This window comes from Achromobacter sp. SD115 (assembly GCF_017355315.1).
Lineage (GTDB): Bacteria > Pseudomonadota > Gammaproteobacteria > Burkholderiales > Burkholderiaceae_B > Achromobacter > Achromobacter xylosoxidans_B.
Genome location: NZ_JADIJM010000011.1, coordinates 56,351 through 111,805, shown reverse-complemented (window position 1 = coordinate 111,805; position 55,455 = coordinate 56,351). Strand labels below are relative to the sequence as shown.

At 65.9% G+C, this 55,455-nt stretch carries 55 protein-coding genes (2 of these 55 only partly in view); 22 read left to right on the top strand and 33 right to left on the bottom strand.

Features of this window, described 5'->3' with window-relative positions; all coding sequences use genetic code 11:
* Positions 1–162, bottom strand: partial view of a GntR family transcriptional regulator gene (locus tag IPU70_RS17160; RefSeq protein ID WP_207468918.1) — the beginning only. The gene continues 594 nt to the left of window position 1, outside the view; only the first 162 of its 756 coding nucleotides appear in the window; the start codon lies at positions 160–162; its stop codon lies beyond the left edge, outside the window.
* Positions 163–330: 168 nt separating this feature from the next.
* On the opposite strand from IPU70_RS17160, the gene IPU70_RS17155 reads away from it, so the two are divergent.
* From IPU70_RS17155 to IPU70_RS17135, 5 genes are all read left to right on the top strand, one after another.
* Complete coding sequence (locus IPU70_RS17155) at positions 331–612, top strand: UxaA family hydrolase (RefSeq protein WP_013391229.1); 282 nt, start codon at positions 331–333, stop codon at positions 610–612.
* Between the two features lie 27 nt (positions 613–639).
* Complete coding sequence (locus tag IPU70_RS17150) at positions 640–1,815, top strand: UxaA family hydrolase (RefSeq protein WP_013391228.1); 1,176 nt, start codon at positions 640–642, stop codon at positions 1,813–1,815.
* Positions 1,816–1,986: 171 nt separating this feature from the next.
* Positions 1,987–2,997: a tripartite tricarboxylate transporter substrate binding protein gene (locus IPU70_RS17145; protein WP_207468916.1), complete on the top strand. Its 1,011-nt coding sequence runs from the start codon at positions 1,987–1,989 to the stop codon at positions 2,995–2,997.
* Between the two features lie 20 nt (positions 2,998–3,017).
* Complete coding sequence (locus IPU70_RS17140) at positions 3,018–3,953, top strand: hydroxyacid dehydrogenase (RefSeq protein ID WP_207468915.1); 936 nt, start codon at positions 3,018–3,020, stop codon at positions 3,951–3,953.
* 38 nt (positions 3,954–3,991) lie between these two features.
* Positions 3,992–4,999 (top strand): Ldh family oxidoreductase, encoded by a 1,008-nt coding sequence (locus IPU70_RS17135; protein ID WP_207468913.1) that lies wholly within the window; start codon positions 3,992–3,994, stop codon positions 4,997–4,999.
* 91 nt (positions 5,000–5,090) lie between these two features.
* Here the strand turns inward: IPU70_RS17135 and IPU70_RS17130 are convergent, their stop codons facing one another.
* On the bottom strand, positions 5,091–5,987 hold the full coding sequence (locus tag IPU70_RS17130; protein WP_207468911.1) for an AEC family transporter: 897 nt from the start codon (positions 5,985–5,987) through the stop codon (positions 5,091–5,093).
* Between the two features lie 181 nt (positions 5,988–6,168).
* Here IPU70_RS17130 and IPU70_RS32990 point away from each other — a divergent pair, with 181 nt between their 5' ends.
* Positions 6,169–6,420, top strand: a complete 252-nt coding sequence (locus tag IPU70_RS32990; RefSeq protein ID WP_207469032.1) for a helix-turn-helix domain-containing protein — start codon at positions 6,169–6,171, stop codon at positions 6,418–6,420.
* On the opposite strand, the gene IPU70_RS17120 is transcribed toward IPU70_RS32990, so the two are convergent.
* Positions 6,410–6,949: a hypothetical protein gene (locus tag IPU70_RS17120; protein WP_207468909.1), complete on the bottom strand. Its 540-nt coding sequence runs from the start codon at positions 6,947–6,949 to the stop codon at positions 6,410–6,412. The two genes, IPU70_RS32990 and IPU70_RS17120, sit on opposite strands and share 11 nt — an antisense overlap.
* 56 nt (positions 6,950–7,005) lie before the next feature.
* On the opposite strand from IPU70_RS17120, the gene IPU70_RS17115 reads away from it, so the two are divergent.
* The 3 genes from IPU70_RS17115 to IPU70_RS17105 all read left to right on the top strand — a co-directional run bounded on the left by IPU70_RS17115 (position 7,006) and on the right by IPU70_RS17105 (position 10,105).
* Positions 7,006–7,899, top strand: a complete 894-nt coding sequence (locus IPU70_RS17115) for an alpha/beta hydrolase (protein WP_207468907.1) — start codon at positions 7,006–7,008, stop codon at positions 7,897–7,899.
* 32 nt (positions 7,900–7,931) lie between these two features.
* Positions 7,932–9,503: a glutamate--cysteine ligase gene (gene gshA, locus IPU70_RS17110; RefSeq protein ID WP_207468906.1), complete on the top strand. Its 1,572-nt coding sequence runs from the start codon at positions 7,932–7,934 to the stop codon at positions 9,501–9,503.
* A gap of 80 nt (positions 9,504–9,583) precedes the next feature.
* On the top strand, positions 9,584–10,105 hold the full coding sequence (locus IPU70_RS17105; protein WP_013391219.1) for a lipocalin family protein: 522 nt from the start codon (positions 9,584–9,586) through the stop codon (positions 10,103–10,105).
* A 17-nt stretch (positions 10,106–10,122) separates the two neighbouring features.
* Here the strand turns inward: IPU70_RS17105 and IPU70_RS17100 are convergent, their stop codons facing one another.
* The 12 genes from IPU70_RS17100 to IPU70_RS17045 all read right to left on the bottom strand — a co-directional run bounded on the left by IPU70_RS17100 (position 10,123) and on the right by IPU70_RS17045 (position 21,678).
* Positions 10,123–11,067, bottom strand: a complete 945-nt coding sequence (locus IPU70_RS17100; protein WP_207468904.1) for a succinylglutamate desuccinylase/aspartoacylase family protein — start codon at positions 11,065–11,067, stop codon at positions 10,123–10,125.
* A 49-nt stretch (positions 11,068–11,116) separates the two neighbouring features.
* The gene (locus tag IPU70_RS17095) at positions 11,117–12,106 is read right to left on the bottom strand and encodes a tripartite tricarboxylate transporter substrate binding protein (protein ID WP_207468902.1); all 990 of its coding nucleotides are present in this window, start codon (positions 12,104–12,106) and stop codon (positions 11,117–11,119) included.
* Between the two features lie 150 nt (positions 12,107–12,256).
* Positions 12,257–13,171, bottom strand: coding sequence for a LysR family transcriptional regulator (locus tag IPU70_RS17090; protein ID WP_207468900.1), 915 nt, complete (start codon positions 13,169–13,171; stop codon positions 12,257–12,259).
* 31 nt (positions 13,172–13,202) lie between these two features.
* Positions 13,203–14,087: an alpha/beta hydrolase gene (locus IPU70_RS17085; RefSeq protein ID WP_207468899.1), complete on the bottom strand. Its 885-nt coding sequence runs from the start codon at positions 14,085–14,087 to the stop codon at positions 13,203–13,205.
* Entirely contained in the window at positions 14,080–14,853 is a 774-nt protein-coding gene (locus IPU70_RS17080) for a GntR family transcriptional regulator (RefSeq protein ID WP_207468898.1), read from the bottom strand. The genes IPU70_RS17085 and IPU70_RS17080 overlap by 8 nt, the downstream gene beginning before the upstream one ends.
* A 133-nt stretch (positions 14,854–14,986) precedes the next feature.
* Entirely contained in the window at positions 14,987–15,679 is a 693-nt protein-coding gene (locus IPU70_RS17075) for an ABC transporter ATP-binding protein (RefSeq protein ID WP_207468897.1), read from the bottom strand.
* A complete protein-coding gene (locus tag IPU70_RS17070; RefSeq protein WP_207468896.1) occupies positions 15,666–16,436 on the bottom strand; it encodes an ABC transporter ATP-binding protein in 771 nt (256 codons plus the stop codon). Before IPU70_RS17070 ends, IPU70_RS17075 begins: the two co-directional genes overlap by 14 nt.
* Positions 16,426–17,412, bottom strand: a complete 987-nt coding sequence (locus IPU70_RS17065) for a branched-chain amino acid ABC transporter permease (protein ID WP_207468895.1) — start codon at positions 17,410–17,412, stop codon at positions 16,426–16,428. The genes IPU70_RS17070 and IPU70_RS17065 overlap by 11 nt, the downstream gene beginning before the upstream one ends.
* Positions 17,409–18,323 carry a branched-chain amino acid ABC transporter permease gene (locus tag IPU70_RS17060; protein WP_207468894.1) on the bottom strand — a complete coding sequence of 305 codons (915 nt, stop codon included), beginning with the start codon at positions 18,321–18,323 and terminating at the stop codon, positions 17,409–17,411. The genes IPU70_RS17065 and IPU70_RS17060 overlap by 4 nt, the downstream gene beginning before the upstream one ends.
* On the bottom strand, positions 18,320–19,504 hold the full coding sequence (locus tag IPU70_RS17055) for an ABC transporter substrate-binding protein (protein WP_207468893.1): 1,185 nt from the start codon (positions 19,502–19,504) through the stop codon (positions 18,320–18,322). Before IPU70_RS17055 ends, IPU70_RS17060 begins: the two co-directional genes overlap by 4 nt.
* Before the next feature lie 49 nt (positions 19,505–19,553).
* On the bottom strand, positions 19,554–20,465 hold the full coding sequence (locus tag IPU70_RS17050) for a fumarylacetoacetate hydrolase family protein (RefSeq protein ID WP_013391208.1): 912 nt from the start codon (positions 20,463–20,465) through the stop codon (positions 19,554–19,556).
* A gap of 88 nt (positions 20,466–20,553) precedes the next feature.
* Complete coding sequence (locus tag IPU70_RS17045; protein WP_207468891.1) at positions 20,554–21,678, bottom strand: cupin domain-containing protein; 1,125 nt, start codon at positions 21,676–21,678, stop codon at positions 20,554–20,556.
* Positions 21,679–21,875: 197 nt separating this feature from the next.
* On the opposite strand from IPU70_RS17045, the gene IPU70_RS17040 reads away from it, so the two are divergent.
* Positions 21,876–22,121, top strand: coding sequence for a hypothetical protein (locus IPU70_RS17040; protein ID WP_013391206.1), 246 nt, complete (start codon positions 21,876–21,878; stop codon positions 22,119–22,121).
* Between the two features lie 198 nt (positions 22,122–22,319).
* Positions 22,320–23,312, top strand: coding sequence for a tripartite tricarboxylate transporter substrate binding protein (locus tag IPU70_RS17035; RefSeq protein WP_242702547.1), 993 nt, complete (start codon positions 22,320–22,322; stop codon positions 23,310–23,312).
* 33 nt (positions 23,313–23,345) lie between these two features.
* On the opposite strand, the gene IPU70_RS17030 is transcribed toward IPU70_RS17035, so the two are convergent.
* The 4 genes from IPU70_RS17030 to IPU70_RS17015 form a co-directional block, all read right to left on the bottom strand.
* On the bottom strand, positions 23,346–24,266 hold the full coding sequence (locus IPU70_RS17030) for a LysR family transcriptional regulator (protein WP_207468889.1): 921 nt from the start codon (positions 24,264–24,266) through the stop codon (positions 23,346–23,348).
* A gap of 676 nt (positions 24,267–24,942) precedes the next feature.
* Positions 24,943–25,692, bottom strand: coding sequence for an SDR family NAD(P)-dependent oxidoreductase (locus IPU70_RS17025; protein ID WP_207468886.1), 750 nt, complete (start codon positions 25,690–25,692; stop codon positions 24,943–24,945).
* Positions 25,693–25,769: 77 nt separating this feature from the next.
* Positions 25,770–26,669 carry an MBL fold metallo-hydrolase gene (locus IPU70_RS17020; RefSeq protein WP_207468885.1) on the bottom strand — a complete coding sequence of 300 codons (900 nt, stop codon included), beginning with the start codon at positions 26,667–26,669 and terminating at the stop codon, positions 25,770–25,772.
* A gap of 27 nt (positions 26,670–26,696) precedes the next feature.
* Complete coding sequence (locus IPU70_RS17015; RefSeq protein WP_207468883.1) at positions 26,697–27,530, bottom strand: alpha/beta fold hydrolase; 834 nt, start codon at positions 27,528–27,530, stop codon at positions 26,697–26,699.
* 365 nt (positions 27,531–27,895) lie between these two features.
* On the opposite strand from IPU70_RS17015, the gene IPU70_RS17010 reads away from it, so the two are divergent.
* The 4 genes from IPU70_RS17010 (at position 27,896) to IPU70_RS16995 (ending at position 31,619) form a co-directional block, all read left to right on the top strand.
* Positions 27,896–28,897, top strand: coding sequence for a bestrophin family protein (locus IPU70_RS17010; RefSeq protein ID WP_207468881.1), 1,002 nt, complete (start codon positions 27,896–27,898; stop codon positions 28,895–28,897).
* Positions 28,898–29,040: 143 nt separating this feature from the next.
* A complete protein-coding gene (locus tag IPU70_RS17005) occupies positions 29,041–29,919 on the top strand; it encodes an RNA polymerase sigma-70 factor (protein ID WP_207468878.1) in 879 nt (292 codons plus the stop codon).
* Between the two features lie 118 nt (positions 29,920–30,037).
* On the top strand, positions 30,038–30,472 hold the full coding sequence (locus tag IPU70_RS17000; RefSeq protein WP_207468877.1) for a cupin domain-containing protein: 435 nt from the start codon (positions 30,038–30,040) through the stop codon (positions 30,470–30,472).
* 142 nt (positions 30,473–30,614) lie between these two features.
* Positions 30,615–31,619, top strand: coding sequence for a LysR family transcriptional regulator (locus IPU70_RS16995; protein WP_207468875.1), 1,005 nt, complete (start codon positions 30,615–30,617; stop codon positions 31,617–31,619).
* A gap of 3 nt (positions 31,620–31,622) precedes the next feature.
* Here IPU70_RS16995 and IPU70_RS16990 read toward each other — a convergent pair whose 3' ends face one another.
* The 6 genes from IPU70_RS16990 to IPU70_RS16965 form a co-directional block, all read right to left on the bottom strand.
* The gene (locus IPU70_RS16990) at positions 31,623–32,117 is read right to left on the bottom strand and encodes an Ohr family peroxiredoxin (RefSeq protein ID WP_013391196.1); all 495 of its coding nucleotides are present in this window, start codon (positions 32,115–32,117) and stop codon (positions 31,623–31,625) included.
* Between the two features lie 20 nt (positions 32,118–32,137).
* Positions 32,138–32,893 carry an SDR family oxidoreductase gene (locus tag IPU70_RS16985; protein WP_207468873.1) on the bottom strand — a complete coding sequence of 252 codons (756 nt, stop codon included), beginning with the start codon at positions 32,891–32,893 and terminating at the stop codon, positions 32,138–32,140.
* Between the two features lie 9 nt (positions 32,894–32,902).
* Entirely contained in the window at positions 32,903–33,382 is a 480-nt protein-coding gene (locus IPU70_RS16980) for a carboxymuconolactone decarboxylase family protein (protein ID WP_207468872.1), read from the bottom strand.
* Between the two features lie 176 nt (positions 33,383–33,558).
* On the bottom strand, positions 33,559–36,084 hold the full coding sequence (gene ligD, locus IPU70_RS16975) for a DNA ligase D (RefSeq protein ID WP_207468870.1): 2,526 nt from the start codon (positions 36,082–36,084) through the stop codon (positions 33,559–33,561).
* 2 nt (positions 36,085–36,086) lie between these two features.
* On the bottom strand, positions 36,087–37,010 hold the full coding sequence (locus tag IPU70_RS16970) for a Ku protein (protein ID WP_207468869.1): 924 nt from the start codon (positions 37,008–37,010) through the stop codon (positions 36,087–36,089).
* Between the two features lie 331 nt (positions 37,011–37,341).
* Complete coding sequence (locus tag IPU70_RS16965) at positions 37,342–37,521, bottom strand: hypothetical protein (RefSeq protein WP_207468867.1); 180 nt, start codon at positions 37,519–37,521, stop codon at positions 37,342–37,344.
* A 423-nt stretch (positions 37,522–37,944) separates the two neighbouring features.
* On the opposite strand from IPU70_RS16965, the gene IPU70_RS16960 reads away from it, so the two are divergent.
* From IPU70_RS16960 to IPU70_RS16950, 3 genes are all read left to right on the top strand, one after another.
* Positions 37,945–38,121: a hypothetical protein gene (locus tag IPU70_RS16960; RefSeq protein WP_207468866.1), complete on the top strand. Its 177-nt coding sequence runs from the start codon at positions 37,945–37,947 to the stop codon at positions 38,119–38,121.
* A 106-nt stretch (positions 38,122–38,227) separates the two neighbouring features.
* On the top strand, positions 38,228–39,511 hold the full coding sequence (locus IPU70_RS16955) for an HlyD family secretion protein (protein ID WP_207468864.1): 1,284 nt from the start codon (positions 38,228–38,230) through the stop codon (positions 39,509–39,511).
* Positions 39,508–41,685 (top strand): peptidase domain-containing ABC transporter, encoded by a 2,178-nt coding sequence (locus IPU70_RS16950; RefSeq protein WP_371818973.1) that lies wholly within the window; start codon positions 39,508–39,510, stop codon positions 41,683–41,685. Before IPU70_RS16955 ends, IPU70_RS16950 begins: the two co-directional genes overlap by 4 nt.
* Here IPU70_RS16950 and IPU70_RS16945 read toward each other — a convergent pair.
* Together IPU70_RS16945 and IPU70_RS16940 are read right to left on the bottom strand one after the other, a co-directional pair.
* Positions 41,624–42,262: a response regulator transcription factor gene (locus tag IPU70_RS16945; protein ID WP_207468860.1), complete on the bottom strand. Its 639-nt coding sequence runs from the start codon at positions 42,260–42,262 to the stop codon at positions 41,624–41,626. The genes IPU70_RS16950 and IPU70_RS16945 overlap by 62 nt on opposite strands.
* On the bottom strand, positions 42,259–44,088 hold the full coding sequence (locus tag IPU70_RS16940) for a hybrid sensor histidine kinase/response regulator (RefSeq protein ID WP_207468859.1): 1,830 nt from the start codon (positions 44,086–44,088) through the stop codon (positions 42,259–42,261). Before IPU70_RS16940 ends, IPU70_RS16945 begins: the two co-directional genes overlap by 4 nt.
* A gap of 276 nt (positions 44,089–44,364) precedes the next feature.
* On the opposite strand from IPU70_RS16940, the gene IPU70_RS16935 reads away from it, so the two are divergent.
* The gene (locus IPU70_RS16935) at positions 44,365–44,868 is read left to right on the top strand and encodes a ClbS/DfsB family four-helix bundle protein (protein WP_207468858.1); all 504 of its coding nucleotides are present in this window, start codon (positions 44,365–44,367) and stop codon (positions 44,866–44,868) included.
* 111 nt (positions 44,869–44,979) lie between these two features.
* Here the strand turns inward: IPU70_RS16935 and IPU70_RS16930 are convergent, their stop codons facing one another.
* The 3 genes from IPU70_RS16930 to IPU70_RS16920 are packed head-to-tail and all read right to left on the bottom strand — an operon-like array spanning position 44,980 to position 50,965.
* Complete coding sequence (locus IPU70_RS16930) at positions 44,980–46,452, bottom strand: efflux transporter outer membrane subunit (protein ID WP_207468857.1); 1,473 nt, start codon at positions 46,450–46,452, stop codon at positions 44,980–44,982.
* Between the two features lie 20 nt (positions 46,453–46,472).
* The gene (locus tag IPU70_RS16925; protein ID WP_207468856.1) at positions 46,473–49,649 is read right to left on the bottom strand and encodes an efflux RND transporter permease subunit; all 3,177 of its coding nucleotides are present in this window, start codon (positions 49,647–49,649) and stop codon (positions 46,473–46,475) included.
* Positions 49,646–50,965 (bottom strand): efflux RND transporter periplasmic adaptor subunit, encoded by a 1,320-nt coding sequence (locus IPU70_RS16920; RefSeq protein ID WP_305827159.1) that lies wholly within the window; start codon positions 50,963–50,965, stop codon positions 49,646–49,648. Before IPU70_RS16920 ends, IPU70_RS16925 begins: the two co-directional genes overlap by 4 nt.
* A gap of 232 nt (positions 50,966–51,197) precedes the next feature.
* On the opposite strand from IPU70_RS16920, the gene IPU70_RS16915 reads away from it, so the two are divergent.
* From IPU70_RS16915 to fdx, 3 genes are all read left to right on the top strand, one after another.
* Positions 51,198–52,202, top strand: a complete 1,005-nt coding sequence (locus IPU70_RS16915) for a 2Fe-2S iron-sulfur cluster-binding protein (RefSeq protein WP_207468855.1) — start codon at positions 51,198–51,200, stop codon at positions 52,200–52,202.
* 106 nt (positions 52,203–52,308) lie between these two features.
* Positions 52,309–52,788: a Cu(I)-responsive transcriptional regulator gene (gene cueR, locus IPU70_RS16910; protein ID WP_207468853.1), complete on the top strand. Its 480-nt coding sequence runs from the start codon at positions 52,309–52,311 to the stop codon at positions 52,786–52,788.
* A 16-nt stretch (positions 52,789–52,804) separates the two neighbouring features.
* Positions 52,805–53,143, top strand: a complete 339-nt coding sequence (gene fdx, locus IPU70_RS16905) for an ISC system 2Fe-2S type ferredoxin (RefSeq protein ID WP_207468851.1) — start codon at positions 52,805–52,807, stop codon at positions 53,141–53,143.
* 45 nt (positions 53,144–53,188) lie between these two features.
* Here fdx and IPU70_RS16900 read toward each other — a convergent pair whose 3' ends face one another.
* The 3 genes in view from IPU70_RS16900 to IPU70_RS16890 are tightly spaced (at most 13 nt apart) and all read right to left on the bottom strand, a layout consistent with a single transcriptional unit that may run on beyond the window.
* On the bottom strand, positions 53,189–54,037 hold the full coding sequence (locus tag IPU70_RS16900; protein WP_207468849.1) for a class I fructose-bisphosphate aldolase: 849 nt from the start codon (positions 54,035–54,037) through the stop codon (positions 53,189–53,191).
* A 13-nt stretch (positions 54,038–54,050) separates the two neighbouring features.
* A complete protein-coding gene (locus tag IPU70_RS16895) occupies positions 54,051–55,031 on the bottom strand; it encodes an aldo/keto reductase (protein WP_207468848.1) in 981 nt (326 codons plus the stop codon).
* Positions 55,028–55,455, bottom strand: the 3' portion of a protein-coding gene (locus IPU70_RS16890) for an ABC transporter permease (protein WP_207468847.1). The gene runs 604 nt beyond the window's last position; 428 of the gene's 1,032 nt are visible here — the last part of the coding sequence; its start codon lies beyond the right edge, outside the window; the stop codon is at positions 55,028–55,030. The genes IPU70_RS16895 and IPU70_RS16890 overlap by 4 nt, the downstream gene beginning before the upstream one ends.

The following is a 55,455-nucleotide window of genomic DNA, read 5'->3' as shown; positions in this document are numbered from 1 at the left end:
GGTGCCGATGGATACGCCGAAGCGTTCCGCCAGCAGCTTCTCGGGCGGGATCGCCTCGCCCTGCTTCCATTCGCCCTGCGCCAGCGCGGCCAGCACGGCCTGCTTGACCTGCGCGTACAAGGGACTGCCCAAAGGCACAGTCGAGGACAGGCTGGTATTCATGGGTGCATCGCATCAATCAGGAGCCCACAGTGTAGCGGCGGGGACGGAACCTTCTCAAGTCATACAATTCATATATATGATTTAGTTGACATGAGCGGAGCCGGGTCCTAAGATTTCCTGGCCGTAGTGATCCGCGCCCTGCGCTCCCAGCCCAAAAGAGGAAGACAAATGATTCACGCCGTATTGCACGATGCCAAGGACACGGTGGCGGTCGCCGTGGTGGAAGGAGTCACCGCCGGAACGGAACTGAACGCCTGGATCATGGATGAAGACAAGATCATCCACGTGCGCGCCTCACAGGACATCCCCATCGGCCACAAGGTGGCAATGAAGGACATGGCCGTGGGCGACACCGTATTCAAGTACGGCGTCGACATCGGCCGCGTGGTGGAGCCCATCCAGGCCGGCCAGCACGCCCATGTGCACAACATCAAGACCAAGCGCTGGTAAGCCCTCCACCCCGCACAGGAATCCACCATGTCCATCATCAACGCCTCGACCACCTTCCAGGGCTACCGCCGCGACAACGGCCGCGTCGGCGTCCGCAACCACGTCATCGTCCTGCCTGTGGACGACATCTCCAACGCCGCGGCCGAAGCCGTGGCCAACAACATCAAGGGCACGCTGGCCCTGCCTCACCCCTATGGCCGGCTGCAGTTCGGCGAGGACCTGGAACTGCACTTCCGCACCCTGATCGGCACCGGCTGCAATCCCAACGTCGCGGCGGTGGTGGTGATCGGCATCGAGGAAGGCTGGACCAAGCGCGTGGTGGACGGCATCGCCGCCACCGGCAAGCCGGTCATGGGCTTCAGCATCGAACTGCACGGCGACCACGACACCATCATGCGTGCCTCGCGCTGCGCCAAGGAATTCGTGCACTACGCCACGGCCCTGACGCGCAGCGAGTGCCCCATCGCCGACCTGTGGGTGTCGACCAAATGCGGCGAATCCGACACTACCTCCGGCTGTGGCGCCAACCCCACCGTGGGCAACGCCTTCGACAAGCTCTACGGACTGGGCTCCACGCTGGTCTTCGGCGAAACCTCGGAGCTGACCGGCGGCGAACACATCGTGGCTGAGCGCTGCGCCAACGACGCGGTGCGCGAACGCTTCATGTTCATGTTCAACCGCTACCAGGCCATGATCGACCGCTGGAAGACCAGCGACCTGTCGGAATCCCAGCCTACCAAGGGCAATATCGCGGGCGGGCTGACCACCATCGAGGAAAAGGCCCTGGGCAATATCCAGAAGATCGGCAAGCAATGCCGCGTGGACGGCGTGATCGACAAGGCCGAAATCCCCGACGGCCCCGGCCTGTGGTTCATGGACTCGTCCTCCGCCGCCGCCGAAATGGTGACCCTGTGCGCGGCCTCGGGCTACGCGGTGCATTTCTTCCCCACCGGCCAGGGCAACGTCATCGGCAACCCCATCCTGCCGGTCATCAAGATCTGCGCCAATCCGCGCACGGTGCGCACCATGTCCGAGCACATAGACGTGGACACCAGCGGCTTGCTGCAGCGTGAAATCGACCTGAACCAGGCCGGCGACAAGTTGCTGGAATGCATGCTGGCCACCGCCAACGGCCGCTGGACCGCGGCCGAAGCGCTGGGCCACCGCGAATTTGTCCTGACCCGCATCTTCGAAAGCGCTTAATCGCGCCTGTCATCCCCGGCAACGGCGTGTCCGCATGCAAGAGTGCGGACACGCCGTCCTGCCGCCCCCGCAGCATCGTCTCAAAACAACACCAGCAGACCCGGGCGGCATCCGCCACGGCAGCACAGGCGGTTGCATTCCTACCCGGGCGCCACCCAAGGAGGAAGACAGATGAACAGCGAACACGATCACCATCCCGACGCCGCGCAACGCCGGCGCCTGCTCGCCGCCCTGGGCGCCGCCGGCCTCTGTGCCCTGGCGCCGTGGCAGCGCGCCCTGGCGCAGAAGGCCTGGCCGGAACGGCCGATCAACTATGTGGTGCCTTTCCCGCCCGGCGGCCTGACCGACGTGGCCGCGCGCCAGGTCGGCAAGGCCCTGAGCGACGCCGAACGCTGGAACGTGGTGGTGGAAAACAAGCCGGGCGGCAGCGCCAACATCGGAGCGGCGCACGTCTCGCACGCGGCTCCCGACGGCTACACCTGGCTGGCGATCACGCTATCGCACGCGGCCAACGCCACGCTCTTTGCCGGCAAGGCGGGCTACGACCTGACGCGCGACCTGACGCCGCTGGCGGGACTGGCGTCCTCGCCCATCATGGTGGTGGTCAACGCCAAGAGCGACATCAAGAGCATGGCCGACCTGGCGAAGGCGGCCCGCTCGAAGTCGCTGTCGGCCGGGTCCAGCGGCAACGGCACCCCGCCGCACCTGACGCTGGCGCTCTACCAGAAGCTCACCGGCGTGCCGATGATGCACATCCCCTACAAGGGTGGCGCACCCTCCCTCACCGACCTGATAGGCGGCCACCTGGACGTGGTGTTCTCCAACTATCCGGAATCGCTTGCGCACGTCAAGAACGGCTCCTTGCGGGCGCTGGCCATCACCACCCGCGAACGCAGCGCCGATCTGCCTGACGTGCCCACCGTGAAGGAGGCCGGCCTGCCCGACCTGATCGTCGAGAACTTCACCGGCGTGCTGGCGCCGGCGGGCACCCCGCCGGAACTGGTGCAACGCATCGGCGACGCCATCGTGCGGCAGGTCTCGCAACCCGCCATGAAGCAGGCGCTGCTGCAGCTGGGCTTCGTGCCGCAGCCGCGCGGCCCCGCGGAGTTCGGCGCCTACCTGAAATCCGAGGTGGACCGCTGGGCCAAGATCATCCGCGACGCCAACATCCAGATCGCCTGACCACCGTGGAGCCCCTGCCCATGCATATCCTCATCTCCGAGTTCATGGACGCGCCCGCGGTCGACGCGCTGCGCCAGCGGTTCAACGTGCGGTACGCGCCTGAACTGGTGGAACAGCGCGACGCCCTGCTGGCGGCCGTGGCCGAGGCCGACGGCCTCATCGTGCGCAACCGCAGCAAGGTGGACGCCGCCCTGCTGCAGGCGGCTCCGCGGCTGCGGGCCGTGGGCCGCCTGGGCGTGGGTTTGGACAACATCGACCTGGAGGCCTGCGCCGCGCGCGGCATTGCGGTCATACCCGCCACCGGCGCCAATGCGCGCGCCGTGGCCGAGTACGTCGTCGGCACGGTGCTGATGCTGTTGCGCGGCGCCTATGCGTCGACAGCCGAGGTCGCGGCGGGCGCATGGCCCCGCAACGCGCTCTCGCAGGGCCTGGAAGCGCACAGACGCACACTGGGCATCGTCGGCTTCGGCGGCATAGGCCGGCTGACGGCCCGCCTGGCGCAAGGACTGGACATGCGCGTGGCCGGCTGCGACGCCGCGCTGCCGCCGGACCATCCCGCCTGGCGGGACACCGGCGTCACCGCCATGCCGCTGGACGAACTGCTGGCCCAGGCCGATGCCGTCACCCTGCACCTGCCCCTCACGCCCGGCACGCGGCGGCTGCTGGACGCCGGCCGCATCGCGCGCATGCGGCCGGGCGCGGCGCTGATCAACACCTCGCGCGGCGGCATCGTGGACGAAGCCGCGCTGGCCGACGCATTGCGGACGGGCCATCTGCGCGGCGCCGCGCTGGACGTGTTCGAACAGGAACCGCTGCCTGCGGGCAGTCCGCTGGCGGACGCGCCCAACCTGATCCTGACGCCGCACATCGCCGGACTGACGCAGGAAGCCAACACCCGGGTTTCCGACATGGTGGCCGCCGGTGTGACAATGGCGCTTACGGGCGGCGACCGATGAAGCCACACGGCCCGGCGCCCGCCCTGGAAGAGAAGGATATGGCTCACATCTATCTGGACGAATTGCAACTCCTGGCTGCAGCGGGCCTGGCCGCCGCCGGCGCCAATGCCGCCATGGCGGACAGCACGGCGCGCGCACTGGTCTTCGCCGAAAGCCAGGGGCTCAGCTCCCATGGCCTGTCGCGCGTGCCTTTCTACGCCGGACACCTGCGCGCTGGCCGCGCCATCGGTTCGGCGGTGCCGCGCATCGTGCATGAACGCGGCGGCGCGGCGCTGATCGACGCCGGTTCCGGACTGGCCTTTCCCGCCTGCGCAATGGCGATCGAACAAGCGGGTCTGCGCGCCCGCGAACACGGCGTGGCCTTCGTCGGCGTCGGCAACAGCCACCACTTCGGCGAAGCCGGCTACCACCTCGAAGCCCTGGCCGACCTGGGCATGGTGGGGCTGGCGCTGAGCAACTCACCCGCTGCCATGCCCGCCTGGGGCGGCAAGCGGCCGCTGTTCGGCACCAATCCCATCGCCGCCGTCTTTCCCCGGCGCGGCGGCGCGCGGCTGGTGATCGATCTGTCGCTATCGCAGGTCGCGCGCGGCAAGCTCATGATCGCGGCCCGCGACAACCAGCCCATCCCGCTGGGCTGGGCGCTGGACGCCGACGGCCAGCCCACCACAGATCCCAAAGCCGGCCTGGCGGGCAGCATGCTCCCCGCCGGCGGCGTCAAGGGCGCGATGCTGGCGCTGATCGTCGAATTGCTGGCTTGCGCGCTGACCGGCTCGCACTTCGGCTTCGAGACCGAGTCCTTCTTCGTCGACGCAGGCGGCCCGGCGCGGCTGGGCCAGGCTTTCATGGCGATCGACCCCGGCGCGCTGGCCGGCAACAACACCTATCTGGACCGCGTCGAAGTCCTGGTCGACGCCATGCTGGAAGACGACGGCGTGCGCCTGCCGGGCGACCGCCGCCGCAAGCTGCGCGACGAAGCGCTCAAGCATGGCGTGGATATTCCCGACGCGCTGATGGCGCAGTTGCGGGCCATGTCGGGCACGGCGTAGATCGTTTTCCACGGCACGCGGGGGCACTCGAGCACGACCCTGTGCGGCCGGTTCAATTGTCGCGACAGCGTCGCGACAATTGAACCCGATCTCACACTCCCCGGCTGAACCACAGGATCACCGGCGCCAGCAGCAGGAACGCCACGGTCGACACCAATACCGCGCCCGCCGCCGTATCCCCTTGCGTCGTATAGCGCTTGACGTACATGTAGCTGACCACGGCGCAAGGCATGGCCATCTGCAGGCTGAGGGCGCCGGCCAGCACCGGTTCCAGGTCCAGCGCCCATACCACTGCCAGCCCCGCGCCCAGGCCCACGGCCAGGCGGATGGCGGCGACCTTGGCGCCGTCGCGCAGGCCGTTGGACGGAATCAGCGCCAAGGCGTGACCCAGGCTCAGCAGCATCAGCGGCACCGTCACCGCGCCCAGCATGCGGGTGGTCTCGATCAGCCACTCCGGCACCGGCACATGCAGGACGCGCAGGGCCACGGCGACCAGGGACGCCAGCAAAATCGGACTCTTCCAGCTGCCCTTGGTGTTCACCCCCGGCAGCAGGCGCACGGCGATGGTATGCATGACGAAGGAGCTGACCGCGAAGAACGCGACCGCCACCGACAGGCCTGCGTCGCCAAAAGCCATCTGCGAAATCGGCAGCCCCAGGTTGCCGGCGTTGGGCAGAAAGGCCGTGGGCAGCAGCGTGCGCACGGGCAGTTTCCACACTTTCAGCAACAGTGCGCAGACCAGCGCGCACAGCAGCAGCGCCAGCAGAGTCGCCACCGCCACGTCGGCCAGCGCGCGGTCGTCCAGATGGGTGGTGACGAAGGTGTGGAACACCAGGGCCGGCGTGGTCACCGAGGTCACCAGCATGGTGATGAAGGAGCCGCCGAACGGCAGGTCCCGCTTGCCCCAATACACGCCTATGCCCGCGCAGAAGAGCAGCGGCAGCATCAGCACGATCGATGAAAAATAGAACTGCACGACGGCGGACATGCGCTTATTCCGTTAGAGATAAGAGGATTGATGCGTGAAGGCATCATCGCTTGCCGGGCGGCCCGTCCGGACGGCAGCATGAGGCAACTCGTCAATCGCCGGGCCCACGCCCCCATTCGCCATGTCAGCCACCGCCCACCCCGCCACACCGCCGGCCATGAACCCGGCCACGCCCCCAGCCATGGGTTCAGCCTTGAATCCTGCATCCAGTCCGGCCCAGGCGATCAAGCCCCTGTCGGAGCGCCAGGCCAGCTGCCTGCACTGGGCCGCCCTGGGCAAGACCAGTTGGGAAACCGCCCGCATCCTGGGCGTCAGCGAAAGCACCGTGAATTTCCACCTGTGCAACGCTTGCGACAAACTCGGCGTGCGCGGCCGGCGCGCCGCGGTAGTCGCGGCGCTGAGGCTGGGTCTGATCCAGCCCGTCACGGCTTGATGACGACGGAACGCAGGAACTCTTGCGCCCGCTCGGCCGGCAGGCTCTCCACGGTGCCGGCCGCCACGGCTTCGATCAGCATGGTATCGGTCACCCAGACCCTGGCCCGCAGCCAGCCCGGCTTGCCCATGGCCTTGCCCTGGACCTCAATGTCCTGCCCGTAGGCAGGCCATACGTTGGGCGGCGGCGACTGCATGTTGGCATAGAGCGAATGCATCAGCGCCATGCCCAGCGCCTGCTTGGCGGCCGGGTCCTTCGCGATATCGGGCGGCAGCGGCGCCGATCCCACGGCAAAGACCGCCTCGCCCACGGTGGCGCTGGCCAGGGTAAAACGCAAGGTATGGGTGTCCAGCTTCAGGTCGCGGGTATCCGTCGTGACCCGGTCCGGGAACGCCGCGCGGGCGTGCCCGTCGGCCACGTCGACTTCGCGCCAGTTGTAACTGGGCGAGCAGGCCGTGATCAGCAGAGCCAGCGCGGCAATCGCGCCGGCTTTCTTGAACATGAAACGAAACAGCGATGAAATCGTCATTACGGACCTGGACTGTCTATTCATTTCGAGGAAGCCAGAAATTGTCGCCGATTTCAATGACCCCCGCGCCCGACGGCACGCCCTTGGCCAATTATGTCTGGCCAGCCGCCCCCAATGTATCCCCGCCGATCATCGGCCCGGGCACTCCCAGTATCTACCTGCTGCACGGGCTTAGCGAACACGCCGGACGCTATGACCGCCTGGCGCGCTGGCTGAGCGCCCGCGGCTGGACCGTGGGCGCGCACGACCACCGCGGCCATGGCCGTTCCGGCGGCCGACCCGCGACCCTGAGCCACGAGGACGACCTGGTCGTCGATGCGGTGGACCGGCTGCGGGCCTGGACCGCCGCGCATGGGCGCCCGCCCATCCTGCTGGGCCACAGCCTGGGCGCCCTGGTCGCGGTGCGGATCGCCCTGCGCCGCATGGTCGAGATCGACGGCCTGGTGCTCAGTTCGCCCCCCTTCGTGGTGCATGTGCCGCCCTGGGTGCGGCGCACGCTGACCTGGATGTCCCTGCATGCGCCCGACTTGCGCGTGCCTCACGGCCTGGCGCCCGCCCGCATCTCCCATGACCCCGCCGTGGTGAAGGCTTACCGCAGCGATCCCCTGGTACGGCGCCAAATGACCGGGCGGCTGGCCCGCTTCGTGGACGAAGGCGGCCGCGAATCCCTGCGCGAAGCCCCGCTCCTGGCCTGTCGCACCCTGCTGATGGTGGCGGGCGACGACTCCATCGTCGCCGCCGAAGGCAGCCGCCAATTCGCCCAGCGCGCGCCCGCCGAACTGCTGACCCTGCGCTGGTACGACACCGCCTGGCACGAGATTTTCAATGAAACCGCCCCCATCGCCGACCCGGTCTACGCCGACCTGGACGAGTGGCTGGCGCGCACCGCCCAGGCATTGTCCCTGTCCCCAGTATTGACTCCCTCGGCACAGGAGGCCGGCACCCCGTAAAATCCGGCGACAGACCCAAACGAGAAGAACCCGTGACTGATACTGCCGCCAACCGCCTCTCCCGCCTGGAGGCCAACCGATCGCTGCTGACCCAGACCCTGCGGGGCATCGAAAAGGAAGGCCTGCGCGTGGACGAACAGGGTGTCCTGTCCCGCAAGCCGCACCCCGCCGGCCTGGGCTCGGCGCTGACCAACGAACACGTCACCACCGACTATTCCGAATCCCTGCTCGAACTCATCACGGGCACCCACAAGGACGTGGACGCGCTGCTGGCCGAACTGACCAACACCCATCGCCACGTCTACAGCGTGCTGGACCATGAACTGATCTGGAACCAGTCCATGCCCGCCACGCTGCCGTCTGAAGCCGACATTCCCATCGCCTGGTACGGCAAGTCCAACACCGGCATGCTCAAGCACGTGTATCGCCGCGGCCTGGCCGTGCGCTACGGCAAGACCATGCAATGCATCGCCGGCGTGCACTACAACTTCTCGCTGGCCGAAGACCTGTGGTCCGTGCTGGACACGCAGCCCGGCAGCATCCAGGACCGCCGTTCGCGCGGCTACATCAGCCTGATCCGCAATTTCACGCGCTATTCCTGGCTGCTGATGTACCTGTTCGGCGCCGCCCCGGCGCTGTCCAGCGACTTCCTGCGCGGACGCGAGCACCCCCTGCAAAAGCTGGGCGACAGCACGCTGTACCTGCCCTATGCCACCAGCCTGCGCATGAGCGACCTGGGCTACCAGAACAAGGCGCAGTCGCAGCTCAAGCTCTGCTACAACGACCTGGACACGTTCCTGGGCCGCCTGTACGACGCGGTAACCCAGCCCTGGCCCGATTACCAGAAGATCGGCACCAAGCGCGACGGCGAATGGATCCAGCTCAACACCAACGTGCTGCAGATCGAAAACGAGTACTACTCCAGCATCCGCCCCAAGCGCGCCACCGGCCGCTGCGAACGCCCGATCACGGCGCTGGCCGAACGCGGCGTGCAATACGTTGAAGTCCGCTGCCTGGACATCGACCCGAACTCGCCGGTCGGCATCGACGCCGACACCGGCCGCTTCGTCGACGCCTTCCTGCTGTTCTGCACCGCGTCCGACAGCCCCTTCTTCCCTGCCAACGGCTATTGTCAGCGCAGCGCCGACAACTTCTCGACCGTCGTCAAGGAAGGCCGCAAGCCCGGCCTCGTGCTGGACCGCGAAGGCCAGTCCATCGGCCTGGCGCAGTGGGGCCACGAACTGCTGGACCAGATCGCCCCCTACGCCGCGCTGTTCGACTCCGCCCTGGGCGGCAGCGCCTATGCCCAAGCCCTGGCAGCCCAGCGCGCCAAGCTCGACCAGCCCGACTCCACGCCTTCGGCGCGCCTGCTGGCTTCGCTGGCCGAGAGCCGCCTGTCGTTCCATGACTATTCGCTGGACCTCAGCCGCAAGCACGCCGATGCGCTGCGCGCGCAGGCCCTGCCGGCCGATATGGCGGCCGCCTATGTGCAGGCCGCCGCGCAGTCCACGGCGGAGCAGCAGCGCCTGGAGCAATCGGACACCGAGGATTTCGATACCTACGTGGCCCGCTACCACGCCGCGCTGAAGGCGCCGCGCAAATAAGGCGTATCGTTAGGGTTTTGGTCCGCGCCGCCCGCTTGCTGACGGCGCGGACTGCTCTGACACATCAGGAGGTTTTCCCCATGCGCCGCACCGCAACATTCCTGCTGGCCTTGGCCGCCAGCGTGGCGGGGATAGTCCATGCCGCGCCGCCGCCCATGCAGACCGTGGAATCGGTGGACCTGAAGCGCTACGCCGGCATGTGGTACGAGATCGCGAATTTCCCCATGTTCTTCCAGCGCGACTGCGTGGGAGACACCACCGCCGAATACACCGCGCATGCCGACGGCACGGTCGGGGTGAACAACCGCTGCCGCACCAAGGACGGCGACATCGACACCGCGTCCGGCACCGCCACGGTGGTGGAAGGCAGCAACAACGCCAAGCTCGAAGTCTCGTTCTTCAAGCCCTTCAAGGGCGATTACTGGGTGATAGGCCTGGATCCCGAATACCGCTGGTCGGTGGTCGGCACGCCGGACCGGAAATACCTGTGGATCCTGTCGCGCTCGCCGCAGTTGCCCAAGGAAGAGCTGGACAAGGCCCTGGACGCCGCCAAGGCGCAGGGCTACCAGCTGGACGAACTGCGGTACACGCCGCAGAAGTAGGACAAGCCCCGCAACCCTTACCCTGCGTAATCCCGCGCCAGGCGCATCACCGTCACGCCCGGCTTCAGCTGCCGCAACGACGGCATGACCAGCGTGCACCGATCGTAAGGCGTCACGATGGGCTGGCCATCGGCCCAGCCCAGGATGGAACCGGCCTGCTCGAACGTCTCCAGCCCCGTCCAGGGCTCGGAGAAGCGCAGGTCCATGGACGGCGCGACCACCGCGTCCGTCACTTCCAGCACGCGCTGGTTCTCCGCGTCCGGCATCAGCCAGCCCGCCGGCACATCCCCGGCATCCGCCACGCCCGACTCGACCAGCATGCGCGCCACCATGTCCCGCGCCACGTCGCGCGCAGCCAGCTCGCCATGGAAACCGCATTCGATCAGCAAGGCGCAGGCGTCTTCGTGGGCGGGATCGCCGAACTGGCCAAAATCGCGCATGCGCACGCCGTCCTTGTGGCCCGCGTCCACGATCACGTGCTGCGGCGCCTTCAGGCGGCGCGCCAGCGCGATGTTGCGCGGCAGGACGCCCGTCAGTAGCAGGGGCGCGCCCGGCTCATGCATGGAATGCAGGTCCAGCAGCCAGTCCGCGCGCTCCACCCAGGGACGCAGCTCGGCGCCGCGCTTGCGGTCCGGCGTCGTGGGATTATCCAGGCGCTCGGCGCTCCAGACGCGGTTCATGTCCTCGGCAACGAAGCGCGAGGCATCGTGGTTGGCGTGGTCGAAACGGTCGAACGCCTCCAGGTTGCAGAACGCCAGCGTCAGGCTGCCGCGGCGCGGGCGCAGGCCCGCCGCCAGCAGGTCCTTCAAGGCCCAGGCGCCGCATAGCTCATTGCCATGTACCAGCGCGGACACCATCAGCGCGCGCCCCGGAAGGCCTGAATCGAAATGCCACACGCCAGGGGTGCCGGTATTGCCGGCGCGCTCGGCGCTCAGGTCGGGTACGGGAAGCTTGAATTCCATGAATATTGTCCGCTGCGGTGCTTGGGTGTTGCGATGACTCGGCTTCGGCTTACTGTGCTTCGATCTTGGCGGCCTTGACCAGCGCGCCGTACTTCCTGGTTTCCTCGGCCTGATAGGCCGCCGGATCCAGGCCCGGCTGCGACAGCACGCCGCCGGCTTCCTGCATCTTGGCGCGGAACTGCTCCGACTTCAACGTATCGGCCAACGCGGTGCGCAGCTTGGCAGCCACGGGCTCGGGCAAGCCGGCCGGACCGTAGAGCGCGAACCAGACGCTGATGTCCACGGCTTCGAACCCCGGCGTCTCCGCCAGGGCCGGCAGATCCGGCGCCACCGGCGAACGCTTCTTCTCCGTCACGCCCAGCGCCACGATCTTGTCGCCGCGCACTTGCGGCAGGCCCGAGGACAGCACCAGCATGCCGTAGTCCAGCTGGCCGCTCATCAGGTCCGTCACCAATGGCGCCACGCCGCGGTACGGCACGTGCTCGGCGCGCGTGCCGGTCGACTGGTTGATCATCTCGCCGGCCAGGTGCAGGGTCGTACCCACGCCGGAGGAACCGTAGTTGAAGCTGCCGGGCGCGGAGGCGCGCAGCTTCTGCAAATACTCGGCGGCGGTCTTCACGCCCGAATTCTTGCTGGCGGCCAGCAGCATGGGCTGCGAGGCGATTACGCCCAGCGGCGCAAAGTCTTTCACGCTGTCGTACTTGACGGCGTTGTTGATCATGCTGGCGATGACCATTTCATTGGTGGAACCCAGCAGCAGCGTGTAGCCGTCGGGCGCGGCCCGCGCCACGCGCTGCGCACCGATGGTGCCGCCGGCGCCGCCGACGTTCTCGACCACCACGCTCTGGCCCAGGCGCTTGGCCAGCTCTTCGCCGAACAGGCGCGCGGTCAGGTCGACGCTGCCGCCTGCCGGGTAGCCGACCACCAGCGAGATGGCGCGCTCCGGATAGTCGGCGTGCGCGGCGGGCGCCGCGGCGAGCGCGGAGACGGCACAGATCGCGGCTAGCGCGCCGCGCAACGGATGCAGGACGGATTTCATGTTTTCTCCCTGGGGTGCTGTGGCGGACGGCGGGGCCGTCTCATTTGATGTTTCGGGAGCTATTCTCGGACGTACACCAGGGACATCCCGTGCCAAGTCGGCACATCCCAGTGCGAATTCAGCACGCGTGCACCATCCGCCCAGCGGATTTCAGGCCTTGCGGCTGGCCGTGGCTTCCCAGGCCGCTTCGGCCAGGTCCGCCAGCCGCGCCCGCGAGCGGTACAGCCGCACCTCGAAGGAGATTTCCTCGCTGCGGCCGCCCAGGGCGGCCAGCGCGCCGCGACGGCAATCCACCGCCACCATGGACCAGGGCAGCCAGGCCACGCCCAGCCCCTTGGCGACGGCGCCATGCGCCGCGTCCAGCGAATCGCTGCGCAGGAACGGCGCCAGGGCATAGGGCGTGGCCTCCAGCCGGTCGCCCACGATGCGCTCCATCGCCAGGCCGCCCGCGTAGGTGATCAATGGCACGGACGGCCCGCCTTCCTGCAGCACGTAGCGCGGCCGGCCGCGGGAATCGGCCTGGCTGACGGGTACGAGCTTGTCGGTGCCCAAGGTCATGTAGCGGTAGCGCCCTGGGCTCAGTTGCACCGACAGGGCCGGATGCTCGTAGCAGCACAACAGGTCCACGCGGCCCTGCTCCAGCCGGGCCGCCATGTCCTGCATCATGCCGGTGGACAGCTCGACCTGCGTGCCCTCGGTCAGCACCTTGGGCGTCCGGTGGCGCAGGCGCGCGATCCAGTCCGCCACCAGCGTGCGGGCCAGGCTGCGGCCGGTGGCAATGCGCAACACGGCCTCGCCGCCCGCGCCGAAGCTGCGGATGCGGTGGCGCACCTGTCCCATCTGCTCCACCACCTGCGTCGCCGTCTTAAGCAGGGCCTCGCCTTCGGCGGTCAGGACCACGGGCAGGCGCTGGCGCTCGATCAGCGGCGCGCCGGCCCAGGCCTCCAGCGCGCGGATGCGCCGGCCGAAAGCCGGATGCGTGACGTGGCGCAGCTCGGCCGCGCGCACGAAGCTGCCGGTCTGCGCCAGCGCAATCAGGTCTTCAAGAAGTTTCAGGTCGGCCATGGGCGCCAAGCTTACGCCATCGGCCGGCCCCTCACCTTGCGCCCAGCCCCATCATCGCCAGGGTGGCGCGGGTCAGGTCGCTGTCCGGGTCTTCCAGTTCATTGACCAGGTCGAAATGGTTGCAGTGCGGCGTCGGGATGCGGGTGGACGCCAGGCCCGCGGCATTCCAGGCGGCTTCGTATGCCGCCGTCTGGTTCTTGAACCCCTGGGTCTCCAGTCCGCCCACCGCCAGCAGCATCGGACCCGCGCGTTCCGGCAGATGGAAGATCGGGCTTTGATGCGCCGCCTGTTCGGGCGTCAGCTGCAGCCAGGTGTTCGGCAGGACGTCGCACAAGGGCCGCAAATCGAACAACCCGCTGAGCGCCAGCGTGCCCTTGATCACGTCGTCCGGCACGCCATAGCGCGCCGGCCAGCCGGGCGCGACCAGCATGCCGGCCAGATGGCCGCCCGCCGAACTGCCGCTGACGTAGATCCGTTCAGGGTCCACGCCATAGGCTGCCACGTTGCGGTACAGCCAGGCCACGGCGGAACGCACTTCGCGCACCACTTCGCCCAGGGTGGCTTCCGGTACCAGCGTGTATTCCAGGGTCGCCACGGCGGCGCCTGCGGCATTGAAGGCTTCCGCCATCACGGGCGCGTCTTCCTTGCGCTGCGCGCGCCAGTACCCGCCATGGATGAACACGAACAGCGGCGCGGGTGCCTGCGAAGCGGCGGGCAGGAACAGGTCCAGCCTTTCGTCCTGGCCCATGCCGTAATGCAGGTCCAGCACGCCGGGGCGACGCGTGCGCACCCGGGCCGAGGACTCGGCATAGCGGCGCACGCAGGCGTCGAAATCCGGCACCGATTCGCGCGCGTTGTACTGGACCTCGCGCTCGGCGATGGTGGGGAAGAAGAGGTCGATGTCGGAGTTATGCATGCCTGGCCTGCGATTGGGGCTGCGATTGGGGCTGGGAAATGATGCGTTCGATGAACTGCGCGGTCTTGCGGTAGTGCGCGGCCAGCATGGCGACCGAGCCTTCCACGTCGCGCGAGATGGCGGCGTCCAGCAGCTGGCGATGCTCGTCGTCGACGCTGCGCTCCGGCCCGTAGGCGGTTGCGCCAGCGCGCGCCGGACGACGATAGCGTTCAGTCTGCGCATAGAGCTGGGTGGACAGGTCCAGCAGCCAGTGCGAACGGCAGGCGCCAATCAGCGCGTGGTGGAACTCCAGGTGCCGCGCCTCCAGCAACTCGTCCAGCTCTTCCGAAGGCCCGGCGGCGGCCTCGGCGCGCTGCGCGGCCAGCGTCAGCGCATGGTACGCGCCGACCAGCCGCGTTTCCCAGGCGTCGTCGGCGTTGGCCAGCGAGCGGCGCAGCGCATCGCAATCGATCAGGATGCGGGTTTCACAGGCGTCCCACATTTCCTCGACCGACAAGGGCGCGATGCTGAAGCCGCGCGAGGTGGTGCTGATGACCATGCGCTCGCTGCGCAGGCGATTCAGGGCCTCGCGGATGGGAGAAAAGCTGCTGCCGTAGCGCTGCTTCAGCAATTCCAGCCGCAAGGACTGGCCCGGCGCGAAGGCGCCGCGCATGATGTCGCGCCGCAGCAGGCGGTAGACCTGCTCCGACAGCGTGATCTCCTCCACGCCTGCGCTCCCGTCCGATCCGGGATCGTCCTGGCGGGAAGCTTTGATTCTAGGCCTCAAGATGGTCTCCAGATGTCAGCGGCCGGGGCGCGGATCCGCGCGCAGGCGGCCCATTCTACCTGCGCCCGCCGGGCCGGCAGCGGCGTATGTCCGTCCCCGGCTCCCGGGCCGTGATCCACGCGCCATGGCCTGCTCATATGCCCAGGTAACGCTGCGCCAGGTCGGGCTGGGCGGACAATTCCGCGGGCTGCCCCGACCAGGCCACCCGCCCCTTGTCGACGATGTAGTGGCGGTCCACCAGCGTCGCCATTTCGGGCAGGTTCTTGTCGATGACCAGGATGGTCTGGCCTTCGCCCTTGAGGGCCCGCAGGCAGCGCCAGATCTCCTGCCGGATCAGCGGCGCCAGCCCCTCGGTGGCTTCGTCCAGGATCAGGAGCTTGGGATTGGTCATGAGCGCACGGCCCACCACCAGCATCTGCTGCTCGCCGCCGGACAGGGTCCGCGACGACTGCCCGCGCCGTTCCTTCAAGCGCGGGAACAGCGTGTAGACGCGTTCCAGGTCCCATCCGCCCGGCGCGGCACGCGACGTCGCCACCAGGTTCTCCTGCACCGTCAAGGATCCGAACACCCTCCGGCCCTCCGGCACCAGCCCCACGCCCAGCCGCGCCACGCTGCTGGGCGCGGCGCGGCCCAGCGTGCGGCCGCGGAACTGCACCGCGCCGCCGGTGGCGGGCAACATGCCCATCAGGGTCTTGATCGTGGTGGTCTTGCCCATGCCGTTGCGCCCGATCAGCGAAATCACCTCGCCCTCGCTGGCTTCGAACGACATGCCGAACAACACCTTGCTGGAGCCGTAGCCACCGGTCAGCCCTTCAACCTTCAACATGTTCTTCTCCCAGATAGGCGGCGCGCACTTCCGGATGGCGGCGCACCTCCTCGGGCGAGCCGCTGAACACCACGCGGCCATAGACCAGCACGCTGATCCGGTCAGCCAGCGCGAAGACCGCGTCCATGTCGTGCTCCACCAGCAGGATGCCGTAGTCGCCCTTCATGCCTTGCAAGAGCCGCGTCATGCGCGCCGATTCCTCCGGCCCCATGCCGGCCATGGGCTCGTCCAGCAGCAACAGGCGCGGCGCGCGCGCCAGCGCCACCGCCAGTTCCAGCTGCCGCTTCTCGCCATGCGCCAGGTCGGCCGAACGCACGTGGCGTCGGTCCTCCAGCCCCACGTGCGTCAGCCATTGCATGGCCTCGGTCTTCAATGCGGCGTCATGGCGCGGATTGGACCAGGCCTGGAAGGCGCGGCCGCTCTTGAGCATGCGCGACAGGATCACGTTCTCCAGCGCGGTGTACTCCTGGCACAGCTCGGTGATCTGGAACGAACGTCCCAGCCCCAGGCGCGCGCGCTCGAAGGCGCGCAGCGCGGTCACGTCCTGCCCGTCCAGGTGGATGGTGCCTGAGTCCGGCCGGATCTCGCCGCAGATCTGCGCGATCAGGGTGGACTTGCCCGCGCCGTTGGGGCCGATGATGGCGTGGATCTCACCGGCGCGCACGTCCAGGTCCACGCCATTGGTCGCGACCACCGCATCGAAGGCCTTGCGCAGCTGCGTCAGGCGCAACAGGCTGGCGCTTGCATCAATCGGCATGGCGCGTCTCCAGCAGCTTGCCGAACAGGCCCTTCTCGCCCCACAGCACCACCAGCACCAGGATGGGTCCCATGTACAGCAGCCAATGCTCGGTCAGGGACGACAGCATCTGCTCCAGCCCCAGGAACACCGCCGCGCCCGCGATCGGCCCCAGCAAGGTGCCCACGCCGCCCAGGATCACGATGGCCATGAGTTCGCCGGACTTGGTCCAGGCCGCCATGTCCGGCGTCACCAGCCCGGCATAGTTGGCCCACAACACCCCGGCCAGGCCCGTACCCACCGCCGACAGCACGAAGGCGCTGAGCCGGTATGGCGTGGGCGCCACGCCCAGGTTGATGGAACGCCGCTCGCTCTGGCGCAGCGCCTGCAGCACCATGCCGAAACGCGAGTTGGTCACGCGGATGCACAGCAGCGTCCACAGGGTCAGCAGCGCCAGGCACAGGTAGTAGAAAACCATGGGGCTTTCCAGATTGATGCCCGGCAGCTCATTGCGCTGCGGAATCATCAGGCCGTCGTCGCCGCCGTAGAACTGCAGCGACACCAGCACGAAGTACACCATCTGGCCGAACGCCAGCGTGATCATGATGAACTGCACGCCGCGCGTACGCAGCGCCAGATAGCCGAACAGCCAGCCGGCCAGCGCGCACACGATGAGCGCTATCGGCCACACCACCAGCGCCGCATTGCTGCCGGCCCAGCCGAAGATCGGGCCGGCCTCGGCCGTGTGGAAGGCGATGATGCCCACCGCGTAGCCGCCCAGCCCGAAGAACATGGCATGGCCGAAACTGACCATGGCGCCGTAGCCGATCACCAGGTCCAGGCTGACCGCGGCCAGGCCGTAGATCAAAAAGCGCGTCACCACGCCGATCAGAAAGGGCGAGCCCGATGCCAGCGCCGCGGCCGGTAGCAGAATCAGCACCACCAGGCCGCCCAGGCCCCAGCGGGCGCGGTTCGTAAGTGTGTATGCCATCTTCATCCTCGCGCCGGGAACAGCCCGCCCGGCTTGGCAATCAATACGATCGCCATCAACACATAGATGCTGGCCGACGCCATGCCCGCGGCCAGCGGGTCCGCCGTGGCCGGCGAAAACATGGTCGACAACAGTTGCGGCAGGAAGGCGCGCCCCAGGCTGTCCACCATGCCCACCAGCAAGGCGCCGGCCAGGGCGCCGCGCACCGAACCCACGCCGCCGATCACGATGACCACGAAGGTCGTGATCAGAATGCGTTCGCCCATGCCGATTTCCACCGCCAGGAGCGGCGCGGCCATCACGCCGGCCAGCCCGCACAGCAGGGCGCCCAGGCCGAACACCAGCGTGTAGAGCTTGCGGATGTCTATGCCCAGCCCGTCTACCATCTCGCGGTCGTCGGCGCCCGCGCGGATCAGCATGCCGATGCGCGTGCGGTTGACCAGCCACCACAGGCCCACCGCCACCAGCGCACCGATCGCGATGAAGGACAGGCGGATCAGCGGATACTGGAACCCCGGCGCCAGCGTCACCGCGCCTTCCAGGAAAGAGGGAATGCCCACCAGCGGCGGGCGCCGGCCGAAGATCAGGCTGACCGCTTCGTTGGAGAACAGCAGCAGGCCGAAGGTGGCCAGGACCTGGTACAGGTGATCCCGCTTGTACAGCTTGCGTATCACCAGCACTTCGACCGAAATGCCGTACAGACCCGCCCCCAGCAGCGCCGCCAGCACGCCCGCGAGGAACGAGCCGGTGGTGCCTATGGCGTAGGCCGCGCAATAAGCGCCCACCATGTAGAACGAGCCGTGCGTCAGGTTGACCACGCCCATGATGCCGAAGATCAGCGTCAGTCCGGCCGCCAGCATGAACAGCATGGCGCCGAACTGCAGCCCGTTGAGCAGCTGTTCAAACAGGAGCGTCATGACGGCATCTTGCAGAATTGCGCGTAAGCGTCCTTGTCATCGGACACCAGCTTGCGGACCAGGTGCGGCGACAGGCTGCCGTCGCTGCCCTTCTCGATGCGCATCAAATACAGATCCTGGATCGGATGCTGGTTGGTGTTCATGCTGAACTTGCCGCGCAACGACGTGAACTCGGGCTGGCGCAGTGCGGCGCGGAACTCCGCCGCCTTGGACAGGTCGCCGCCGGTGGCCTTGAGGCCCGCGCCGATCAGCTGCGCGGTGTCGTAGGCCTGCATGGCGTAGTCCGTCGGCACGCGGCCATAGGCCTCCTTGAACGCCTGCACAAAGGCCTTGGACGGCGCGTTGTCGAAGTCCTGCGACCAGATGCCGGTGATGTAGGCGCCGGCCGAGGCGTCGCCCGTGGCCTTGATCATGCGCGCGTCCATCGAGAAGCTGGGCATCAGCATCGGGATGCTCTTGTTCAGCCCGGCCGCCGCATATTGCTTGACGAAGTTGATGCCCGTGCCGCCCGGATGGAACTGGTAGATGGCGTCGGGAGCCAGCGAGCGCAGGCGCGCCAATTCCACCGAGAAGTCCGACTGGTCGAGCTTGGTGTAGATCTCGGCGACCACTTCGCCCTTGTAGGTGCGCTTGAAGCCTTCGATCGCGTCGCGGCCCGCCTGGTAATTGGGCGCCAGCAGCACCACTTTCTTGTAGCCCAGTTCGTTGGCCGCTACGCCGCCAGCCGTGTGGAAGGCGTCGTTCTGGTAGGACGCGACGAAGTAATTGGGATCGCACTTTTCGCCCGCGAAATTCGACGGGCCAGGATTCAGGCTGACGTAGAACGCGCCCGACTTCACCACGCTGGGCACCACCGCCGCCAACACGTTGGAGAAGTTCACGCCGGTATAGAGCTTGACGCCCGATTGCAGCAGGCGGTCGGCCGCCTGCTTGGCGTTGGCGGGCTTCAGGCCGTCGTCCTCGATCACCAGCTGCACCGGCACGCCGCCCAGCTTGCCGCCGCCCTGCTTGATGGCCAGGTTGAAGGCATCGCGCTCGTCTTCGCCGATGTAGCCCGCGGGCGTGGACAAGGTGGCGATGAAGCCGATCTTGACCGGTTCCGCGGCCTGGGCCGCCCCCATGGACGCCGCGGCGCCCAGCGCGACGGACAACGCGCCGCCCAGTATCTGTTTCTTGATCATGTTTTCCCCTTGGAGACTGCGTTGCCCGCCGCCCCGGCGGCTGGGTGTTTTAAACGGCCACCACCGGATGGCGCAGCGTGCCGATGCCTTCCACGCAAGCCACCACCACGTCGCCCGGCCACAGCCATTCCTGCGGCTTGCGGCCCGCGCCCACGCCCTCCGGCGTGCCGGTGGCGATGATGTCGCCCGGCTCCAGCGTGATGCCGGCACTGATATCCGAGATCAGGAACGGCACCTTGAACAGCATGTGGCGCGTATTGGAGCCTTGCTTCTTCTCGCCGTTGACCGTCAGCCACAGGTCCAGCACCTGCGGATCCGGAATCTCGTCGGCGGTCACGATGCAGGGGCCGAAGGGCGCGTAGGTGTCCTGGCCCTTGGAATAGATCCACTGGCCGGCGCGGCGGCAATCGCGCGCGCTCATGTCCAGCATGACGCTGTAGCCGAACACATAGGACAGCGCATCGGCCTCGGCCACGCGCGAAGCGCGGCGGCCCATGATCACGGCCAGCTCCACTTCCCAATCCAGCTGCTGCGTGATCTTGGCGTTGTGCTCAATGGCGTCGCCCGGGCCGATGACGGTGGTGGGCGGCTTGGAAAAAATCACCGGCTGCTTGGGCAGGTCGGCCGAGGTATCCAGCGTGCGGCTGGATTCCGCCACGTGCTCCACGTAGTTCAGGCCAATGCCGAAGATGTTCTTGCGCGGGCGCGGGATCGGCGCCAGCAGCTTGACGTTTTCCTGCGGCAGCGCGCTGCCCACGGGCCAATTGCCGCGATAGGCCTCCATCAGCTTGCTGGCCTGCGCCACGGCCACGGGCCCCAGGTCGATGAAGGCCAGCATGTCGTCGGGCAGGTCCACGCCGCCGGCGCGGCCCAGCAGGGCCAGGTCGATCACATAGCCTTCGGCCAGCGCGCCCAGGCGGGCAGCGGCGGTGGGATGAGCGCGAAAAGTCACCAAGCGCATAAGAACTCCATAGATTCAGGACGAGTTGAGTCAGGCGCGCGGACAGCGCCCGCGCGGCGGATAAAAATTCGAGAGGAAACGGGCAGCGCTAGATCAGCACTTGGTGGCCGTCGTTTTCCTTGACCGCTTCTTCGCGGTAGAGCGCCAGCGCGCGCATCACGGGCAGGTCGTTGAAGCTGAACAGACAGGCGTCGTCGTTGGACGAAAGATTGACGTGTTCGTGGATGGCCCAGGAAGGCACGCAGAATATGTCACGCTCGGTCCAGTCATAGCGCTTGCCGTCGATGATGGAGTAGCCGCTGCCCTTGGCCACCTGGTAGATGAAGCTGCCGGTGTGGCGATGGGCCTTGGTGTGCTCGCCCGGGCGCAGCAACTGCATGCTGGCGCCGATGGTGGGCATGACCGGACCGCCCGTGGCGGGGTTGACGTATTCGAGCAGGATGCCGTCGTAGGGACTGCCGGCGCTGGTACGCGCATAGCGGCGCAGCGCCTCGTAGGTGGGCTCCCATTCGTACTTGAAAAGCGGCGAGTACGGCTTGGTCCAGCCCGACACCTGCGGCTTGAGCGCCGCGTTGCCCCAGGCGGCGCTGGTATCGTCGACCGGATGGGTCACGGTCTGGTTCAGGTCGGGATGCACCGCATAAAAGCCAGCCTCCATCGCGTTGACCAGCGGGATGTCCAGGCCGTCCTGCCAGATGCAGGTGGTGCCGTCCTCGGCCACGCCATGCTCGTGCCAGGTGCCATTGGGGGTCAGCACGAAATCGTTCGCGCCCAGCGTCATCTTGTGGCCATCCACCACGGTGAACGCGCCCTGCCCTTCCATGATGAAGCGCAGCGCCGAATGCGAATGCTTGTGGGCGGAAGCCAGTTCGCCGGGCTTCATTACCTGCAGGCCCGAATACAGCCAGCCCACGGCGGCGGCCACGTCGCGCCGGCCAGGATTGTTCAGATAGATCACGCGGCGGCCGGCCTCTTCGGGCGAAACCAGCTCGGAGGAACGCAGCACGTGTCCGCGCAGGTCCTGGTAGCGCCACACCACCGGCACCGAGGCCGAACGCGGCGCCCAGGGCTCGATCTTGTTCGCCACCGTCCACAGGGCGCCGGTTTCCAGGCGCGCCAGCTCCTTGTAGTAGGCGACCAGCTCGGGCGAGTCGGCCACATTGGCGCGGCCTATGGTCTCCTCGCGGTACGCGTCGTAGCGGTTCGCTTCCATCGCTTGCCTCTTTTTATAAAAATATAAATATTTTCGAAAATAATAGAGGCGAGCCACAAATCGGGCAACGAGCGCGCGCTAGGTGTTTTCCCAGGGCGATTGAAAATTATTGGCGCGACGTCAAACAATACTGTACAAAAACACAGTACAACGTGATACATTTCGCTCGCCTAAAAACTGTCGCCCAGGAGAACCCTGTGTCCGAAGCTGCCCATCTCGTCCAGTACATCGTCGTTCCCTACCGCGCCGCCGCCAATGGCGTCGCCCCTGGCGAGATCCGTCCCGCCAGCAGCGAGTTCGGCGCCATACGCATCGCCAACTCCATGGCCTCCAAGTTCGCGGGCGTTGCCGCCTACGAAGTGCTGATCGACAAGGAAACCGGCGACATGGAATCGCCGCGCATCCTCATGCAGATCGGGACCGTGCCGGCGCTGGACGATTGAACGCGAAGCGCCCCTTGCCGCCCGCAGCCAGGCTGCGCGGAGTCCGGCTCGCCCGCGAATCGTCCTTGTCGCGAGAGCCGGGCTATAAATTTTCCTTGGTTGGTATGAATTTTTATTAGCTTCACCGGCGGACAGCAATGCGGCAGGATTCACGCCTTCGGGCAGTGTTCCTCCCCATTCATCCCACCCAGAAGCAGCATGATTCGCCGACTTCCCTTGCGTTGCTCCACCATGGCCGGGCTCTTGTCCGTTGCTTGCGCCCTGATGCCTGCAGCGCGGGCGGCCGAGTCGTCCGACTGGCCTGCCAGGCCCGTGACGCTGGTCGTGCCTTTTCCTCCTGGCGGCGGCAATGACGCCGTTGCGCGTCAGATCGCGGGCCCGGCCGGCCGGGCGCTGGGACAACCGCTGGTCATCGACAACCGGCCGGGAGCCGGCGGCACCATAGGCTCTGCGGCCGTCGCCCGGACCCGCCCCGATGGCCATACCCTGCTGCTCTGCTCGACCAGCAGCCTGGTCGTGGCGACGGCGCTCTACCCCGACCTGCCGTATCGCGTCGACGATCTGGTCCCCGTCGTCCACATTGCCAATACGCCCATGATGTGGGTGGCCGATCCCGGCGCGCCCGCTTCGAGTCTCAGGGAGTTCATCGCGGCGGCGAAGCAGGCCCCCGGCCAATACAGCTTCGCCTCGGGCGGCAGGAACACCATGCCCCATCTCGCCGGCTTGGCGGTCAAAACCCGCCATGGCCTGGACATGCTGCATGTGCCTTACCGCGGCTCTACGCCCGCTTATGGGGATCTCGCCACGGGGCGCGTAAACCTGATGATGGACAGCATTGTTTCGGCGCTGCCCTTTGTCGAGTCTGGCCGCGTCAAGGGACTGGCCGTCAGCACGGATCAGCGCATGCCGCAGATTCCCTCCGTGCCGACTTTGGCCGAACAGGGCCTGGGCGACTTGGGCTTCGTAGGCTGGGTCGGCATTTGCGCGCCGCGCGGTACGCCGCCCGAGATCACCGCGAAGGTCGCCCGCAGCGTGCAGCAGGCCTTGGCCGGGCGGGCGCTGCTAGAGGCGTTCGCCCGGCAGATTGTGGAGCCGGTAGGCGCAGGCCCCGAAGCGTTTGCGCAAACGATTGCGCGCGATGCCCTGGCGTGGCGACAGATCATCGCGGCCTCTCGCGCTGAACAGGATTGACCCCGCCCGGCCACCGATCTCATGACCGGTTCGTCACCCGGCAAGCCGCGAATCTTCCACCACGCCGTTCGAGACCTGCCAGGCAAGCTCGCAAATGCAATCGGCTATGGCTGCGCGCAGCGGAATCGCGGGCTGATCGATATAAGACGCAAAGTAGGTCTGGTTCGGAAACGGCGTAGAGAACGGAATCGGCACCAGTTTGCCCGAATCGAGTTCCTCGCGGATGAGTTCCGCCGGCAGGACCGCGTATCCGGCGCCCGCGAGAACCAGGCGCAACATGACCGCCAGCGACCGCACCACGATCAGCTTGAAGCCTTGCATCTGCGGCGATGCGAAGTACGTGGCGATGGCGGAGTACAGCAGCGAATCCACCGGATAGCACAGCAGGGGCAGTTGCTTCAACCGGTCCAACGACGGTTCAACGTCGCCCGTCATCAGGCTGGGACTGCAGACCCAGATGTACTCCAGCTCGAGCAATTTCCGGTTGACCACGGTCGGCTCTTCGATGCTGCCCAACAGCAGCCCTATGTCGAGCGCCCCTTCAAGCAGTTGCTGGCGTATGTCGGTGCTGGTGAGCGACTGCAAGTGCACCGTAACGTTCGGCCATCGTTTGCCCAGCGTCGCGGCCATGGGTTCGAGGATTGCCTGCGCGACAGTCCCGCTGAGGCCGATGCTGATCTGGGAAAGCTTGGCGTCAGTGGTCGCGAACCTGCTGGTGAATGCCCTCGCGTGGGCCAGCAGCTCTTCCGCGGGCCCGAGCATTTCCGAGCCAATGGGCGTCAAACTCAGTTGTTTGCCTTTTTCCCGCACAAATACTCTGACTCCCAGCTCTTCCTCGAAGGCCGCTATGCGAGCAGATACGGCCGCCTGGGACGCGTGGAGTTCTTCCGCGGCCAAGGTCATTTTCTTGAGCCTGGCGGCGCGGACAAAAGTTTCGAGAAACCGGAGATTCATGCGTGGATTATCCTAAGCCTGAGACACAACCCAGTCCGCGGCCTGCACCAGGACGATCCCGGTCCGACCCGGGACGGATGGTCAGAATCTGAAGGGGGGCTGGGTTTCCCTGCTGCAATGCATCACACCACGCCGCCGGATTGCCGAGCGGGGGCTGACTCAGGAAGAAATGGAAGGGCCGTTAATCCCTTTTTTCTTCACGGCTCGCAGACGCTGGTACTGGCCTGCGGGCCTGAATGCAAAGCGGGAGACGAGGCTCTCGCTCATAATCCCAAGCGATTGATTTTAACTAATTTTCTTGGTTTTCCGCAGTAAAAACCCCTATCAAAACTTCGTGTTTTTCCGGCGTGCTTTGATCTTGTGACACTGCGCCAATCGACCTGAGACTATAAAATTTGATAGGTGCAATACTCCGCATGCTTCGGTGCAACAAAATTCCACGTTATTACTATTGCTCCACCGTGCTTATGCTGCGTGGGATCATGTATTTACCTGCGCGTGTCCGCATGGTTTCCCAGGCCAGCCAAGCGGAAATCGTTGTCCCGATATTTAATAATCGGCAATAAAAAAACGCAGCCGATATTCCAAATTCATCACGCGCACAGGCAAGCAAACGTATCCAGAACCGGCGTCTGCCGTTGCCCAAACCCTGCTCCGCGTAGCGCCGGTGGACCTGCTAAGTCAGCGCGATGCCGCCGTCGACGCGCAGATTGACGCCAGTAATGAAACTGCTGTCATCCGACGCCAGAAACAACGCGGCGCGGGCGAGCTCCGACGACTGGGCCAGCCGTCCGAGCGGAATCAAGGAGGCCATGCCCTGCTCGAACGCGGGACGATGCGCTTCGGCCACGCCGAGTTTTTCCAGAATCGGCGTATCGGTAGGGCCAGGGCTCAGGACATTGACGCGAATCCTCCTGGACTTGAATTCCAGCGCCCAGGCACGCGCAAAGGCCTCGACGGCCGCCTTGGAGCCGGCGTAGACCGCATGGTTTTCCAGCACCTTGGCGCTGGCGATGGAACTTGTGACGATGATGGAGCCGCCGTCGCGCATCAGCGGCAGGACGCCGGTGACGCCGAAGAAGACAGCACGCGTGTTGGTGCCGAACTGCGCGTCATAGCTGCCTACGCTCACGGCCGCAGAGGGTTCGATGTTGTTCATCCCAGCGTTGGCCATGTAGATGTCGACCGCGCCGAACCGTTCCCGGACCTCCGCCGCCAGCGCGGCGTGCGTGGCCAGGTCGGCAACGTCTCCCACCACGCCGAAGGCAGCGGCGCCAAGTCGCGCCACCGCCGAATCGACGGCCTGCCGCCTGCGCCCAAGAATCGCAACGCGCGCCCCTTCGGCGATGAACGCTTCGGCCGCGGCGTAGCCGATGCCGCTATTGCCGCCGGTGACGACGGCGGTCTTTCCCTGTAGTTTGCCCATGATTTTCCTTCGCGGAGATGGACGCCAGACGACACGGCATGACGCGTCGTCTGGCATGCGCGCGCGTATCGACGCGCTCAGAAATCCCAGATGACCGGTACCCAGCGAAACGCGTCGCCGTCGACCGCCACGCGGCCCACCGAGGGAAACGGCAAGTGCGCTGCAACCAGCAGCCCGCGGTTCCGTGCCAGTTCCTGGAACAGGCCGATACGGACGCGGGCCGATTCCTCGGGGTCGTGTTCGAAACCGTTTTGCCATTCGGGATGGTCGAATGCGACCGGGAACATCGCATCGCCGGCAAACGTCAGCCGCTCGCCGCCCGAAACCAGATCGACCACGCTATGACCCGGCGTATGGCCGCCGGTCATGCGCACGATGACGCCCGGCGCCACCTCATGCCGGTCCTCGAAGAGACGCAGCCTGTCGCGGTATTCGTTGTAGAAACTGGTGGCGGTCGACTTCAGCACCGCGGGCACCGGCTTGGGCATGACGGTGTGCGAGAAATCCGGCGAGGTCCAGAACGCCACTTCGGTCGCGCACACGTGGATGCGCACGTCGGGACGCAGGCGCTCCTTGACGCCGGGCACGAGCAGCCCGCCCACGTGATCCATGTGCATGTGGGTGATGATCACGTCGGTCACGGATTCCAGCACGATGCCCGCGGACTCCAACCGCTGCGGGAACATCCCGGCGCGCGGAAAGCCTGCGAACTGCCCGCCCAGCCCCGCATCGATGAGGATGGTCTGATCGCCGCTGCGGGCCACCATCACGTTCAGCGGCCAGTCGAACGCGTCGGGAGGCATGAACATGTGCTCCAGCCACGCCGCGAGATCGGCGGGATCGGCATTGGTGGCCATCGTCGACGTTGGCAGCGGCAGCACGCCGTCGCTCACGACCAGGGCGTCGATGTCGCCGATCTGCAGCGCGTAGCGCGACGGGACGAGATCGATGGATTCGGTGTTTTCTATGGCAAACATGGCGGTATCTCCAGGAAGGTGCGCCGCTCAGGCGGTAGCGCGAATGAAGGCGAGCAGGTCGGCGTTGATGCGGTCCTGCATGGTGGCGGTGAGGCCGTGCGGCGCGCCGGGGTAATAGATTTCCCTGGCGTGCCTCACCAGGCGCGCGGCCTTCTTCGCCGAATCGTGCACTGGCACGATCTGGTCGTCTTCGCCGTGCATGAACAGGGTCGGCACGTCGATCTTCTGCAGGTCCTCGGTGAAGTCGGTCTCGGAAAACGCCTTGACGCATTCGTAGGCGTTCTTCTGACCGCTTCGCATGCTCCACAGCCAGAATTGGTCCAGCATGCCCTGCGAGACCTTGGCGTCGGGACGGTTGGCGCCATAGAAGGGGATGGCCAGCTCCTTGTAGAACTGCGAGCGGTCGCCCGCCACGCCGGCGCGGATGCCGTCGAAGACCTCGAGCGGCAAGCCTTCGGGATTGGCGGCGGACTTCAGCATCACTGGCGGCACCGCGCCGATGAGCACCGCGCGGACCACGCGCTTGCTGCCGTGGCGGCCGATGTAGCGCGCCACCTCGCCGCCGCCGGTGGAATGGCCCACCATGGTGATGTGCTTCAGGTCCAGCGCCTCGATCAGTTGCGCCAGGTCATCGGCGTAGCCATTCATGTCATTGCCGGACGACGGCTGCGAGGAACGTCCGTGGCCGCGGCGGTCGTGCGCGATGACGCGAAAGCCGTTGTTCGCCAAGTAGTGCATCTGCCCGTCCCAGGCGTCCGCGTTCAGCGGCCAGCCGTGAGAGAACGTGACGACGGGACCGTCGCCCCAGTCCTTGAAGTAGATCTGCGTACCGTCGTTGGTGGTGAAGGTATTGCGGGTCATGGTCGTGCTCCGGTTGAGTGGCGCGATGCTTTGCGTCGGGAAGTGGGTGAAGGCATGGTAGGTGTGGGGTTAGGCGCGCGGTAGGCTCGTGGCGGGAAGCACGCTGTTGTGCCACGAGCACCAATGCGCATCGATGCGCCGACGGCGCGGCCGCGAAGCACGGCTGCGCTGCTGCGTGCACGCGGACCTTGCACTTTCGGAAGACCAAAACCCGATTGTTGTCGGGCCGGCAACACCATGCGTCCTCGCATGGCTCTACCGCGTCATGCACGGCGCTCTTAGGATGCGTCCAGGCACATATCGCTGGACGTGCCGCTGCCGCCACTCCTGACGCGCAGCCGCGCGCCGACGTGGGGACCGACATCATGCATCTGGGAAAATCCTATCGCCTGGGCGAGTTCGTGATCTGGACCCGCAGAAAAATCTACGTGTTGCTCGCGCTGAGCCTCGCGCCTGCGCTGCTCTACCAGGTGGCCGGCCTGAAATGGCTGACGCTGCCCTTGTCGGTGGTATCGCTGCTGGGCACCGCCACCACCTTTGTCGTCGGCTTCAAGAACGTGCAGACCTATGCGCGTACGGTCGAAGCGCAGAAGATCTGGATGAGCATCGTCAGCGCCAGCCGCTATTGGGGCGTGATCAGCCGCAACTATGCCGGCGACGCCGAGCGCGGTGCCGCATTGGTGCAACGGCATCTGGCCTGGTTGACGGCGCTACGCTACCAATTGCGCGAGCCGCGCGCATGGGAGACCGTCGGGAGCCGCCCCAATGCCGAGTACCGCAAGCAATATGTGATTCCGGAGCGCGCCGAGCCCTTGGAATCCGCACTGTCGCGCTACCTGCCGGCGCAGGACGTCCCGGCCTTGATGCACGCCGATGACAGGGCCGCGCACTTGCTTGCCATGCAGGGCCGGGCCGCCCGCGGCCTGCTGGATGCAGGCGCCATCACCGCAGCCGAATACGCCGATCTCAACAGCCGCATCCGCGAGCTCCTCGATCTGCAGGGGCAGGCAGAGCGCATCAAGAATTTTCCGTATCCGCGGCAGTACGCCATCATCAACACCCTGTTCGTGCGCGCCTTCTGCGTCGCGCTGCCGTTTGGCCTGACGGGCCAATTCGCCCTGCTCGGCCAGGATGCCGGCGGCATCATGCAAGGTCAGATGGCATGGCTGGCAGTGCCGTTCAGCGTGATCATCTCGTGGATCTACACCTCGCTTGAGCAGGTCGGAGAAAGCACGGAGAATCCCTTCGAAGGCAGCGCCAACGATGTGCCCATCAGCCGCCTGAGCGCGATGATAGAGCGCGACCTGGCGCAGATGGCAGGCGACGCCGACCTGCCGGCGCTGCCCGTCGCGATGATCGCGCTGTAGGCGGCGCAGCCCGCTGCCGCCGACTGCGCGGAGCTGCCCGCCCAGAGCTGCCCGCGACGATATTCACGCTTGTCCTGCCTGAACTGCTGCGGCAAAATAGCCTGCCTCCCGCCCCCCTTCCTCCCCAGGCGTTGGCCTACCCCATGACCGGCTCCGTGACCCTGTTCGACCGCCATCGTCCTCGCCTGTACGCGATCGCCTACCGCATGCTGGGTTCGGTCGCGGAAGCAGAAGACGTGGTGCAGGACGCGTGGCTGCGCTGGCATGGCGCCGACCGCCCCTCGCTTGAGAACCCCGAGGCCTGGCTCGTCACCGTCACTACCCGTCTGTCCATCGACCGCCTGCGCGCAGCCAAGGCCGAACGGGAGAACTACGTGGGCGTCTGGCTGCCGGAGCCCATGCTGATGGCCACGCCATCCACGCCCGAACAGATCCACGAACTTGCCGACGATGTTTCGGTAGCGTTTCTGTTCATGCTGGAGCGCCTGTCGCCGGACGCCCGCGCGGCCTTCCTGATGCGTGAGGTGTTCGACGCCGACTACGAGGACATCGCGCAGACCCTGGACAAGACCCAGGCCGCGGTCCGGCAACTGGTGCGGCGGGCCAAACAGCAATTGCGCCAGGGTAGCCCGCGCGAGGCCGTGCCGCGCGCAACGCTGCAGCGGCTGCTGCAAGCCTTCGCCGACGCGATGCAACGCAGCGACTTCCACGGCCTGCATGCGCTGCTGAGCGACGACGCCGAGCTCATCGGCGACGGCGGCGCCAAGGTCAGCGCCTTCGCCAGCCTGGTGGGCGGCAAGCGGCTGGCGCAGCTGTTCTACGCCGGCAAGCGCCGCTACCGCGACGCGCTGCGCACCGAGGTGGTCCAGGTGAACGGGCAATGGACGCTGCTGCGTTTCATCGACGGCAATCTGGAATCCGTGCAGTCCTACGAAACGGACGGCAAGCGCCTGACCCGGGTACTGGTGCAGCGCAACCCGGACAAGCTCGCGCGCATCGCGGCCGCCCTGGCGCAACGCTGACACCGCTTGCGCCGGCTTTGGTGCATGGCGGGCAACATGGTGATCCCTGGCGCGGGCCTACCGCCCCGCCGCCCGCGCTTCTACGATGGGCCTGTCACCACTCCGACCAGGACAGGCCATGTCGAACCTCACCAAACTCGCGTTGTCTTTCATCGCCGCCGGCGCGCTGCTGGGCCAGCCCGCCCATGCCGCGTCGCACCACGGGGCGCCCTCCGGCAAGCCGGCCGATCCCATCGTCACCGAAGTGATGAACAAGGATCTGCCGGACATCCCGGGCAGGGATGCGGTGATGCTCGTCGTCGACTATCCGCCCGGGGCGGCCGATCCCCTGCATCGCCACGACGCCTCGGCCTTCGTCTACGTGCTCGAGGGCAGCATCGTCATGCAGGTCAAGGGCGGCAAGGAAGTGACGCTGACCCCCGGCCAGACCTTTTACGAAGGGCCGGACGACATCCACACCGTGGGGCGCAACGCCAGCCAGACCAAGCCGGCCAAGTTCGTGGTCGTGCTGATCAAGAAGAAGGGAGCGCCCGCCCTGATCCCCATTCAATAAGGGACGGATATAAGCTCCATCCTGGCCGGTCGCGGACACTGCATGCCCGCGACCGGCCAGAATTTTTTCCGGGCCGCGTCACAAAAACGTCCAGCGCAACGTCTTAGAGGGTAGGATCAACCAACTCCGCGGCGCTGCCACCATGCCCACATCCCTCCCAGCCCCCTCGGTTACCCCTCCCGCCAACGGACCGGACTCCCTGGCCGACAGCTTCGCCACCAGCTACGCCGGCGTCATGGCCTTCATGGCCGTCGCCGTCGAAGGCAACTTCGCCAAGGCCGGCGACCGGCTGGGCATAGGCCGTTCGGCAGTCAGCCGCAGCGTGCAGAAGCTCGAGGACCAGCTGGGCACCCGGCTCTTCGTGCGCACCACCCGCAGCACCTCGCTGACCCCGGAGGGCCAGCGCTTCTACGAGCAATGCCATCCTGGCGTGGAACGGATCATCCAGGCCCTGGACGACATGCGCGAGCTGCGCGAGGGCCCGCCTTCCGGCCTGGTGCGCGTCTGTTCCACCGTGGGCTTCGGCCGCAAGGTCGTGGCGCCCCTGCTGAATGAATTCCGCAAAGCTAATCCGAGCATCTCGGTGGAACTGCTGCTGGATGACGGCCCGACCGACTTCACCACGGACCGTGTCGACGTATCGTTCCGCAACGGCCGCATGGAAGACAGCCAGGTAATCGCCAAGAAGGTGATTCCCATGCAGATGATGCTATGTGCGTCGCCCGACTACGCCGCCAGGCACGGACTGCCTCTCAGCGTCGACGAACTCTCGCGCCACGGCTGCGTGAATTTCCTGCTGGCGTCCGGACGCGTGTACGAATGGGAATTCAAGGTCGGCGGCCATCTGCGCAAGTTCGCCCCGCCCGCCATGCTGACCTTCAACGATGCCGATCTCGTCCTGCAGGCGGTGCTGGACGGCCATGGCATCGCGCAGATGGCGGGCTATCAGGTCTGCGAACACCTGCGCGCCGGCACGCTGGTCGCCTGCCTGCCGCAATACGCGCCCGACGACCGCGGCCACTATCTGTGCTTTCTCAGCCGCCAGCACCTGCCGGCGCGCATGCGCGTCTTCATCGATTTCATGACCGAACGCATCCGCGCGCAGGACCTGCAGATCATCGACAGCTTGCTGTTGAAGCAGGCCTGAACGCTATTGAGTCAGGGCGACCACGCTGTGGATCCCGCCCTGGGCCATCTTGGAGTACGGGCACAGGCGTTCCGTATTGCGCACCAGCTCTTCGGCGATAGGCGTGGGCACGCCCGGCAGGTGGATGTTGACGTCCGCGGTCAACGCAAACAGGCCGTCGACGGGGTCGCGGCCGAACGAGATAGTGGCCGTGACCGAAGCTTCCGGGATGGCCAGCCCGGCGCGTTCCGCCAGCATCGCGAGCGCGCCGTGGAAGCATGCCGCATAGCCGGCGGCGAACAGCTGCTCGGGATTGGTGCCGCCGCCCGTGCCACCCAGTTCGACCGGCAAGCGCAGCTCCACGATCAGTTCGCCGTCATCCGAGATGGCCATGCCGGAGGCTCGCCCATGGGCGGCCTCCCCACCCCGCACCGTCACGCTGGTGGTGTACAGGGGATGGAAGTCCCCGCCTCGGTACTTTTCCAGGAGGCTCTGGGGAGGAGGCCGCAGTTTGCTCATGAACGTCCTTGTGTCCGCCGCTACTTTCTTGCGCCCGAACGGCTGAACCAGGTTTCGAAGTCGATCTTGCCCAGGCGCGGGCCAACTCCCGGCACCAGAGTTTCATCTTCGAGCAGGGCGCCGAAATACCTTGCGCCGGCGTCTGCCCGCACGCTGCGCGTGTCGCCGATCTTGGCCATGTAGCGTTGCACCAGATCGGCCAGGCGCACCCGCTCGGGGCCGGCGATTTCCACGATGCCGTTCACCGGCGGCGCCAGCGTGGCATCGGCCATGGCCAGCGCCACGTCGTCGGAAGCGATCGGCTGGACGAAGGCCGGCGACAGCCGCACTTCCGCGCCTTCCGTGCCCGACTGCACGATGCCGCCCAGGAATTCGAAGAACTGCGTGCTATGCACGATGGTATAGGGGATGCCGCCCGCCACGATCAGTGCTTCCTGCGCGATCTTGCCGCGGAAGTAGCCGCTTTCGGCCAGGCGCTGCGTGCCGACCACGGACAGCGCGACGTGGTGGCGCACGCCGGCGCGGGCCTCCGCCGCCAGCAGATTGCGCCCCGAGGTCTGGAAGAACTCCAGCACGGCGCGGTCCTCGAACGACGGCGAGTTGGCGACGTCGACCACCGTGTCGACGCCGGCTAGCGCCGCATCCAGGCCTTCGCCAGTCATGGTGTTGACGCCGGTGGCGGGCGATGCGGCTATCGCCTCATGGCCGCGCTCATTGAGCAGTTTGACGAGTTTGGAGCCGATCAGGCCCGTGCCGCCGATAACCAGGATTTTCATGATGGTTCCTTAGTTGAACTTGGCGCGATCCAGGCCGTATGCCTTGTCGGCCGAACCGGGCACGGTCCGGAAGCCCACGTTGAGACGGTTCCAGCCATTGATGGCCATGACCGCGAAGCTCAGGTCCGAGATTTCCTTTTCGGACAACTGCGAGCGCACGCGTTCATAGATGTCGTCGGGCACGCCCTGCGCGCCCAGCGAGGTCAGCGCCTCGGTCCAGGCCAGGCAGGCGCGCTCGCGCGGCGAAAACTCGCCCGATTCGCGCCAGATCGCGACATGGTGCAGGCGCAGTTCTTGCTCGCCGTGGATCTTGGCGTCCTTCACGTGCATGTCCAGGCAGAAGCCGCAGCCATTGATCTGCGAGGCGCGGATCTCGACCAGGCGCAGGATCGGCTGCTCGATCGCCCCGGACTTCAAGAGCATGCCGAATTCGACGAATTTCTTGAACAGTTCGGGCGATTGCGTGTAGGCGTTCAGACGTTGACTCATGGTGACTCCCTAGATTGGTTGACAGGTGCAGGCTGTGTTGGACCGGGTGCGGTACGTGCCTGAACTACGCCCAAATCGTAGGGCCGCGCGGAGAGCGGCAGAAGACCTGCCAAGGGGACCATGATGTTGCCTCGATGGCAACAATCGTCTGTAGCAGCGGGCTGCCGTCCTTCAGTTCAAGATCGCGCCTCGACCCCGAGCTGCTTCATGGCCCGGCCGATCGCCTGGGGCGCGTAGTCGTCCCAAGGCTCGTTGCCCGCGTCCAGGCGGGTGTGGATACTGGCGATGGTCCATTGCGCCGACCCTTTCAGCCCGTCCAGCTCATCCCAGCGGACTGGAACGGACACGCCCAGGCCGGGCCGGGCGCGGGCCGACCAGGCCGCCACCGTCGTGGCGCCGAAGCCGTTGCGCAGATAATCGGCGAATATCTTGCCCACGCGGTTCTTGGGCCCGCTCTTGGCGACGAACAGCTTCGGCAGCGTTTGCGCCAGATGGCGCACCACGGCTTCGGAAAAGTCCTTCACGGCGTCCCAGCCGTATTGCTTGCGGATGGGAACGACCACATGCAGGCCCTTGCCGCCGCTGGTCTTCAGCCAGCCGCGCAGGCCGAGTTCCTGCAGCAGCACGCGCACCAGCTCCGCGCCCTGCTGGACCGCGGGCCAATCCACCCCTTCCCCGGGGTCCAGGTCAAACAGCATCCGATCCGGCTTGCCGATCGAGGTCTTGAGCGCGTTCCAGGTGTGGAACTCCACCACGTTCAGCTGGGCAGCGGCGAGTATCGCCGCTTCGTTCGAAATCTCCATCAGGGAGGGATGCCCCGGATAGAGATGTTCGGGCAGCGCGGTCACCCCCGGGATAGGGGATTCCGAATGCCGCTGGAAGAAATGCTCGCCCTGGATCCCCGCGGGCGCCCGGACAAAGGAGACCGGCCGGCCGCGCAGGTGCTCCATCATCAGGGGCGCCACCAGTCCGTAGTAGCGGGCCAGGTCGAGCTTGGTCGCCCCGGAGGATGGATCTATCACGCGGTCGGGATTCGATAGCTTCATTCCTTTCGAGGGTTTTGCTGCGCCCCCTGCCTTGGGCTTGGCAGTGCTGTTGCGCAGGGAGAGCTTTGCGGCTGGCATGGCGACCTCGCGAGTGATCTTCTTCGGTGGTTTGTCGGCACGCAGCCCCCGGAAGGTCGAGTGGCGCACATGGCCGTCGCCGGTCCACTCCCCGAAAGAGACCTCTGCGATCAAGGTGGGCTGGACCCAGTGGACCTGCTTGAGGGCGCGCGGCTTGCCTTGGGTCAGGGCGCTGGCTGTCTGCTCGATGCCGGCCAGTTTGCGGTGCAGGTCGAGCAAAGTCCTGTCGTCGAAACCAGTGCCTACGTTGCCGGCGTAGCGCAGCGCTCCGTCAGGCTCATGCACCGCCAGCAGCAGCGCGCCAAAGCCCTTGCGGCTGCCCTTGGGTTCGGTATAGCCCACGATGACGAACTCCTGCCGCTGGGTGCACTTGAGCTTGATCCAGTCGTCCGTGCGGCGCGACTCATAGGGCGCGGACAGGCGCTTGCCGATGATTCCTTCCAGGCCCAGCTTGCAGGCCGAGGCGACCAGGTCCGCTGGCGGCTTGTCAAAGGCCTCGCTGAACTTCACATGCTTGCCCTTGCACCTGGCAATCACCTGCCGCAGCAGATCCCGGCGCAAGCTGAGCGGCTCGTCGCGCAGATCGCGCCCCGCCACATAGGGCAGGTCAAAGGCGTAGAACACGATATCCGCGGTACCCGCGGCATCGAAGGCGTTCTGCAAGGCCTGAAAGCTGGGCACGCCTTCGCGCGTCAGCACCACGATCTCTCCGTCGATCCAGGCATTGGCAATCTCCAATGCCGCCAGTTCCTGGGCCAGGCGCGGCATCCTGGCCGTCCAATCGTGGCCGTTGCGCGTGTACAGCTTCACGCTTCCGTCCTCCAGCCTGGCCAGTATCCGGTAGCCGTCGAACTTCATTTCATAGGACCAGCCGTCCGCGCCCCGCGGCACACCGTCGACCAGGGTGGCCAGTTGCGGTTTGAGCGAGGCAGGCAGCACAGCGGCCTTGCCGGGCAAGACCGCGACGGCTTCAACCTCCTTGGCACCTCGAGCTTGCGGCTTGCTGCGCGCTGCCGCCTTCCTCTTCGCCCTCAGCGGCACCACGCTGTCCGGCATCTCGTCCACGACGCTGAAGTCCTGGTCCTCCCGCGCGTACTCGTCGCTCTCCTTGATCAGCAGCCAGGGCGGCTGGCGGTCACTCTCTTTGCCCTTCATGCGGATCAGCGCCCAGCGTCCGCGCAGTTTCACGCCCTCGAGCGTGAATTTCAGATGGCCAGCCTTGTAGCCCTTCCGGGGATCGCCTATTGGAGTCCACCGCCCCTCGTCCCAGATGATCACCTTGCCGGCCCCATACTGCCCCTTGGGGATGGTGCCTTCGAACTGGTTGTAGGCGATGGGATGGTCTTCTACCTGCACGGCCATGCGCTTGACGGAGGGATCGAATGACGGCCCTTTCGGCACCGCCCAACTCTTCATCGCGCCGTCCAGCTCCAGGCGGAAGTCATAGTGCAGATGGCTGGCCCAGTGCTTCTGAATCACGAACACCAGGCCTGCGTCGCCGGACTCGCCGCCCTCGGGCGGTTCGGGCGTGACGGCGAAATTGCGCTTCTCGCGGTATTTCTTGAGACTGTCCGCCATTGCTAGGCCGCCTTTTTCGCCTGCCTGGCGCTCTTGGCGGCCTTCTTCGCGGGCGCCTTCTTCACAGCGGCGCTGCGCGGCGCAGATTTCTTCGCGGGCTTGGCCTCGGCCTTGGCACGCCCCTTGGACGTCCCGCCGCGCAGGCTGCGTTGCAGCAGCTCGGTCAGGTCGATCACGTTATCCGCATACGCCGGCGTTTCCTCCTGCGGCTCGATCACGGTTTCCGTCTTGCCCGCCTTTACCTTCTGCTCCACCAACCCCATGATGGCCGCCTTGAATTCGTCCTGGTAGTCAGCGGGGTCCCACTCCGCCGACATCTCTTCCACCAGCATTTTGGCCATCTTCAGTTCGGAGGCGCTGGGCGACATGCTCTTGGCGCCAGCCTTGGGCAGGTCCAGGTCTGCCACGGACTTCACGTCATCACCCCACCGCATCAGATTCAGGACCAGCGCATCGCCCATCGGAATCAGGGCCGCCAGATGCTGCTTGGTCTGGATCACGACCTTGGCGATGCCGATCTTGCCGCTCTGGACCAGCGTGTCGCGCAGCAGCGCGTAGACCTTTTGCCCCTTGTTGATCGGGGCCACATAGTAGGGACGTTCCAGGTAGACGAACGAGACTTCGGCCGCCTCGACGAATTGCTGGATTTCGATGGTCTGGGTGGTGCGCGGATAGGCTTCGGCAATCTCGTCGGGCGAGATGATGACGTACTGGCCGTCCTCGTACTCGACCCCTTTGACGATGTCCTTGGATTCGATTTCCTTGCCCGTGCGCTTGTTGATGCGCTTGTAGCCGACGGGGTCCATCGACCTGCGGTCCAGCCAGTCGAAATCCACGCCCGATTCCGTCGTGGCGGTATGCAGACCCACGGGGATGTGGACCAGGCCGAAGGTGATTGCGCCTTTCCAGATGGTACGCGTGGCCATGAGCATTACTCCTGGTGATGGGCATGCGGCTTCGCCTGCGAACCCGGCTGCCAGATCGGCAACCCGGCCCATGGTGGAAAACGCATAGCAGCAATTTCCATGCCCGGAGGGCCTCTTGGCGGGCCGACGCCCTGCCCTATTATGGGCTCGCCAACAGCCTGGTGGGAACCACGCGCGCCGCCATCCTGGACATCACCAGCGAGGCGGACCGCTGTGCTGACGCAACCCCGCATGCACCGGCGCCTCGCATGGGCGAAGGCCGCATAGGCATCCAATGGCCGACGCCGAGCAAAGCGGCACGGCGGGTAGCCATGCCGCCCGCTCACTGCGCTCACTGATAGCGATTCGCCTTGACCACAGGCGTGGAACTTCCGGGCGCCGCTGGCCGGCCAGCAATCATCGGTTTCTTCCCGAAGGCTCCTCCGCCGACCGCGTGGATTTCCTCGGCGTTCAAGGGCCGGATCCGTTGATCGGCCATACCCTGTAGCCCCGCTTGCTTCGCTTTCTTCATGTCCTTCTCCTGCTTGATGCTGACGAAGGAAGCCGCGCCAGCGTCGGCCGAGCACCAACGGACAGATGACGCAGGTCCGCGTCCCCGCGGACAGGAACGCCAGCGCCGCAGCCGTTGATTGGCTCGCTGCGGAAGGTAGCAGCAGGCGAACGACGGCGAATCGGTCTTTGGTCGTAGATCCGCAGCGCGCTTCCTCTCCGGGTCGGCGGCGCAACGCCATAGGGGAAGGAACGCGAAACTTCCATCCCTACGACTAAAGACCGATGCGCCTGCACCGGTGCGCTGCTACTGTCCGCCCCGAGCATTGCCAGTTTGGGAGCCGGGCTTCCCGTCTGCAGCGCATCGCGGCGAGAACCTGGTTCCGGGTGATGCTCGGCCGACGCTGGCGCGGCTTCCTCCGTCAGCATGCAGCAGGAGATAAAGATGGAAAAAACTGAACAGCCCGATCAGCGGCGCGACGCGGAACAACAGGTCAGACCCTTGAGCGCCGAGGAAATCCGGGCGGTCAGCGGCGGCTGGGGACCGAACCGTACCAATATCACCTTTGCCCCCCAGAAAAGCGGCTGGCCCGCCGGCAAGACGCTTTACATGCCGAAGTAGTCAGTAAGGATCCGGGCCACATCGGACGGATGCCCCAACTGGCATCCGATTTCATAGCGCGGCGGCGCGTTCGCCGCGGCTTTTTTTCCGCCATGCCGGCCGGCTTTTGCTCACCACGTTTTCCTGGGCTGCTTCCAACGCCGTGACGCTCTATCGCAAAAAGGCGCTTGCCGCGCAACACTCCGTCGGGCTGGGCGACATCGTCCTGATCCGGCCAGTGTCGTTCGCACTGGTCACCGCCGTGCTGGCGGGCTTCGTGCTGACCATCTGCCTGTTTCTTGCGTTCGGCTCGTACACCAAGCGCGCGACCGTGAGCGGCCAGCTGGCGCCCGACACCGGGCTGATCAAGCTCTACGTGCCGCAGGCCGGCATCGTGCTCGAAAGCCGGGTCCAGGAGGGCCAGCATGTTGCTGCTGGCGACGTGCTCTACGTGGTTTCCGGCGATCAACAAAGCGCCCTGGGCGAGACCCAGGAAGCCATCAGCGGCCAGATCCGGCAGCGCGAAGAAAGTCTGCGGCTGGCGCGCCAGAAGACAGTGCTGCTGCAACAGGGCGAGCACGATAGCCAGACCGCCGCCATCGCCAGCCTGAAGGCGCAACTGGCGGCGATGGACAACCAGATCGCGGGGCAGCGCGCCCGCATCAAGTTGGCCGAAGACAGCGCGCACCGCTATCGCGGCCTGATGGAAAAAGGCTACCTCTCCGCCGAGGAAGCCGACCAGAAGCGCGCCGAGCTGCTGGAACAGCGTAATCAGCTGCAGGCGCTGCTGCGCGACCGCATCGGCCTCGCAACGGACCTGTCCAACCGGCAGGCCGCGCTGGCGGATCTGGCGCTGCGGCAGCAGAACCAGCTGGCGCAGCTGGACCGGGACATGGCCGACATCGCCGTGGACCTGACGCGCAGCGAAGCCAGGCGCCGCATCCTGGTCAGCGCGCCTCAGGCCGGCATCGTCACCGCCGTGGCCGCCACTGCGGGACAGGCCGTGGACAACAAACGGCCCCTGGCCACCATCGTTCCTGACGGCGCCAAGCTGCAGGCCGAGCTGCTGGCGCCCAGCCGCGCGGTGGGATTCGTTGTGCCGGGCGATCGGGTGCTGATGCGATTCGCGGCCTACCCATATCAAACGTTCGGGCAGCAGGCCGGCATCGTCCAGACCGTAACGCGCAGCGCCTTGCCGGAATGGCAATTGAATGAAGCCGCCGCAAACAATAGCGTCCAGGAAGATATGTACCGCATCACGGTATCGCTGGACGCTCCCGCGCGCGGACCGCAAGGGCAGACGCTGGCGCTGCGGCCCGGAATGCGGCTGGAAGCGGACATCCTGCAGCAGACACGCCGCCTGTACCAATGGGCGTTCGATCCCGCCCAGCGACTGTCGGGGAAACTGTGAACATGCTTGAACGCCTGACGCTGGGAGTCAAACGGCGGGTGCCCAGGCTGCTGCAAACCGAGGCCGCCGAATGCGGCCTGGCTTGTGTGGGCATGATCGCGGGCTACCACGGTCATCAGCAAAGTCTTGCCACCCTGCGCGGCCGCTTTCCCGTATCGCTCAAGGGCGCGACGCTGGCGACGCTGATCCATGTGGCCGGCCAACTGGGGCTGGCGTCGCGGCCGGTCAAGGTCAGCCTGGGAGCCCTGAGCAAGCTGAAACTGCCCTGCATCCTGCATTGGGAATTCAATCACTTCGTGGTGCTGACCGCCATCAACGGTCGTTCGGCCACGCTGATCGACCCTGCGTCCGGCACGCGCAGGTGCTCCATCGGCGAACTGTCCGCGTCGTTCACCGGCGTTGCGCTGGAACTATGGCCCACGCCAGACTTCACCGAAGCGCGCGACTACAAGCGCGTGCGGCTGCGCGAACTGACCGGACGGATATCGGGCTTGGGCGGCGCATTCTCGCAGGTGCTGTTGCTGGCGCTGGCGCTGGAAATTCTCACCGTGGTCCAGCCTTTTTTCCTGCAATGGGTGGTGGACCATGTCCTGAATACCGGCGATCGCGATCTGCTGACCACCTTGGCGCTGGCCTTCGGGCTGCTGATGATCATGAAGCAGCTGACCTCGGTGGCGCGCAGCTGGATGCTGATGGTCATGGGCACCACGCTGAACCTGCAATGGCGCACCAATGTCTACACGCACCTGCTGCGCCTACCCGTGGGCTACTTCGAGAAGCGGCATCTGGGCGACGTGGTGTCGCGCTTCGGCGCCATCGACGCCATACAGCGCACCGTGACGACGTCGTTCCTGGAAGCGGTGCTGGACGGCCTGGTCATGCTGATCACGCTGGTGCTGATGTTCCTGTACAGTCCGCCCCTGGCATGGATCGCGGTGGGCGCCATGGCGCTGTATGGACTGGCCCGCTGGTCCGGCTATGCGCCGCTGCACTACGCAACCGAAGAGCACATCGTGCACGCGGCCAAGGAGCAATCGCATTTCCTCGAGACCGTGCGCGGCGTCAAGGCGATCAAGCTGTTCCAGCACCAGAACGACAGGCGTTCCCGCTGGCTGTCGCTGCTGGTGAACGAAATCAACGCCGACCTGCGCGTGCAGAAGTGGACGTTGTTCTTCCGCACCTTCAATGGCTTGCTGTTCGGCCTGTCCTCCATCGCGATACTCTGGCTGGGCGCGAGGCTGGTGCTGGACGGCCAGTTCACCGTGGGCGCGCTGCTGGCTTTCATCGTCTACAAGACCTTGTTCGACCAGCGCGTGGCGGCCCTGCTGGACAAGCTGGTGGAAGTGAGGATGCTGCGGCTGCAAGGCGAGCGCCTGGCCGATATCGTGCGCGAAGCGCCGGAGCCGGTCGACGAGATGCCGCGCGGACAAGACACGCAAGCGCGCTCGCCCGCGATCGAAGTCCGCAATCTGCGCTTCCGCTATGGGCCGCAAGAGCCGTATGTCCTGGACGGCGTCAGCTTCCGGATCGAACCTGGTGAATCGGTCGCGATCACCGGCCCTTCCGGCGGCGGCAAGACCACCTTGATCAACATCCTGCTGGGCATCCTGGCGCCGACCGATGGCGAAGTGCTGATCGACGGCGTGCCGGCGCGGGGAGCGGGCGCGGCATCCCTGCGGCGCATCGCCGGCACGGTACTGCAGGATGACGTTATGTTCGCCGGGTCCATCGGCGAGAACATCAGCTTCTTCGATCCGCAGTACGACCCCGAGCGCGCCAGCCGCTGCGCCCGGATCGCCGCGATCCACGACGACATCTGCGCCATGCCCATGGGCTACAACACGCTGGTGGGAGACATGGGCACGGTGCTGTCCGGCGGCCAGAAGCAGCGCGTGCTGCTGGCGCGGGCCTTGTACAAGCAGCCCGCCATCCTGTTCCTGGACGAGGCCACCAGCCATTTGGACCTCGAGCGCGAACGGATCGTCAACACGGCAATCGCCAGGCTCGATATGACGCGGGTGATCGTGGCGCACCGCCCCGACACGATTGCGGCGGCCGGACGCGAGATCTCGCTGGTGGCCGGCAAGGTGGCCTGCGATAGCGGGCAGCGGCCTAAACCGGCTTCCCGAACACGCCGCCGCGCCGCGCCACTAGCGTCGCCTGCGTACGATTGAGCACGCCCAGGGTACCCAGGATGGCCGACACATGCGTCTTGACGGTCTTCTCGGTCATGTTCAGGCGTTCCGATATTTCCTTGTTGCGCAGGCCGTCGCACATCAGGCATAGCACCTCGCTCTGGCGCGGTGTCAGCGCACGCAGCAAGGCCGCCTCATCCTGACCGCTCGAGGGCAACGAAGACGAGGAGGCGCTGCGATGCGGTGGCGGGGCCTCGCTGACCGCTTCCAGCGCGGCTGCCAGTTCCTGGCAACTGGCGGACTTGTTCAGAAAACCTTGCGCGCCGGCCTCCATCGCCCGGCGCATGTCCTCCGGATCCTGCGAGGCCGACAGCACCAGAATGCGCAGCTGCGCGCGGCGCTGGCGCAAGCGCTTGAGCAGATCGGCCCCAGCCATGTCGGGCAGGTAGAAATCCATGATGACGTGCCGGATCGCCGCATGCCGGTCCAGCGCGTCCAGTGCTTCCTGGCCGCTGGCCGCGGGATGGATCGTCATGCCGGGCATGGCCTGGCCCAGCGCCATGACCAGCGCTTCGCGGAACATGGCGTGGTCGTCAACCAATAACACTGCCGTCATTCGACGTCTCCGGTAAGGGGCACTGCTTTCCTGGCGTACAGCAGGCTCGTCACGTGCTCACGCAGCGCCTGGACTTGCACGGGCTTGTGCAGCAGTGGCACACCGCGAGCGGCGGCTTCGGTCAGCCGCGCCGGGTCGGTGTCGCCGCTGACCAGCAAGGCGGGCAGATCGGGATCGTTGTATTCCTCGCGCAACCGTTCGATCACATGGATGCCGGTTTCGTGTTCGCGCAGCCGGTAATCGGTGACGATCAGGGCAGGCGTTTCGGCCAGCGGCAGCACGCGCTCGAACAGCGCATTGCCACTGGTCGCGGCGATGACGCGGCAGCCCCAGCTTTCGAACAGCATGGACAGGCCCGCCAGGTTTTGCGCATCGTCGTCCACCAGCAGCGCCAGCTTGCCGTGCAGGCCGTCTTCGGTTGCGAGCCCCCGAGGTAGTCTCACACCGGCATCGCCGACGGACAGGCCAGCCGCCGCGGGATCCGAAGCCGGCACCATGACCGTGAAAGCCGTGCTGCGGCCTGCTTCCGAGCGCAGCGCCAGTTCGTGGCCCAGCAGCCTGGCGGTGCGGCGCACGATGGCCAGGCCGAGACCCAGGCCCTTGCTGCGGTCGCGCTCGGGATTGGCCAGTTGATGGAACTCCCAGAAGACCCGCTCCTGCTCGGCCTTCGGGATCCCGGAGCCGTTGTCCCAGACCTCGACGCGCAAGCGATTCCCGACCCGGCGGCACCCCACCAGAACGCACCCGCCGTCCGAGTGCACGATGGCATTGCTGATCAGGTTGCGCAGCATGCGTTCCAGCAGCACGGGATCAGAACGCACACTGGCCGCGCACGGACGTACCCGCAACCGCATGCCTTTCTCGCCGGCCTGCGGCGCATACTCGGCCTTCAGTTGGTCCAGCAGCGGCTGCATCCTGAAGGTCTCGAAGCGAGGCTCGATAACGCCGGCGTCCAACCGCGAAAGATTCAGCAAGGCGTCGAACAGATGGCCCATCGCGGACAGCGCACTGGTGATGTTGTCGACCAGATAGCGGCCGTGCCGGGACAAGGGTTCGTTGGCCAACAGGCCCAGGAACAGGTTCACCGCGTGCACGGGCTGGCGCAGGTCGTGGCTGGCCGCCGCCAAAAAACGGGACTTCTCCAGGTCGCTGCGTTCGGCAGCGGTCTTTTCCTGGCGCACCTGTTCCAGCAGCGCCAGGTTTTCATAGCCCAGCCGCAACGCGTCCAGATGGGTGCGGTTCATGCGATGGATGAAGGCCAGAGTCGCGACCAAATAGGCCAGACCGCCCGTCACCAGCGCCAGATGGATGGCCGATGGCTGCGCCGCGAGCGCGATGAACATCGGCGCGAAGGCCGGCACCTCGAACGCGTACATCACCGGCAGCAGCATGTAGTTCGAATAGATGGCGCCCGTGCCCAGCCCGAACAGGATGACGATGAAGAACAGCTGGTATTCCAGGGAGACGAAGAACGTCCAGTAGGCGAAGGGCAGCCCCCACAGAATGCCGGAGCAGAGATTCCCGACCAACATGCGGCGCACCCAGCGCTGCGCCGCCGACGGATCGGCGCGGTGGCGGTCGTACGCCACCACCGCGGCCCAGCGCAGCATGCCCACCGTCAGCGTGGCTCCCAGCCACAGCATGATCTCGTGCAGGGGCAGCACGCCGACCAGGGCAAACGCAGAAAAACAGGCGCTGATCAGCGACCCGGCCAGGGCGAACGGAAAGCTTCGGCGCAACGCGTCGACCTGCACCTGATGGATGCGGGCGGCATAGGACGAACTTGGCGGCGTGGAGGCGGAAGTCGGGCCGATGGCGGGCTGCAATTGGGTGGGATGCTACGTGCGAGGGACCTGCCGCTGGAGCAGGCGCGGGTCGAAGCGTGTGCGGATTTTAGTCCTATTGACGGGCTTCGGCGGGTATCGCGTGAATTTCAAGCGGCCTTGACATTCCCACAGTGGAAAACCTCAGGATTTTCGCCATGGCCCGAGCAAAAGCTCTGCATGGCCGCGCCTCTGTGGCCGGCACTGCGCCCGCGGCGGGCAGACTCATCGGACGCAATCCGACGGCCCGATGTTCGACGACTTGGAGGATAGATCCCGATGAAACTGCCCGCATCCAGACAAGAGCTCCTGCGCAACATCCGCGACCGGCACCGACAGTTCCGCATAGAGACGGCCACCATCCGCGCAAGCCTTTACCGCAAGACGGCGGAGGTGGGACACGCTCATCGCATGCACATCGATGCCGCAACCGTACTGATCGACGTAATTCTCTGGAACACGATGATCCTGCAGTTCGCTGCGGCCGGAACGCGGGAGGCCGGCGCCTCGTATTACAGCCGGGAGGCCATGCTGGAAAGAGTCGGCCGGCTGGCTCATGCATTCCGGCGCGATTTCACCGGCCGTAGTCTTCACGACTTGCATGAACTGACCAGGCTCGGACAGGAGCGCGTGGTCAACAGCGTGGAGCTGCATTCGGAAGTGGCGCTCTTCGCGCCCTCGAGCGGAGGAGCCGAAACCCTGGGCGGCCAGCTCCAGATCTTCACGTGCATGGCATACGCCAACGCGCTGTCGAAGTTGCGCGCGTGGAAGCAGGTCGTATAGCAGGTATCAACACCGGGCTATCGCTGACGAGCCCCGCCGCCATCTCAAGGCGGCTGGCAAAGCCCCTGGGGACTAGCGATGCCCCCAGGGGTTCATGCCGCCGGCGGATGCCTAGGCGCCAGCGGGCGACTGCACCGTATGCTCCGACCACCCTCCTCCCAGCGCTTTGTAAAGCCCGATCAAATTGTTCAAGCGGGTCAGGCGTGTCCGCACCAGGATTTGCTGTGCGCCGTATAGCGAGCGATAGGCTTCAAGCAAGGTGAGATAGTCGTCCACGCCTTCCTGAAAGCGCAGCTCTGCCAGCTCGTACGCACTGCGGCTGGCCGCCACCGCCAACTGCTCCGAACGGATCTGGTCGTCGAGCGTGCGCTTGCCCGCCAATCCATCGGCTACCTCACGGAACGCCACCTGAATCGCCTTCTCGTAGCTGGCGATTTCGATACGCTTCTGTACATGCGCCACTTCCAGATTGGCCAGCAAGGCGCCGCCCCGGAAAATGGGCAGCGTGATCTGCGGCAGGAAGGTCCAGGCCCGCGACCCGGAATCGAACAAGCCATCCAGGGATGCGCTGGCGGAACCCGCCGAGCCCGTCAGGCTGATCGCCGGCAGAAAGGCCGCGCGCGCAGCGCCAATATTGGCGTTGGCACCACGCAGCATCTGCTCTGCCGCACGGATGTCAGGCCGGCGGACCAGCAAGTCGGATGGCAGCCCGGTCGGCAAATCCGTCGGAACGATACCGTCGGGCAGCGTTGCCGCTTCGTCCAGCTGACGGGACAGCGCGGGCGACAGCGGCTGCCCCAGCAGCAGCACCAGGGCATTGCGGTCCTGCGACACTTGCCGGGAGTAAGCGGAGCGGTAGGCTTCCGCGTTGCGCAACGCAATCTCCGCCAGGCGCACATCGAGTTGCGTCGAATTGCCTGCCGCGGCCAGATCGGCCGTCAGATCGTAAGAACGCTTTTGCGTCGCCAGGGTATCTTCCGTCAGACGCAGCAGCTCCTGGTCAGCGCGCAGCGTGAGATACGCATTGGCCACTTCGGAAACCAGGCTCAGTTGCGTGGCGATCCGGGTTTCCTCCAGCGCCAGATAGGAGGCCAGGGCCTGGTCGCTGAGGCTGCGGATGCGGCCCCAGAAATCCAGTTCCCAGGCGGCCGTCACGCCCGCCACGTCGTAGCGTCTGGCGACGTGGCCGGCCTGCGCGGCCCCGAGATCGCCTGGAATGCGCTCGGATGCGCCGCTGGCCGAGACGCTGAGGTTCGGCAGTATGGCGGCGCGCTGGATCCGGTACAGCGCCTGCGCCGCCTCGACGTTGAGCGCGGCCCGGCGCATATCCCGGTTGTTGTGCAGCGAAATTTCTATCAATTGCTGCAATAGCGGGTCACGGAAAAAGTCGCGCCAGCCTATGTCGGCCGCAGCCATCGCATCAGGCTGTTGCTGCACGTCCTGAGCATCCGGCGTATAGCTCGCGTCGACAGGAGCTTCCGGGCGTTCGTACTTCGGCGCCAAGGAGCACCCAGTCAACGCGACCGCAAGGACGAGCGGCGCAAGCATGCCGGCGTGCCGGGAACGAGTAAAACGGTACGTCATGTCGAAATTCCTCCTGGCCATCATGCGTGCTGGTCGCCCGAACGGGCTAAGGCTTGGCGGGCTTCCCGGCGCAGCGCCAGCTTGCGCACGACGACATAGAACACGGGCGTGAGCAGCAGGCCGAACAGTGTCACGCCCACCATGCCCGCAAATACGGCGATACCCATGGCATGGCGCATCTCCGCGCCAGCGCCCGTGGCAAGCACCAGCGGCACCACGCCGGCAATGAACGCGAACGAAGTCATCAGAATGGGGCGCAGGCGCAGACGGGCCGCCTCCAGGACCGCCGCCAGCGGATCGGCGCCCTCTTCTTCCTTGGTGCGGGCAAATTCCACAATCAAGATGGCGTTCTTGGCGGCCAGCCCCACCAGCACCACGAAGCCGATCTGCGTGAAGATGTTGTTGTCTCCACCGGATAGCCAGACGCCACCTATCGCCGAGAGCAACGCCATGGGTGCAATGAGCAGCACGGCGAACGGCAGCGACCAGCTGTTGTATTGGGCTGCGAGGATAAGGAAGGCCAGCAGCACCGCCAGGGGAAAGATGTAAAGCGCCGAATTTCCGGCCTGCTTTTCCTGGTAGACGAGGTCTGTCCACTCATAGGCCATTCCTTCCGGCAAGGTCTCGCGGACGATGCGTTCTATCGCATCAGTCGCCTGCCCCGAGGAATAGCCCGGTGCGGGGCCGCCGCTGATATCCGCCGACGGAAAGCCGTTGTGGCGGATGACTCTGTCCGGACCGGACCCGCGTGTCAGAGTCACGAACGCGCTCAGCGGAATCATCTCACCGCTGTTGTTTCGCACTTTGAGCATGCCGATGTCATCGGCCTGCATGCGGAACGGCGCGTCGGCCTGCGCCATGACCCGGTAAGTGCGTCCGAAGCGGTTGAAGTCATTGACGTAGAGCGATCCCAGGTTGATCTGCAGGGTCTCGAACACGTCCGTCAGCGACACCCCCAGGGACTTGGCCTTCACGCGATCGACGTCCACCTGCAATTGCGGCGCGTTGGTCTGGAAACTGGCCAGCATGTTTGCCAGTTCGGGAGCCTGCATGGCCTTGGCCATGATCTGACCCTGCGCCTGCATCAGCGCCTCGAACCCCATTCCGGCGCGGTCCTCGATTTGCAGCTTGAAGCCACCCATGGCCCCCAGTCCTGGCACGGGAGGCGGCGGGAAAATGCCCAGGAACCCATCCGGAATCTGGCTGAACTTGCCCATCAGCTTTCCTGCGATGGCGTTGGCGGAAAGCGAAGGGTCCTGGCGCTCATCGAAGGGTTTGAGCATGGCGAACATCAGCGCCGAGTTCGGCACGTTTACCGGACCGTTGACCGAAAGTCCGGGAAAGGCAACCACGCTCTCCACGCCGGGTTCGGCCAGCGCGATCTCCGACATCTGCTTCACGGCCGCCTCCGTCCGGTCGAGCGAAGCGCCGCTGGGCAACTGCGCGATGCCCACCAGGAAATACTTATCCTGGGCCGGCACGAATCCATTCGGCACCTGGTTGAAGCCCAGCCATGTCAGGCCGACAAAGCCGGCGTATAGCAGCAGCACGATGGCGCTGCCGCGCACCGCCCGGCGCACGGTGCCGACATACGCGTGCGAGGCGCTGTCGAAAAAGAAGTTGAAGCGCCGGAAGAATCCGCCCAACGCCTTGCCCATGACGCGCGAGAGCCAGTCGGCCTTGGCAGCGTCCTGATGCGGCTTGAGCAGGATGGCCGCCAGCGCGGGCGACAGGGTGAGGGAATTGATGGCGGAGAGTATGGTCGAGATGGCGATGGTCAGCGCGAACTGACGATAGAACTCGCCCTGCAATCCGGAAAGGAACGCCGAAGGAATGAAGACCGCCGCCAGCACCGAGGTGATCGCGATAATGGGGCCAGTGACCTCATCCATGGCCTTGATCGCAGCCTGACGCGGGGATTCTCCCAGGGCCATGTGCCGCTCCACGTTCTCGACCACCACGATGGCGTCGTCCACCACAATGCCGATCGATAACACCAGGCCGAACAGCGACAAGGTGTTGAGCGAAAAGCCGAACATGTGCATCAGCGCGAAGGTGCCCACCAGCGACACCGGCACGGCCACGAGCGGAATGATGGAGGCCCGCCAGGTCTGCAGGAACAGCACCACCACAATCACCACCAGAATGATGGCCTCCAGCAGCGTGACTGCTACGGATTGCAGCGAGGCGCGCACGAAGACGGTGGGATCATAGGCAATCCGGTACTCCACATCTTGCGGGAAGCTTTGCTGCAGCTCCTGCATCTTGGCACGGACCGCATTGGAAACGTCGATGGCGTTGGCGCCAGGACTCTGGATGATCTGCAGGGCCGGCGCCGACTCGCCATTGAGCAGGCTGCGCAGGGTGTAGGAATCCGCGCCCAAGGACACCCGGGCGACGTCGCGCAGCCGGGTGACCTGGCCATCGGCGCCGGTCTTCACAACGATGTCGCCGAACTGTTCCGTACTCGTCAGGCGGCCCAGGGTATTGACGGTCACCTGGAAGGCGGACGAGGTATCCGGCTGCTGGCCCACGGATCCCGCGGCGACCTGCACGTTTTGCTCTCGAAGGGCCGCGACCACATCGCTGGCGGTCAAGCCGCGCGCGGCAACGCTGGTGGGGTCCAGCCAGACGCGCATGGAGTATTCGCCGGCGCCCCAGACCAGAACGTCGCCGATGCCCGGCAGCCGTGCGAGTTCGTCGCGCACCTGCCGAATGGCGAAGTTCGACAAGTACAGGGGGTCGTAGCGCTTTTCGGGCGAAACGAGGTGTACCACCATCAACACATCGGGTGAGGTCTTCTGCGTCACGACCCCGATGCGCTGCACCTCCTGCGGCAGGCGCGGCAAGGCGCGCGAGACCCGGTTCTGCACCTGGATCTGCGCCATGTCCGGGTCCGTCCCCTGCTTGAACGCGATGGTGAGCACCATCTGGCCGTCGACCGCCATCTGGGAGCTCATGTAAAGCATGCCCTCGACGCCGTTGATCACCTGTTCCAGAGGGGCTGCGACGGTATCGGCGATCACCTGCGGATTGGCGCCGGGATAGCTCGCGGTCACCTGCACCGTGGGCGGCGTGACGGCAGGGTATTCGCTCAGCGGCAGCTGCCAGAAAGCGATGCCGCCCGCCAGCAGCATCAACAGCGACAGGACGATGGCGAAGATCGGCCTGGCAATGAAGAAATGGGGAAACTTCATTGGCGGGTCTCCGTGGAGCCGGCAGCGGCGCCATCGCCCGCATTGCCGGCCTTCTGCGCTGCGATGGCTACCTGTTGCATGGGCACCAGACGAGGCGTGACCGTCATGCCGGGACGCACCAGACCCTTGATGATGATTTTTTCTCCGGCCTGCAAGCCGCTATTGATGATGCGCAGGCCATCCGCCATCTGGCCCAACTCCACCGCGCGGTACTGGGCCTGATGGTCCTGGCCTACGACCAGGACGTAGTTCTTCCCTTGGTCCGTGCCGACCGCCAGGTCATCGACCAGAATGGCCGGGCGCTCAATGCCCGTCGCCAGCCTGGCGCGCGCGAACAGTCCCGGAGCCAGCAGGCCGTCGGGATTCGGCACGACGGCGCGGACGCGGATCGTGCCTGTGCGCCGGTCGATCTGGTTGCCCACGAAGTCGAGCATGCCCTGGTGAGGAAAGCCCCGGTCCGTCGTCAGCGCCACGGCTACCGGCAACGACGGTTTTCCGCCGCGGGAGTCCGGCCGGACCTGTCTCACGGCATTGAGGTAGGTCGCTTCGTCTATATCGAAGTACACATGCACGGGGTCGATCGACACTATCGTGGTCAGCAGGTTGGCCACGCCCGCCGCGCCGCCGTTGACCAGATTGCCCTCGGTCACCAGAACCCGGTCGACACGCCCCGAAATCGGCGCGGTGATGCGTGCGTAGGACAGGTCGAGCCGGGCCGCTGCGACGGCCGCTTTGGCCACCAGAATCTCCGCCTGGCGAGCGTTGCGCGCGGAGACGGCGTCGTCATAGGTCTTGCGCGAAACCGCGCCGGTGGCCACCAGTCGCTGGGCGCGGTCGAAGTCACCCTGGGCCTGGCTGGCCAGGGCCTCGGCCTGGCGCAGCTGTGCCGTGGCGGTATCGAGCGCGACCTGAAATGGCCGCGGATCGATCTGAAACAGCTGTTGCCCTTTGCGCACCAGGCTGCCCTCCGGAACGCTGACGGCATCGACCGCCCCGCTTACGCGTGACCGCAATTCAACGGTCTCCGGAGCCGAGAGGTATCCGGTGAAGTCGGTCGATGGCGAGATGACGCGCTGAATCACTTCGGCCACCGGCACCTGTGGCGCCATCGGCGCGGCCACTGCGCCCGTCGGGGCTCCCGTCTTGCTTTCATCTCCGGAGGACTCACCGGCCGCTAACGCAATGGTTCCGGCCGCCGCGATGGCTCCTGCCGTCACAACAATTCTGAATTTTCGACGCATCGACTTGCCCCTTCTGTACAGCAGGGCTTCGGCCCTTCCGAAGCTTCTCTGCAGCAATTCGGCAAGGCTAGGCATTACAACAACGGGAAGGTCAAGCCCGCGCTTGCAGGCGCTTCAGGCTATTGACCTTGCAATCGTTGGAAGGAATAGATTTGGGCCGTTGTCTGAAGACCGGAAGGCATCTTGATGCCGTCCCATACCAATCTGAAGTACTCGGAACAATCATGCAGAACCTCTCTCACGATGAACCTCAATCCCACGCGATGGGGCCTGCGATGACGGCTGCGCTCATCGAGGGAGCCGCGACATGAGCGGCAAAACAGTGGATATCCGGCAGGCGCGAACCCGACTGCCGCTTCTGGACGGACAGACCATACTCGAGGCGGCTCTGCAGCATGACGTTGCCTATCCGCACGGCTGTCGTTCCGGCCGCTGCGGAAGCTGCAAATCCCGCCTGATTGAAGGCGAGGCGGAAATGCTGCCGCACTCGCGCTACGCGTTGACGGAAGAAGAAAAGGCGCGCGGGTTCATTCTGGCGTGCCGTGCGCTACCGAAAACCGATGTCGCGGTAGCCTGGATCGCGACCGACGAGGTGGCGGCCGCCGCGCCCGTCCAGCATCTGGAAGGGTTTGTCGTTTCCATGGACGAACTGACGCACGACATCAGGCGCGTCAGGATTCGGCCAGACGGAACGGACGCCTTGGCGTTCGCCGCCGGGCAGTATGCCGACATTACATTCGGCCAGTCGCCGGCACGCAGCTACTCAATGGCCAACAGGCCGGGCGATTCCGAACTGGAATTCCACATCCGCCGGGTTCAGGGCGGGGTCACGTCGGGCTATGTCCACACCGCGCTGCAGCCTGGCGAACGCGTCACACTCCGCGCTCCGCTCGGGTCCTCGCATCTACGCGAACAGCATTCCGGACCGATGCTTTGCATCGCCGGCGGATCGGGATTGGCTCCCATCAACTCAATCGTCGAAACCGCGCTCGCGCACGGCATGAGGCAGCCGATACACGTCTACTTCGGCGCGCGCATGGCACGGGATCTTTATTTCGTCGAGCATTTCCAGGAACTGGCTCGCCGCCACGCCAACCTGAGCTTTGTGCCGGTGTTGTCCGAAACGCAGGCGGCGCAATACCGGACGGGCGTCGTCACGCAAGCGGTCGGAGAAGACTTGGCGGACCTCAACAATTGGAAAACCTATGTCGCCGGCCCGCCAGCGATGGTGGAGGCAGCCATGGCGCTCGCATTCGAGCGCGGCCTGAAGGTCCAGGACATGCACGCCGACGTCTTTTTTACGCCACAGTAGCCCGGTCTCCCGCCAGGCCCCGCAGCAGCGGACACGCTTGACCTTCCCACGTTGGCAAGCCTCAGGCTTCCCTCATGCCCCCCTCCCCATGAGCAAGGAGACTTCCATGAACATCGGCGAAGCGTCCAAGACATCCAAGGTCTCGGCAAAGATGATCCGCTACTACGAGCAGATCGGCCTGATACCCGCGGCGCAGCGGACCACGTCCGGCTACCGCGCCTACAACCGGATTGACATCCACCGGCTCCACTTCATCCGCCGCGCCCGCAATCTGGGCTTTTCGGTGGCCGAAACCAAGGATCTTCTGGGCCTGTGGCACGACCAATCGCGCCAAAGCGCGGACGTCAAGCGCGTGGCCCAGGAACACCTGGCCGAACTGGACCGGCGCATCGAAAGCATGCGGCAAATGGCCGAGACGCTCAAGACGCTGATCCGATGCTGCGCGGGCGACGAGCGGTCCAACTGCCCCATCCTGCATACCCTTGAGCAGCCCGACGACAGAGAGCCGGAGCCTGCCGCGCGCAGCGGCGCGGTGCAGCGGCGCTTTCGCAGCGGCAGACCGGCGAAACCCGCGTCAGCTTGCTGAGAACCTGGAATCAGATATGCCAAAAATCACCGTTCTTCCGCATGCCGAACTGGCGCCTGAAGGCGCCGAGCTCGAGGTGCGGGCCGGCACCACGATCTGCGAGGCCTTGCTGGCCAACGGCATTGAAATAGAACACGCCTGCGACATGAGCAGCGCCTGCACGACCTGCCACTGCATCGTGCGCAAGGGTTTTGAATCCTTGAACGAAGCCAATGAGAGCGAGGACGATCTGCTTGACCGGGCCTGGGGACTGGAAGCGCAGTCCCGCCTGAGCTGTCAGGCCATCGTGGCCGAAATGGACCTTACCGTCGCCATTCCCAAGTACACGATCAACCATGCCAAGGAGGAGCATTAGGATCTGGCTGGGGTGTCATGGATTTCGGCCAATGAGCCTCGCGTCCTATCGGCCTCCCGCCTCATACATGTCCCACGCCTGCCCGGCGCTGGCGTTGTCATGGATCATGGCCATCAGTGCCCGCACCACTGACGACGGATCGGCATGCTGGTAGACATTGCGGCCATACACCAACCCCACGGCGCCTTCATCCAGCAACTCGCGCGACCGCTCGAAGACCTGGCGCAAGTCCTCCCGCCCCCCGCCGCGTACCAACACGGGGCAACGCGCCGCCTGCACCACGCGATGGAAATCGCGCGTGGCAGTCGTGGGGTCGGCCTTGACGATATCGGCGCCCATTTCGCGCGCCAGCCTCACCAGGGTGACGATCTTCTCGGCATCTCCATCGACCATATAGCCGCCGCGCGCGGAGTGTGGCGCCATGACCAGGGGCTCGATCATCAGCGGCATGCCGTAGCGATCGCAGTCAGCGCGCACGCGGGCGATGTTGGCGACGCACTGGCGGAACAAGTCGGGCTCGTCCGGCAGCATGAACAAGTTGACGACCACGCAGGCCGCATCCATCTGGACGGCGGGCAGCACCGGGTCTTGTTCGTTTTGCAGCACGGCCCACATCACGCGATGGGTGGTGGCGTTGTAGGGATTGCCCATGTCCAGGCGCATGACCAGCGCGGGCTTGTCCCGGCCGGGGCGTTGTTGGAGCAGATCGGCCTGACCGTAGTTCAGCTGGATGGCGTCGGGGCGCGCCGCCGCCAGTTGTTCCATCACGGCCGGCATGTCCTCCAGCCCGGACAGGAAGCCGGGTTCATTGCAGACGCCATGATCGACGGCGATGTCCAGGCAGCGACCGTTGGTCAGCAGCCGGTTCAGGCGCGCTTCTTTTCTGTGCAGCATGGGGATTCCTTGTTCAATCCAGTGTTTGCAGGTGGCGCCCGGCCGCCTGGTCGATGACGGCAAGGTCTTCAGGCGAGAGCGCCAGCGCGGCGGCGGCGGCGTTCTGCGTGGCCTGCTGCGGCGTGCGTGCGCCGCATAGCGCCACGGTCACGCCGCCCGGCCGTGTGGTCCAGGCGATCATCAGCTGCGAAGCCGGGCAGTCCAGCCGCTGGCGCAGAGGCTCCAGTTCCGCGAAGAAGCCTTGCAGCCGCCCGCGATTGGCGACGCTGAAGCGGGGGTTGGCGGCGCGCTGATCGTCGCCGGTAAAGCGGCGGCCGGGGTCGATGGGGCCGGCCAGCAGGCCGAGCGCCAGCGAGGAGTACCCGAGGATGCCGACGTTGTGGTTGCGGCACAGCGGCATCAGCGTCGATTCGATTTCGCGGTCGATCAGGCTGTAGCGTTCCTGGATGGCGTCGACCGGGCCGTGGCGCAGGTACTCGGCCAGAGTGCCGGAGTCCACGTTGCTGACGCCGATGGCGCGGATCTTTCCTTGCCGCTTCAGATCCAGCAAGGCGTCCATGGTTTCGGCGACGGGCGTGCCGGCGTCTTGCCAGTGGGTGATGTAGAGGTCGATGTAATCCGTCTGCAGGCGCGCCAGGCTTTGTTCCACTTCATGGAAGATGGAGGCGCGGCCCAGGTGGCGATGCACGGCCTGGCCGTCCTCGTCGAAGAAGTGTTCGCCTTGGCGCGTGTGCCAGACCAGTCCGCATTTGGTGGCGATGACCGCCTGCTGGCGGCGCCCCTTGAGCGCCTGGCCGACCAGGCTTTCGGCGTGCCCCAGGCCGTAAGCGGGCGCGGTGTCGATGAGCCGCACGCCCGCGTCGACGGATGCCTGGATGGCGGCAATGGCGGCCGCGTCGTCCGCGCCGCCCCACATCCAGCCGCCCATGGCCCAGGTGCCCAGGCCGACGGATTCGCAGGCGATGCCGGACGCGCCCAGTGTTGTAGTCTTCATCGGGAAACCTTTCTGACGTTCATGAGATGGTCGACGGTGACGGCGGCCAACAGGATCAGCCCCTTGACGACGTCTTGCCAGTAGGGCGACACGTCCAGCAGGATGAGCGAGCTGGTGACGACCGACAACAAAGCCAGGCCCAGCACCGCGCCCAGCACGGTGCCCGAGCCGCCTTTGAGGCTGGCGCCGCCGATTACCACCGCCGCGATGACATTGAGCTCCATGCCCACGCCGAAGTTGGGCGTCGCGGCGCCAAAGCGAGCCGTGTAGACCACGCCGGCGACCCCGGCCAGGGTCGAGCACAGCACGGTGACCCAGAACTTCACGCGGCCGGTGCGGATGCCGGCATAGAGCGCGGCCTTTTCATTGCTGCCGGTGTAGAACACCTTGCGCAACAGGGCCGCGCGGCGCAATGCGAAGTCGC

Bases quoted from the DNA above. Each gene is read 5' to 3' on its own strand.
- IPU70_RS17000 (WP_207468877.1), top strand. From the start codon at position 30,038: ATGTCGAACCTCACCAAACTCGCGTTGTCTTTCATCGCCGCCGGCGCG.
- IPU70_RS17135 (WP_207468913.1), top strand. From the start codon at position 3,992: ATGGCTCACATCTATCTGGACGAATTGCAACTCCTGGCTGCAGCGGGC.
- IPU70_RS16900 (WP_207468849.1), bottom strand. From the start codon at position 54,037: ATGCTGCACAGAAAAGAAGCGCGCCTGAACCGGCTGCTGACCAACGGT.
- IPU70_RS17120 (WP_207468909.1), bottom strand. From the start codon at position 6,949: ATGACGATTTCATCGCTGTTTCGTTTCATGTTCAAGAAAGCCGGCGCG.
- IPU70_RS32990 (WP_207469032.1), top strand. From the start codon at position 6,169: ATGGGTTCAGCCTTGAATCCTGCATCCAGTCCGGCCCAGGCGATCAAG.
- IPU70_RS16930 (WP_207468857.1), bottom strand. From the start codon at position 46,452: ATGACGTACCGTTTTACTCGTTCCCGGCACGCCGGCATGCTTGCGCCG.
- IPU70_RS17060 (WP_207468894.1), bottom strand. From the start codon at position 18,323: ATGACGCTCCTGTTTGAACAGCTGCTCAACGGGCTGCAGTTCGGCGCC.
- fdx (WP_207468851.1), top strand. From the start codon at position 52,805: ATGCCAAAAATCACCGTTCTTCCGCATGCCGAACTGGCGCCTGAAGGC.
- IPU70_RS17065 (WP_207468895.1), bottom strand. From the start codon at position 17,412: ATGAAGATGGCATACACACTTACGAACCGCGCCCGCTGGGGCCTGGGC.
- IPU70_RS16985 (WP_207468873.1), bottom strand. From the start codon at position 32,893: ATGAAAATCCTGGTTATCGGCGGCACGGGCCTGATCGGCTCCAAACTC.
- IPU70_RS17085 (WP_207468899.1), bottom strand. From the start codon at position 14,087: ATGCATAACTCCGACATCGACCTCTTCTTCCCCACCATCGCCGAGCGC.
- IPU70_RS17055 (WP_207468893.1), bottom strand. From the start codon at position 19,504: ATGATCAAGAAACAGATACTGGGCGGCGCGTTGTCCGTCGCGCTGGGC.
- IPU70_RS17100 (WP_207468904.1), bottom strand. From the start codon at position 11,067: ATGGAATTCAAGCTTCCCGTACCCGACCTGAGCGCCGAGCGCGCCGGC.
- IPU70_RS17020 (WP_207468885.1), bottom strand. From the start codon at position 26,669: ATGTTTGCCATAGAAAACACCGAATCCATCGATCTCGTCCCGTCGCGC.
- IPU70_RS17050 (WP_013391208.1), bottom strand. From the start codon at position 20,465: ATGCGCTTGGTGACTTTTCGCGCTCATCCCACCGCCGCTGCCCGCCTG.
- IPU70_RS17035 (WP_242702547.1), top strand. From the start codon at position 22,320: ATGATTCGCCGACTTCCCTTGCGTTGCTCCACCATGGCCGGGCTCTTG.
- IPU70_RS16915 (WP_207468855.1), top strand. From the start codon at position 51,198: ATGAGCGGCAAAACAGTGGATATCCGGCAGGCGCGAACCCGACTGCCG.
- IPU70_RS16935 (WP_207468858.1), top strand. From the start codon at position 44,365: ATGAAACTGCCCGCATCCAGACAAGAGCTCCTGCGCAACATCCGCGAC.
- IPU70_RS16980 (WP_207468872.1), bottom strand. From the start codon at position 33,382: ATGAGTCAACGTCTGAACGCCTACACGCAATCGCCCGAACTGTTCAAG.
- IPU70_RS17140 (WP_207468915.1), top strand. From the start codon at position 3,018: ATGCATATCCTCATCTCCGAGTTCATGGACGCGCCCGCGGTCGACGCG.
- IPU70_RS17115 (WP_207468907.1), top strand. From the start codon at position 7,006: ATGACCCCCGCGCCCGACGGCACGCCCTTGGCCAATTATGTCTGGCCA.
- IPU70_RS16960 (WP_207468866.1), top strand. From the start codon at position 37,945: ATGGAAAAAACTGAACAGCCCGATCAGCGGCGCGACGCGGAACAACAG.
- IPU70_RS17070 (WP_207468896.1), bottom strand. From the start codon at position 16,436: ATGCCGATTGATGCAAGCGCCAGCCTGTTGCGCCTGACGCAGCTGCGC.
- IPU70_RS16920 (WP_305827159.1), bottom strand. From the start codon at position 50,965: ATGCCTAGCCTTGCCGAATTGCTGCAGAGAAGCTTCGGAAGGGCCGAA.
- IPU70_RS16995 (WP_207468875.1), top strand. From the start codon at position 30,615: ATGCCCACATCCCTCCCAGCCCCCTCGGTTACCCCTCCCGCCAACGGA.
- IPU70_RS17030 (WP_207468889.1), bottom strand. From the start codon at position 24,266: ATGAATCTCCGGTTTCTCGAAACTTTTGTCCGCGCCGCCAGGCTCAAG.
- IPU70_RS17015 (WP_207468883.1), bottom strand. From the start codon at position 27,530: ATGACCCGCAATACCTTCACCACCAACGACGGTACGCAGATCTACTTC.
- IPU70_RS17105 (WP_013391219.1), top strand. From the start codon at position 9,584: ATGCGCCGCACCGCAACATTCCTGCTGGCCTTGGCCGCCAGCGTGGCG.
- IPU70_RS17145 (WP_207468916.1), top strand. From the start codon at position 1,987: ATGAACAGCGAACACGATCACCATCCCGACGCCGCGCAACGCCGGCGC.
- IPU70_RS16990 (WP_013391196.1), bottom strand. From the start codon at position 32,117: ATGAGCAAACTGCGGCCTCCTCCCCAGAGCCTCCTGGAAAAGTACCGA.
- IPU70_RS16945 (WP_207468860.1), bottom strand. From the start codon at position 42,262: ATGACGGCAGTGTTATTGGTTGACGACCACGCCATGTTCCGCGAAGCG.
- IPU70_RS17095 (WP_207468902.1), bottom strand. From the start codon at position 12,106: ATGAAATCCGTCCTGCATCCGTTGCGCGGCGCGCTAGCCGCGATCTGT.
- IPU70_RS17090 (WP_207468900.1), bottom strand. From the start codon at position 13,171: ATGGCCGACCTGAAACTTCTTGAAGACCTGATTGCGCTGGCGCAGACC.
- IPU70_RS17045 (WP_207468891.1), bottom strand. From the start codon at position 21,678: ATGGAAGCGAACCGCTACGACGCGTACCGCGAGGAGACCATAGGCCGC.
- cueR (WP_207468853.1), top strand. From the start codon at position 52,309: ATGAACATCGGCGAAGCGTCCAAGACATCCAAGGTCTCGGCAAAGATG.
- IPU70_RS17010 (WP_207468881.1), top strand. From the start codon at position 27,896: ATGCATCTGGGAAAATCCTATCGCCTGGGCGAGTTCGTGATCTGGACC.
- ligD (WP_207468870.1), bottom strand. From the start codon at position 36,084: ATGGCGGACAGTCTCAAGAAATACCGCGAGAAGCGCAATTTCGCCGTC.
- IPU70_RS17075 (WP_207468897.1), bottom strand. From the start codon at position 15,679: ATGTTGAAGGTTGAAGGGCTGACCGGTGGCTACGGCTCCAGCAAGGTG.
- IPU70_RS17150 (WP_013391228.1), top strand. From the start codon at position 640: ATGTCCATCATCAACGCCTCGACCACCTTCCAGGGCTACCGCCGCGAC.
- IPU70_RS17155 (WP_013391229.1), top strand. From the start codon at position 331: ATGATTCACGCCGTATTGCACGATGCCAAGGACACGGTGGCGGTCGCC.
- IPU70_RS16895 (WP_207468848.1), bottom strand. From the start codon at position 55,031: ATGAAGACTACAACACTGGGCGCGTCCGGCATCGCCTGCGAATCCGTC.
- IPU70_RS17025 (WP_207468886.1), bottom strand. From the start codon at position 25,692: ATGGGCAAACTACAGGGAAAGACCGCCGTCGTCACCGGCGGCAATAGC.
- IPU70_RS16970 (WP_207468869.1), bottom strand. From the start codon at position 37,010: ATGGCCACGCGTACCATCTGGAAAGGCGCAATCACCTTCGGCCTGGTC.
- IPU70_RS16965 (WP_207468867.1), bottom strand. From the start codon at position 37,521: ATGAAGAAAGCGAAGCAAGCGGGGCTACAGGGTATGGCCGATCAACGG.
- IPU70_RS17130 (WP_207468911.1), bottom strand. From the start codon at position 5,987: ATGTCCGCCGTCGTGCAGTTCTATTTTTCATCGATCGTGCTGATGCTG.
- IPU70_RS16925 (WP_207468856.1), bottom strand. From the start codon at position 49,649: ATGAAGTTTCCCCATTTCTTCATTGCCAGGCCGATCTTCGCCATCGTC.
- IPU70_RS17005 (WP_207468878.1), top strand. From the start codon at position 29,041: ATGACCGGCTCCGTGACCCTGTTCGACCGCCATCGTCCTCGCCTGTAC.